Here is a 54,837-nt window from a genome sequence, read left to right on the forward strand (position 1 = left end):
GCTGCACCACGGCCGGCGGCGCGGCGGACTGGCCCCCGGCCAGGCCCGGAACGCCGGGCTGGGAAGAACCCGGATCGACGTCGGCCGTGCCGGCGTCCACACGCGCAGCCTCGTCCGGCCGGCCTTCGTTCGCGGCCTCGGGGCCGGAGACGCGTTCCTGGTCGGGTGGGGGAGGCGGTGCTTTTTTCTTGAAGAAACTGAACATGGAGACCTGTCTGCTGAAACTGCCTCCCGGCCATGTCGCGCGGCCGGGTCGTCCGTCCGGCAGGCGCGCCGCCGTCGGCATATAGAATCTGGGATTCTACCGGTCCCTCGCCATGCCCTCATCACGCTCCCCTTCCCCGCGCGCTCCCCGCACCGCTCCGCACAAGGTCCGCATCATCGGCGGGCGGTTCAAGCGCACGCCCATCCCGGTCCTGGATCTGCCCGGCCTTCGGCCCACGCCCGACCGGGTCCGCGAGACCGCGTTCAATTGGCTGCACCACCTGTGGCAGGGCGAATTCGCCGGCAAGACCGTGCTGGACGCCTTCGCCGGCACGGGTGCCCTGGGCTTCGAGGCGGCCTCGCGGGGAGTGGCGCAGGCCGTCCTCATCGAGGCCGACCGCCGGGCCGCAGCGGGACTGGAAGCGCTCCGCACGCGCCTGGGAGCGGACAACGTGCGCATCATCGCGGGCGACGCCCACGCGACGCTGGCACGCGGGTTGCTGCCTCGGTTCGACCTCGTCATGCTGGACCCGCCCTTCGGGCAAGGCTGGCTCGAACGGGTTCTGCCGCTCGCATTGCAAGCGCTTACTGACGAGGGAATCCTTTATATCGAAGCAGAATCGCCCGTCGCTGCGCCAGCCGGGACGGAATTGCTGCGGCAGGACAAGGCCGGCGCGGTGCATTTCCACCTGTTCCGCTGGGCCGCCGCGGCCACGTAGCACCCGGAAACGTCTGATACGAGCAATTGCCAATTTGCTGCGCCGCGCAAATAAGGAAATAATCACATCATCCGAGACCGGATTCCGACGGCCACCACGCGCCGGACCAGAAACATCGCAGCGCCCGCGAGAAGCGGAACCCATCCATGCCCTCGGGGCCCCGGCAGCGGGGCGGGCGGGACAAGGGGCTGACGCTCATTACTAGAACACGGAGCCTACGCATGATCATTGCCGTATATCCTGGCACCTTCGACCCGATGACCCGCGGCCACGAGGATCTGGTCCGCCGCGCGGCCGGGCTGTTCGACAAGGTGGTGGTCGGCGTGGCGGTGAGCCGCAACAAGGCCCCGTTCTTCACCGTCAACGAACGCGTCGAGATCGCCCGCGAGATCCTGGGCCACTATCCGAACGTGCAGGTATCGAGCTTTTCCGGACTGCTCAAGGACTTCGTGCGCGAGCAGAATGCCCGCGTCATCGTCCGGGGTTTACGCGCCGTGTCGGATTTCGAGTACGAGTTCCAGATGGCGGGAATGAACCGATACCTGCTTCCCGATGTCGAAACCATGTTCCTCACGCCGTCCGACCAGTACCAGTTCATTTCCGGCACGATCGTGCGCGAAATCGCCCAGCTGGGCGGCGACGTGAGCAAATTCGTATTCCCGTCCGTCGAGCGCTGGCTGCATGCCAAGGTCGCGCAAATGGGCGGGCGCGGCGGCGCCTGAAGCGCCGCCCTGGCAGCAAGGAAGTTTTTCGATGGCTCTACTGATTACCGACGAATGCATCAACTGCGACGTCTGTGAGCCCGAGTGCCCCAACAACGCCATCTACCTCGGCGCGGAGATCTATGAGATCGATCCCGCCCGCTGCACCGAGTGCGTCGGCCACCACGACGAGCCGCAGTGCAAGGTCGTGTGCCCGGTCGAGTGCATAGAGCTGCACCCCGCGTGGCGGGAAGACCAGGGCCAGTTGATGGCCAAGTACCGGAGATTGACCGGCCAGGCGGTGGAAGCCGACCCCCAGGCCTGACCGGTCCGGCCGCGGCGCGCAGGCGCCGCGGCCCCCCAGGGCAACCCACCGAGCCCGCTCAGGTCCCCACGGCGCTGCCGTCCCGGCTTCCGTCGGAAGCCCCGGCGTAGCCATCGCCCACGCGGATAATGCATTGCGCCCCGCCGAAGTCGATGTTGCCTGGAGGCATCCGGACCACGCGATGCCCCCGCGCCATCAGTCCTTCTCCGATCTGCGACGCGGCGGCGGCCTCCAGGCGGATCCCGCCTTCCTGATCGATGCGCCATCGGGGCATGTCCAGCGCGGCTTGCGGATTCGAGTCCAGGTCCGCCAACGCCGAGATGATCTGCACTTGTCCCTGGGGCTGCATATCGGCCCCCACTACGCCCAGGGCGCCCCACGGCCGCCCCTCCCGCATGAGCAGCGCGGGCACGGTGGTATGAAAGGGTTTCTTGCCACCCGCCACCGAATTGGGATGATCGGCCTCGAGCGTGAATCCGGAGCCGCGGTTGTGGAGGCTGACCCCCGTTCCGGGAACGACGACTCCCGAGCCGAATCCGTGGTAATTGGACTGGATGAACGAGACCACCATGCCATCCCGATCGGCAGCGGCCAGATATACCGTTGCGTGGCGGGGCAAGGGGCATGGAGCATGAGCGGCGGCCCGGGCGGGATCGATGTGGCCGGCGCGCGACCGCAGGTATTCCGGATCGAGCAGCGCCGACGGCAGGTCCCGCATCCATGCCGCGTCGGCAACGTGAGCATAGACATCGGAGAACGCCATCTTCATGGCCTCGATCTGCACGTGCGCACGCAGCACCGCGTCCTGCCCCGGACCGAGGTCGAAGTGCTGCATGATTCCCAGCGCGGACAGCACCGCCAGGCCCTGGGCAGGCGGCGGCATCTGGTAGACATCGAGCCCGCGATATCGGCCGGCAAGCGGCGACAGCCATTCGGACCGGTGTCCCGCAAGATCGTCCGCCGACACCGCCGCGCCGTGCCGCACTGCATCGGCCAGCACGGCGGCTGCAATTTCTCCCTCGTAGAAGTCGCGGCCGCGCGTGGCGGCGATACGTTCTAGCGAGCGGCCCAACGCCGGAAAGCGGAAACGCTCCCCCGCCTTCGGTGCGCGGCCTCCCGGCATGAATGCAGCGGCGAACCCAGGCTGCTCCTTCAGCCGGTCGGCGTGGATTTTCCACTGCCTCGCAATGACGGGACTGACCAGGAACCCATCGTGGGCATAGCGGATCGCAGGCACGAGCAAGGCATCGAACGGGAGCCTGCCATAGCGGGCGCTCAGGTCGGCCCATGCGGCCACCGCCCCCGGCACGATGACGGACTCCCAGCCGAGGTCGGGCATGCGCGCATGCTGGCTGAAACGCTGCGCGGACCACGCGGCCGGCGATTTGCCGCAGCCGTTGAGGCCAACCACGTCCGCGCCATCCCACAAGAGCACCTGCGCGTCTCCACCCAATCCGTTCATCACCGGCTCGACCACGGTCAATGCGGCCGCCGCCGCGATTGCCGCATCCACCGCGTTGCCGCCCTGTTCGAGCATGGCGATACCCGCCCTGGCGGCCAGCGGCTGAGACGCCGCCACGACGTTGTCGGCCAGCACGGGAGACCGCCGGGCGTGCGCAGGTCGCGTATGCCCCAGGCGTTGACCCAGACCACGCCCACGCGCAGGCGCGTCGACACCCGCAAGGCTTGCGCATGATCGCGCGACCAGACCGCGGCGGCCAGCCCGTAGTCGCTGTCGTTGGCGAGACCGATGGCCTCTTCTTCATCGTCGAACGGCGCGATGTGGCAGCAGGGTCCGAACACTTCGTGACGCACCACGCTGGAAGACTCCGCAAGACCGGTCCAGATGGTCGGCTGCATCCACGCCCCATCTGCAAGCCGCCCTTCCATTCGCGGCGCCTGGCCGCCGGCGTGCACCGTGGCACCTTCTTCGCGGGCCGCGGCGCAGGCCTGCAACACCTTGTCCCGATGGCGCCTGCTGATCAGCGGCCCCAAGGTCGTGCCCGGGTCGAGCGGATCGCCCATGCGCAGCGCCGAGGCGCGCTGCGCCAGCCCTGCTACGAAACGCTCGAACAACGGCCGGTGGACATAGATGCGCTCGGTGCCGAAACACACCTGGCCCGCGTTCATGAACGCCGAGCGGAGCGATCCCTCGAGCGCGGCATCGAGATCCGCGGACCCGAACACGAGCGCGGCATTCTTGCCGCCCAGCTCGAGCGACACCGGCCGCACGCCGCGTGCCGCGGCGGCCATGATGGCCTCGCCGGTGCGCGTCTCCCCGGTGAAGGTCATGGCATTCACGCCGGGATGGGCGGCCAGGAAGGCGCCTGCCGAGTCCCTGCCAAAGCCATAGACCACGTTGAACACGCCCCGGGGAAACTCGATCTCCTCCATGACCCGGGCCAGCAGGGCCACGGACGATGGCGTCTCTTCCGAGGGCTTGACTACGACGGCATTGCCGCAGGCCAGCGCCGGCGCGATCTTCCAGACCGCCAGGACCAGCGGGAAATTCCAGGGGCAGATGACGGCCACCACGCCATGCGGCATGCGCGTGGTCATGTTGATCGCCTGCCTGCCATCCGGCATGGCCGTGGTGACCACATCGTCGCGGTGGGTCCGGATCAGTTCGGCGAAGACTTCGAAGGTTGCAATGACGCGCGGGATCTCGATATTGCGCACCATGGAAAGCGGCTTGCCGGTATCGCGGACCTCGGCATCCACGAACGCATCGAAGCGCCGCCGGATGGCGTCCGCGATGCGTTGCAGCCATCCGGCCCGCTGCTCGGCGGAAGCGGCGGCCCACGGCCCGCGGGCCGCACGGGTGGCCGCCTGCACGGCCTCGTCCACCAGCGAGGCGTCCGACTCCTCGACTTCGGCGATCCGCGCCCCGGTGGCGGGATCGTTCTTTTCGAAACGGCGCAGTTGCGACCGGGATGCGTGTCCGCCGTCCAGGAACGCGGAAATGACAGGAATGGCCATGGGTGTCTCCATCGAAAAGGGTCAGCGGATCGCGGCGGCCTGCGCCACCGAGCTGATCATCGAGCTGTCGCGCAGGTAAGCCCTGGCTCGTTCGGGATCCCGGACCACCGAGCGCAGTTCGTCGATGTTCCGCCTGCGCACGCCTGGATCGCGTTCCTGCATCAGCTTCTTGTTCCGTATGCTCTGGCGCTGCACGTTCTCGACCGCTACGTGGCGACGCTGGCGATCGTAGAGATCGAGCAGGCCATCGTCGGCCCCGGCGCATACCGCGCCCAGCTTGTCCGCCAGGTTTATGGCGTCATGCACGCCGCCGTTCAGGCCGAATCCCCCTATGGGATTGTTGATGTGGGCGGCATCCCCCGCCAGCAGCACCCTGCCCTTGCGGAAGGTGGAAGCCACCCGCTGGTGCACCCGGTAGGTGCTCTGGTAGATCAGACGGAACGAACGATCGCATCCCAGGACCTCGCGCAACATGGCCTGCGCATAACCTTCCTCCATGACTTCCTCTTCCGGCAGATCCGGATCGGAGGGCATGGCGATGCGCCACAGATTGCCGACGCGCGGATCCGCCAGGCGCAGGATGACCGCCCACTTGTCGGGATCGGCGACATAGGACGTCTCGGCAAAACCTTCGCTCACCAGGTCCTCGTCCACGTTGGTGACCAGGAACCGCTCGGGCCAGGTGAAGCCCTCATAGGCGATGTCGCTGGCCTTCCTGACGATGCTGCGGGAGCCGTCGCAGCCCACGACCCAGGAGGCGGCGATCTCCGCCGCCGCTCCCGTGGCGTCGCGATACCGTACGCGGACGCGCGCGTCTTCCTGCGCGAGCCCTTCCACGCTCGCTCCGAACAGCACCGTGGCGCGCGGTTCGCGCCGGAGCTTGGCCAGCGCATCGGCCGCCAGGTGATGTTGCGGCAAGTGGAAGCGATAGGGATACCGGGTCTCGTCGGCCAGCATGCCCAGGTCGAATTCGGCCACGACGCCGTCCTCCTTGTCGCGGATCTGCCAGACGGGGATGCGCAGCCCCAAGGGAAGCAGGTCGCCGGTAATCCCGTGGGGCTCGAGCATTTCCAGCGTCGGGGGATGGAAGGCCGCGCCCCGCTGCTCCCGGGGCAGTTTCCCAAGCGCCTCGAGAACGACCACGTCCGTTCCGGAGCGGGCCAGGGCCAAGGCGCACACCAGGCCCACCGGGCCGGCTCCTACGATCACTACCTGAGTCTCTGATGTCATGATGGATGCATTGCTGACCGGAAACATCGCCGCGCCCGCAACCGGGGCCGGCGTCCTGTCGCCACCATACGGAGGGGCGCAAGGCGCGTCGAGAAGGCGCCGCTTATGCCGGGCATTCACGATATGCATGAATCCGCGGGACTGGCGCCGGGACCGGCCACATAGGCATCGCGCATGGTCCGCATTAGCGTTCATGGATGGCCGGACATGCGCCGCGCGACTAAGGTGGCGACCGACACTCCAATGCCGGAAACCTCATGGACCTGAATCGAAACGCCGCTCCTCCGTCAGCCGCCGAGCGGCTGATCCGCCTGTGCGCACAGCTGGGGATCGACTGCATCTTCGCCAACCTGGGCAGCGACCATCCCGCCTTCATCGAAGCCCTTGCCCGCCTTAGGGCATCGGGCGAACCCGCGCCGCGCGTGATTGTCTGCCCCCACGAAATGACCGCCCTGAGCGCCGCCCACGGCTACGCCATGGTGACCCGCCGGCCCCAGCTCGTACTGGTGCACGTGGACGTCGGCACGCAGAATCTCGGCGGCAGCGTGCACAACGCCTGCCGCGGCCGCGTGCCCGCGATCGTGGTGGCGGGCCTGTCGCCGGTAAGCGAGGCGCCCGACCGGGTCGGCGCCCGTACCGAGTACATCCATTACATCCAGGACACCACGCGCCAGCACGAGCTGGTGGCGCCGTTCATGAAGTGGAGCTACGAACTGCGCGACGCGGCCACCGTACAGGCAGCGCTGCTACGCGCGCGGCAGATCGCGGCATCGGAACCGCAGGGGCCGGTGTACCTGACCGGCGCCCGGGAAGTATGGGACGAAGCCGATCCCACGCCGGCGGCGGATCCGGCGCTGCGCCCCCCGTCCAAGGCGCGGGCCTTGCGCCGGACGCGGTGCGCGGGCTGCACGCGCTCCTGGCCGGCGCGCGCCGGGCCTTGCTCATCACGACCTACGCAGGACGCAATCCGGCCACGGTCGAACGGCTGGTTGCCGTATGCGAGCGATACGGCGTGGGGGTCGTCGAGGTCGGCCCGCAGTACGTCAACTTCCCCGGCGATCATCCCTGCCACCTCGGATATCGCCGCGACCGCCTGATCGACGAAGCCGACGCCATCGTCCTCGTCGACGTGGACGTACCGTGGCTGCCCAGGAATACCCGCCCCGATCCCGCCGCGCGCGTCTTCCACCTCGACACCGATCCGGTCAAGTCCACGCTCGGCGCCTGGCACTTCGGTGCGCACGACAGCTACATGGCGGACAGCGGCGTCGCGCTCGCCCAGCTGCTCGAGGCCGAGCTGCCCGTCGATCGCGCACTGAAAGCGGAGCGCGAGGCGTGGCTGCGGGCCAGCGCGCCGGCCGGGCCCGCGGCTACCACGGACGACGGCCCGCTGACCGCGCGGGACGTCACGCTCGCCGTCAAGGAACTGCTGACCGAACGCAGCGTCGTCCTTTGCGAGGAGCCGTCCAACGCGCTGGCCATCACCTCCACGCTGCGCATGAACCGGCCCGGCAGCTTCTTCTCCAGCGGCGGCAGCGGCCTGGGCTGGAGCATCAACGCGGCAATCGGCGCCAAGCTGGCAAGGCCCGATGCCGAAGTGATCGCGCTGGTGGGCGACGGCTGCTACGTCTTCGGCGTGCCCGCCAGCGCCTACTGGGTGGCGGCGACCTACGAGGCGCCCATGCTCACGGTCATCTATAACAACAGCGGCTGGCATTCCCCCAAGGCCTCCACCCACCTCGTCCACCCGTCGGGCGCCGCGCATGCCGCCGACGCCTACTGGGTAGCCGCGAGCGCCGGTTCTCGCCTGGCGGATCTCGGAGCTGCCGCGGGCGGCGCCATGGCCATCCGGGTGGAGGATCGCCAAGCTCTGCGAGAGGCGCTGGCCCAGGCGCTGGCCTGCGTACGCGCCGGCCGGCCGGCGGTGGTCGAAGCGATGCTGGCCCCCACCACCCGGCAGTCGCCGGGAGATCGCGGGCAGCAGGCCGCCTGACCGGCGGCACGCGGGGTGAGGGTTCAGAAATCCAGCAGCACCTCGGCCCGGTCGCCCACGCTGATCATCGCGCCCTGCGGCGCACTGACGATGGCGTTCATGCCGAACGTGACGCCGCCCTCGGGCTGGCTGCGAAACGTCGTCAGCGTCGTCATGGGCTCGGCGGCGCGCGCGCCGGTGAGCTGATCGGTATTGGGGATCTCGCAGCGCACGCATGGCTTGACGAGCGCCATGCGGATCTCGCCCACCGTGACCAGCACGGTGTAGTCCTCGTCGAAGGCGCCGAATTCGCTGAGCACCACGTTTGGCCGGAAGCGGTCCATGCCCACCGCGGGCTGCCCCTTGGCCGCCAGCTTGTCGTTCAGCTCCGCGAGCGAGGCCTCGTTCGTCACCAGGATGGGGTAGCCGTCGGCAAAGGCGAAGATGTGCTGCCGGGGGAAATCCGCGGCCACCGGATGCCGCGCCAGCCAGTTCTCGATACGTGCCACGCTGGCCACGCGCTGCGATTGCGGATGCACCTTGACCAGCCGGCACGGGGTGCCGAGCAGCGCGCCAAACCATTGCGCCGCCAGGTCCCCCTCGTCCACGGCATCCACTTCGTCGCGCCAGACCTTCACCCGGCGCCGCACGCTGTCGTCGTCCTCCACCACATCGATGGGAATGTCCAACCGCGGCTGTCCCGGCGCGGTGACCACGAGGTAGCCGTCGCGCAGGTCGGTCCGTATGCGCGCCATGGCCGGATGGCTGCGCTGCGTCAGGAATACCCCCTGCTCGTCGACCACCATCCAGCGCCGGTCATTGTGCAGTCCCGCCATGCCGATCGCCGACCGCTGCAACGCAATGCCGCCGCAGGATTTGATGGGATAGATGTAGAGTCCTGATATAGCAATGGACACGAATAAAGCCCCCCCCTACGCGCTGACGCGCGCCCCCCAGGGGGCGATGCGAGCGGACTGGCGGAGCCAGATCCGCCGCATCCTGGGTCTAGTGCCGTTATCTTGGTGTGGGGCACCTGCGCTTCGCTGGTTGCCAGCAGTAGCAACGGTGTCGCAAACCGAGAAAGCCGTACTAGATCCAGGGCGCCGCGGATCCGGCTTTGCCGGTCCGCCAGCGCCGCCCCTTGAGGGGCGCGGCGTAAGCCGCGAGGGGTGGGCTTTCCTCGCGCGCGTAAGCGCGTAGGGAGGGGCTTTCCCTTTCATTTGAATATTCCCTTCAGCCGGTCGCGCAGCCTGTCCACCGACTCCGATTTCTCCAGGCCCTCCTGGATCTTCTCCTTGAGGGTGTTCTTGAGAACGTCGGCGGCGACTTTGCTCCATTGGATGGTGTAGGTGGGAGAGTCGAACGGCCCCGTCACATGCAGGGGCACGGTCACGTTGCGCAGTTCCGCCAGTTCCTTGCCGCCCTGGCCGGTGCTGGTATTGACCACGGTCACCAGGGCAACGAGGTCCAAGCGTTGTCCGGGTATGTCGATCCGCGCCGGCTCGCCTTCGGCGATGCGCAGCAGCGGCGCCTTGACGTTCAAGGTGCGCAGGGTGCCGATGCCGCCGGCAAAGACCAGGTGCGCCTGCAATTCCGAAAAATCGGTCTGCAGCGTTTCCTGGTGCTGCAGGGCGTCGTCCTTGCGCTGCGACAGCAGCGAACGGAATTCGCGCAGCGACTGGGCGACGTTCACGCCTTTGATCGCGCCGTCGCGCAGGGCGATGTTCGCCGTGCCGTTCAGGCCGCGCTTCATCGTCTCCACCGTCTTGCCGGTAGCGGTCAGGTTGAGCGCCACCGTGCCCCGCCCCATGAGCGTATCCTTGTCCGCCAGGTCTGACAGCAGCGGCTGCACGGATATGTTGGTCAACGTCGGCGCGACGCCGATGCGGTGGGTAGAGGCGTCGGCGAACAGGCTGCCCGACAGGGTACCGCCGTACAGAGAAGCCCTGAGCCCGCTCACGTCGGCGCGCCCCTTGGCGACGCGCACCGAGGCCGACACATTGCTGGCCTTCAGGCCGCGGGCGACCAGGCTGCCGATCTTGATGCTGCCGCTCGCCGTGATGCCCTCCAGCATCGAAAGGTCCACCGGCCGGTCCGCCGGGGCCGGCCTGGCGCCCCCCGTCCCGCCCCCGCCTCCGCTCCCGCCGCCACCCGGCCGCGCCGGCGCCAGCTTGTCGAGATCCAGCACGTCGGCGGCCACGGCAAAGGTGATGCGCGGCTCGTCGAATTGCGCGATGTCGGCGGTGGCGCTGAACTCGCCGCCTTCGATGGTGGCGTCGATCCGCCCCGCGACGTGCTCCTTGTCGAGATTGGCGCGCAGGCTGCCCTTGAACGGAATCTGCATCTGTCCCGAAGGCAGGGAGGGATCGCTGATGTCGGCCTGTCCCGCTACCTGCGGCAAGGACAGCGTCTTGCGCCGCAAGTTGGCTTCCAGCGGCGAAGCGCTGGCCAGCTTGACCAGCCGGTCGCCCTGCCTGAACTCGCCGTCCAAGGCGAAGCGCGCGACCTCGAGCTTGTCGGCATTGCCCGATATGCCCGACAGCGCCAGCTTGGCGTCCAGGTCGCGCGCACCGCTCATGCGCAATCTTCCGGTCAATGCCTCGCCTTTGGCTTCCTGCGGCGAGACGTGCAGCGCCGGCGCGGCCAGCGACACATCGAACGGATCCGCACCCAGCTTGCCCTGCGCCGACAACGCCAGCTTCTCGGCCTGGAGCCTGCCTTCGGCCAGGCCGGCGTTCAGCCGCGGCGCATCCAGGCGCAGGTCCACGCCGGTCAGCGGACGGCTGCCCGCGACGTCGCCCTGGAACACGACCGATACGGCGGAAGCGTCGATGGCCTGGCGCTGCCCATCGTAGGCGACATCGCCGCGCGCGGTCAGCGCCGTTGCGCGTATGGACGGCAGCACGCCGGTGGCCTTCAGGTCGAAACCCTTGACGGAAAAAAGGCGCCGGGCCGGGTCGAAGGTCAGGCGCCCCTGGCTCTGCACGGTTGCGTCCACGCGCGGGGTCTGCCCCAGCACGCGCGCCGAGACCTCGAAGTCGAACGGCGTGCGCGGCGCCACCCGGCCGGTGGTGGCGGCGAGCCGCTCGACCCGCATCGACGTGCCGCGGACATAATCGCGCAGCGCAAGTTCACCGCCGCTGAACTCGATGCCGGCCACGTCGAACAGCAGCGGCTTGCCTTCGGCCTGGAGCTCTCCCCCGCCCGGCTGGCCCGGCCGCTTGGGCGTCTCGCCCAGCAAGTCGTCGAAGTTGAACTTGCCGTTCTGGTAGCGCACCACGTTGGCCTTGAGTCCCACGACCTTGACGCGGTCGACCACGATACGGCCGGACAGGAGCGGCAGGACCGCTACCGACACGCGCGCGGTATCGACGGCCGCGAAAATCTGGGTGGAACGGGGCTCGGACAGCGACAAGCGCTCGATCTCGACGCCCAGACCGGGAAAAACGCTCAGTTTCAGATCGCCGTCGATACGCAAGGTGCGGTCGTACCGCTTCTTGACCGCATCGGCAACCGGACCCTTGTAATGATTGGGATCGACCAGCAACACCAGAGCCGTCACCCCGATGGCCGCGACGGCGAGCAGGATCGCCGCACCGATTGCGATGCGCTTGAACCACCGCATGTAACACGTCTCCGTAAATCCCGGGAAGCCGATCTGCCGCCGCCGGCTTTACCCGACTTTACCCCAAGGCATTATCATAGTGGGTCCCCCCTACGCGCTTACGCGCGCCCCCCAGGGGGCGATGCGGGTGGACCGGCGGAGCCGGATCCACCGCATCCTGGGTCTCGTACGGTTATCTTGGATTGTTGTACCTGTGCTTCGCTGGCTGCCAGCGGTAGCAACGGTGCACAAACCAAGAAACTCGTACTAGACCCAGGGCGCCGCGGATCCGGCTTTGCCGGTCCGCCAGCGCCGCCCCCTTGAGGGGGAGCGGCCGAAGGCCGCAAGGGGGTGGGCTTCCCTCATATGGAGCACTAGCATGGCAGCGGAGACGTCCCACATCGAACGCATTGCCTCGCGTACCGCGCAGATAGGCGGGGGCATCAGCGTCGACCGGGTCCTGCCGGTGCGCCAGCACCGGCGCATCGGCGCATGGTGCTTCCTCGACCACGCCGGGCCGGCCCGCTTCGCGCCAGGCGGCGGCATGCTGGTAGAGGCCCATCCCCACATCGGCCTGCAGACCTTTACCTGGCTGATCGAGGGCGAGGCCCTGCACCGCGACAGCCTGGGCAACGAACAGGTGCTGCGGCCGGGCCAGGTGAACCTGATGACGGCCGGCATCGGCATCAGCCACACCGAGGAGTCGCTGCCGGACCAGCAGGTTCTGCATGCCGCGCAGCTCTGGATCGCGCTGCCGCCGGGCAAGCAGGAAATGCCCCCGGCGTTCGACCACTATCCCGACCTGCCGCGCTGGTCGGAAGCCGGCATCGACTTCACGCTGCTGGCCGGCTCCTGTGCCGGCCGCACCGCCCCCACCCGCGTCTACTCGCGGCTGGTGGGACTGGATCTGCGCTGCCAGGACGCCGCCGCGCTGCGCATGGCGCTGGAACCGGGCTTCGAGCATGGCCTGCTGGTGCTCGAAGGCGCCGTACTGGTGGACGGCGAGCGCTTCGGCGTGAACGAGCTGGCGTACTTCTCGACCGGACGGGTGGAAGTCGGCCTGGCGCTGGAGGCGGGCACCCGCCTCTTGTTGATCGGGGGAGAGCCGCCCACCGACGAAATCACCATCTGGTGGAACTTCGTCGGCAGCAAAGAGGCAATCGCCCAGGCGCAGCGAGACTGGGAAGCCCGCAGCGAGCGCTTCGGGTCGGTCAAGGGCTACGAAAACCGCCGCCTGGTCGCGCCGCCGGTCCCCTGGTAGCTTTTCGCGGTGCGAAAAGCTGGGAAATCCGGCTTGATCGCCGCGTCCGCGGTGTTTAGCGTGTACGGCGCGCGGCGCTTTGCCAGCTCGCGCAGCCACTCGACAAGAACACCCGGAGACTTCCCATGCGCCTTCCCGCCGGCAGGTTCGCGGCCTGCCTCGCCGCCGCGACCCTGCTTTGCCAGCCCGCCTTCGCGGCCGACTATCCCGCTCGGCCCGTCACCCTGGTCGTCGGCTACACGCCAGGCGGCGCGATCGATCAATCGGCGCGCCTGATCGCCAGCGAACTGGCCAAGCGCTGGAAACAGTCCGTCATCGTGGACAACAAGCCCGGCGCCAACGCCACGATCGCCGCCGCCGCGGTGGCCGACGCCAAGCCGGATGGCTATACGCTGCTGGTGGCCGCGAGCAGCCACAACCTCAACAAGTTCGTGAACAAGAACCTGCGCTACGACGTCGAGAAGTCGTTCACGCCCGTAGCCCTGACCGTCGAAGTACCCAACGTGCTCGTGGTCAGCGCCGCATCGCCCTACCGGGACCTGGGCCAGTTGCTGGCCGCGCTGCGCGAAAAGAAAAAGCCATTCAGCTATGGCTCGCAAGGCGTGGGCGGCGTGCCGCACCTGGCGGGAGAACTGTTCAAGATCCGGACCGGCACGGAGATCCTGCATGTGCCCTACAAGGGCGCGGCGCAGGGCATGACCGATCTCATCGGCGGGGTGGTGGACATGTCCTTTCCCACCCCCGGCTCGGCCATGGCCTATATCTCGCAGGGCAAGCTCCGGGCGCTGGCGGTGGCGTCCGGCGAGCGGCTGGCGCAGCTCAAGGACGTTCCCACCTTCGCCGAAGCCGGCGTGCCGGACTACGTCATCAGCACCTGGCACGGCCTGCTGGCCCCGGCCGGCACGCCGCCTGAGGTGGTGGCCAGGATCAACGCCGACGTCGCCGACATCCTGCGCGACCCCGCCGTGCAGCACGCGATGGAGGCGCAAGGCAATCTCGCCGCCAAGCCTCTGACGGCGGCCGAGTTCGGCAGCAAGCTGTCCCGGGAACTGAAGGTATACGGGGATCTCGCGGCCAGGATAGACCTGCGCGGCAGTTGAGCCGCCGGCGCTAAGGACGGTCCGCCAGCTGCAAGTAGATCCGGGTCTTCAATTCCGAGGGCGGCGTAGTCTTCGGATCGTTCAGATACTCTTCGAACACCGGGAAGTCGGCCGGCTGCTCGCCGCTGGCCGGCAGCCAGCCGCCGAACAGCCAGGCGTAAGCCGAGTCGAGTTCGCTATACGGCCCGGTGTGCTCGAGCACGGCGCACCGCCCCGCCGGCAACTGCAGCCGCCGCAGCGGCTCGGCAAGCTCCACGCCGGACGGCGCTTCGATGCCCGCTTCGGACCGCAGGTCTTTCGCCGCGACCTGCTCTGGATCGTCGTAGTACACGCCGAAGCAGCGCGGCGTCCCCCGCATCAGCCCGCGGCCGGCCGCCAGCATGAACAGCCGGTCGAAGGTGCCGCCGATCTGGAGATAATCGCCGGCGTGCGGCAGGACGGCCAGGGACAGGCCGGGGAACGATTCGATCTGCACGGGATACATGGTGAGCTCCTTGTCTCGATGGATGGCTTCGGGAGAACGGTCCTCGCGATATCGCCCGGGCGGCATGCCGAACGCCGCGCCGAATGCCCGGCTGAACGCGGCGGTCGACTCGTAGCCGGCCCGCCTGGCCACCTGGTCCAGCGGACGGCTGCCCGTCCGCAGTTCGGCCGACGCCCGCAGCAGCCGCACCCGCTGCACCGTCGCCGCCACCGTCTCGCCCATCATCGCGCGGTACACGCGATGAAAGTGGTACGGCGACAGGCAGGCCAGTTCGGCCAGGCGATACAGATCGGCGTCTTCGTCCGGATGCGCGGCGAGCCACGCCAGGACCGGTTCCAGGCGCCGCTCGTAATGGCTGCGGGTTTGCGATTTCATGGGACCTCCTGGAGCGCACTGTAGGGCGGGCCGTATTGCAGTTTTTGCGGTTTTGGCGGTACGGCCGCCGCCGGACGGCCAGGACGGCGGGGCTAGAATATAGCTGTCCCGCCCGCGAGGAACCACCGTGTCCGATTTCGACAAGATCAAGCACGCCGTCCGGCGATTCACCGACGAGCGCAATTGGGACCAGTTCCATTCCCCCAAGAATCTCGCCATGGCGCTGAGCGGCGAAGCCGGCGAACTGGTCTCCATCTTCCAATGGATGACGGAAGAGGAATCGAAGGAACTCAATCCCATCAAGCTGGCCGAGGCCGCCGACGAGATCGCCGACGTGCAGCTCTACCTGGTCGCGCTCGCCGACAAGCTGGACATCGACATCGGCCAGGCCGTGGAGCGCAAGATGCTGAAGAATGCGATCAAGTATCCGCGGGAAGCCTTCTACGGCAGTTCGCGCAAGTACGACGAAAGCGACGAGACTTGAGAACCCCCATGCATGCGCCCGACGACCTGTCCCGACCCCGTCTCGCGACGCTGCTGCGAACCATGCCCAAGGCAGAACTGCATGTGCACATCGAAGGAACGCTGGAGCCAGAGCTGATCTTCGCGCTCGCGCGCCGCAACGGCGTGACGCTGCCCCATCCGGACGTCGAGAGCCTGCGCAGGGCCTATGCCTTCCAGGACCTGCAGAGCTTTCTCGACATCTACTACGCCGGGGCCGGCGTCCTGCTGCGCGAGGAAGACTTCTACGACATGGCGATGGCATACTTGCGCCGCGCAGCCGCCGACAACGTGGTGCATGCGGAGATCTTCTTCGATCCGCAGACCCACACCATGCGCGGCGTCGAATTCGGCACCGTGATCCAGGGCCTGGCGCGCGCCCGGCACGACGCCCGGCAGGCGCTGGGCATCAGCAGCGAATTGATCATGTGCTTCCTGCGCCACCTGCCGGAAGAATCTGCGTTCGAGACCTTGGCGGCTGCCCTTCCTTATCGCGAGCACATCCTGGGCGTGGGACTGGACAGCGGCGAAGTCGGCAATCCTCCGGAGAAATTCGCCAATGTCTTCCGGCGCTGCCGCGAACTCGGCTGGCACGCCGTGGCGCACGCCGGCGAAGAAGGCCCGCCGCAATACATCTGGAATGCGCTGTACGAACTCAAGGCGGAACGCATCGACCACGGCGTTCGCTGCCTGGACGATCCGCGCCTGGTGGCGTACCTGGCCGAGCACCGGATTCCGCTGACCGTATGCCCGCTGTCCAACGTCATGCTCAAGGTCTATCCCAGCATGGCGCAGCACACGGTGGCCGAACTCCTCGAGGCCGGCTTGTGCGTAACGGTGAACTCCGACGACCCGGCCTATTTCGGCGGATACGTCAACGAGAACCTGGTGGCCTGCTTCGAAGCGCTGCCCGGGCTGGGTGTGCGCGAAGCGCGGCAACTGGCGCTGAACAGCTTCGAGGCCAGTTTCGCGCCTGAAGGGGACAAGGAAGCGTGGCGCCGCCGCCTGGATGGCGTGTTCGGCGCCACGGAGAACGCCGGCTAGGACGCCGCGCCAGGAACCTTATCCGGCGGGCGGTCCTGACGCCGCCCGCTCCCCTGCTCCTACAACCCTTCCGAGAACCCGGTCCGGGGCGCGTTGACCACGGGCTGGTCGATCGTGGTTTCCTCCCCGCGCCGGCGCCAGTACGGTTCGGTCTGGTAATGGCTGTGCAGCGAGGTGGCCCAGCCGGCATCGGCGAAGCTGGGCCAGTGGTCCTTGTCGAACCCTTCGGCCTGCTTCACCACGTCCGCGGGCACGCTCAGGATGAAGGCCTTGCGGTCGGTATCCAGCGTCAGCGCGCTCCACGGGATGGCCAGCAGCTTCTCGCCCATGCCCAGAAAGCCGCCGCTGGACAGCACCGCGTAGGCAATCCGTCCGCTGCTGACGTCCAGCATGATGTCCTTGATTGAACCGACGTCCACGTCATCGGCGCTATAGACGTTGTTGCCGTCCAGCGTGGCGGCGGCCATGATGTGCGGGCCCGGCCCCTCGGCCGTCGCGCTGCCCTTGCCGACGATGCCGGCGCCGCTTTGCTGCGGCGGTGCGGTGTATGCCATGGTGATTTCTCCTCTCGCGGCGCCTGCCGCTCCCATGCCGGCGCCAGCGTAATGAAACCTTGTGCGGAAGCGCGGCGGGATCAGCAAGGAACGTGCCGTGGCGCTCCGTCGCGCGTGCGGGCCGGGAACCCAGCCGATAACGAATCGCTATCGAGATAAGAAAAAGCTGGCTTCCCGCGGGGCGGTGGCGCACCGATACTGCCGCCGCAACGGAACAGCCAAGCAATCGCATGAAAACCATCAAGACTCAGGTCGGCATCGTCGGCGCCGGCCCCTCCGGCCTGTTGCTGGCGCAAATGCTGCACCTGGCCGGCATCGAATCGGTCATCCTCGAAAGCCGGTCGCGCGCGTACATCGAAAACCGGCAACGCGCCGGGGTGCTCGAACATGGCGTGGTGCAGACACTGCGCGATTGCGGCGTGGGCCACCGCCTGGCCCGCGAAGGCATGGTGCACGAGGGCATCGACATACGCTTCGGCGAAAAGCGCCATCGCCTGGACGTCAAGGCGCTGTCCGGCGGGCAATGCGTCACCGTCTACCCCCAGCACGAGATCGTCAAGGACCTGGTGGAGGCGCGGTTGCGCACGGGGCATCCCATCCTGTTCGGGGCAAAGGCGACCTCGCTGCTTGCCCTGGACCAGCCCAGGCCGCGCGTGCGCTACGAGCACGAAGGCGAGGCTTGCGAGCTGGAATGCGATTTCGTGGCAGGCTGCGACGGCTTCCACGGGATCAGCCGCGCCGCCGTTCCCGCCGGCCAGCTGGAGATCTATGGGCGGGATTATCCGTTCGCCTGGCTCGGCATCCTGGCCGAGGCGCCGCCCGCCTCGCACGAAGTGATCTATGCCCATCACGAGCGCGGCTTCGCACTGCAAAGCATGCGGTCGCCGTCGGTCAGCCGCTTGTATCTGCAATGCGCGATCGACGAGGACGTGGACCAATGGTCCGACGACCGCATCTGGTCCGAGCTGCACGCGCGCTTCGCCACCGACGATGGCTTTCTGCTCAACGAGGGCCGCATCGTGCAGAAATCGTTGACACCCATGCGCAGTTTCGTGACTGCCCCGATGCGGCACGGCCGCTTGATGCTGGCCGGCGACGCCGCGCATATCGTCCCGCCCACCGGCGCCAAGGGCCTGAACAGCGCGGTGGGAGACGTGCGCATCATGGCGGCGGGACTGGACGCCTATTACCGCCGGGGCCAGAGCGACCTGCTCGACCGGTACTCCGACATCGCCCTGCACCGGGTCTGGAAAACCCAGCGCTTCGCCGCCTCGCTGTGCACGCTGCTGCATCGCTTCCACGACGAGCCGCGCTTCCAACTCCAGATGCAGCTGGCCGAACTCCGACAAATCGTCGAAGACGCGCGCGCCGCGGAACTGTTCGCCCGCAACTATACGGGGCTGCCGTTCGACGTCTGAACCCCACCTCATGCCAGGAGACACGATGACAGACCCATCACCGAACCCCCGCGACTGGGGCATAGCCGGCACCTATGTGTTCGACGGAGACCGCAGCCGCGCCGGCTACGCCGTCAACAAGCTGTGCATGTCGCTGACCCGCCCCGAGAACCGCGAACGATTCCGCCAGGACGAAGAGGCCTACATGGCCGGCTTCGCGCTGTCCGAGGCGCAGAAGCAGGCCATCCGCGATCGAGACTGGCTGGAGCTGGTCAGGCTGGGAGGCAACATCTATTACATGATCAAGATCGGCGCCACCGTGGGAGCCGGGCTGTATGCCATGGGCGCGCAGATGCGCGGCCAGAGCCTGGAAGCGTTTCTCGCCACGCGCCAGAACAAGGGAGCCGTCTGATGGCACGCATCGTCGCAGGCATCGGTAGTTCGCACGTCCCCTCGATAGGACGCGCCTTCGACCTGGGCAAACAGCAGGACCCGGCATGGAAGCCGCTCTTCGATGGCTACCTTCCGGTCAAGGACTGGCTCGAGAACGAGATACGGGCCGACGCGGTGGTCTTCGTATACAACGACCACGGCTCGGACTTCGGCCTCGACCGCTGTCCCACTTTCGCGCTGGGTACCGCCGACACCTACCCGCTCGCCGACGAGGGCTTCGGCCAGCGTCCGCTGCCGGCGGTCAAGGGCGACCCGGCGCTCTCGTGGCACCTGGCCAACGCGCTGATCGCCGACGAGTTCGACCTGACGGTGTGCCAGGAAATGGCGGTGGACCACGGCCTGCTCGTTCCGCTGCCGCTGCTCTGGTCCTATCAGCCCGACTGGAGCATCAAGGTGGTCCCCTTGGTCGTCAACGTGATCCAGCATCCGCTGCCGACCGCGCGCCGATGCCTGCGGCTGGGGCATGCCCTGCGGCGCGCCATCGAAAGCTATCCGGCCGACATGCGCGTGGCGGTCGTGGGCACGGGCGGCATGTCGCATCAATTGCACGGGGAACGCTTCGGCCACCTGAACGAGGCCTTCGACCAGCGCTGGCTCGATTTCATCGAATCCGACCCCGAGACCCTGGCCGCCATGACCCACCAGGAGATCATGGACGCGGCGGGCGCCGAGGCGGTGGAACTCATCATGTGGCTAATCATGCGGGGCGCCATGGCGCCCAAGGTACGAAGGCTGCACAGGAACTACTACGCGCCGATGACCAGCGGCATGGGACTGATCACTTTCGTGGACGCGGCGGATCCCGCGTAAAGACGGGCAGCGCCGGCGGCGTGTATCCGCGCCGCCGTCCATTCCTTAGACAACGAGGAGGAGACCTCATGAATCGACGCACATTGCCGGCATGGCTGCTGGCCGGCGCTCTCACGACCGCAGCGGCGCCGTGCGCAGCCGCGCAGACGACCTATCCGGCGGGCCCCATCCGCATGCTGTCCGGCTCTCCGCCAGGGGCACCCTCGGACATCATCGCCCGCTCCTTGGCCGAGCAACTCGCCGGCGCCTTCGACCAGACCGTCACGGTTGAAAACCGCCCCGGAGCCGGCCTCAACCTCGCTCCCGCCGAAATGCTCAGGTCCCGGCCCGACGGCCACGTGCTGCTGGTGGGCGCCGATACGGTCGTCACGGTGAATCCGCTGGTCTACAAGAAGCTGAGCTTCGACGCCCGCCGGGACATGGTGCCGGTGTCCATGGTGGCTACCTTCAACCAGGTGCTGGTCTGCCATCCCGGCCTGAAAGTCGCGCATGCTCGCCAGTTGGTGGAATTGGCCGGGCAGAAGCGGCTGACCTATGCCTCGGGAGGCAACGGCACGCCCGGCCACCTTGCCGGAGCCATGTTCCTGCGCGCCACCGGCGCGGACATCCAGCACGTGGCCTATCGGGGCCCCAGCCCAGCGCTGACCGACGTCCTCGGCGGCCAGGTGGATTGCGGCTGGCTGGCCGGCCCGACGGTACTGCCTCACGTGAAGACCGGCAAGCTGACGGCCCTGGCGGTATCCACGGCCGTCCGCTCGCCGAGCCTGCCTGACGTGCCGACCCTGGCCCAGGCCACGGGCGTCGCCGACCTGGACGCGACGTTCAAGCAGTACGTATGGGTGCACAAGGACACGCCGCCTGCCGCCGTGGCAGCCCTGGAGCGGACCATCGCCCAAGCCATGAAGCACCCCGCGGTCAAGGCCCGGCTGACGGAGCTGGACATGGTGACGGCCGGCACGTCGTCGGCCGAGGCTCGCGCGATGCTCAAGACCGACACCGCGCGCTGGGAACCCATCGTGCAGAGCCTCGGCCTGCAGCTCGACTGACGAGTCCCCTCATGCAGGCAGCGGCCCCGCCGTCTGCCTGCCCATGCCGGCGATGATGCGGCTGCACGACTCGCACATGGCCGCGAGTTCGGCGGCAGCCGGCGTCAGCGATACGTCGGCGCGGCGCACCAGGCATATCTCGAAGCTGTGCGCCTGCTCCTCCAGCTCCACCGGGACCACGCGGTTGCCCAGCAAGCCCTGGTCCAGCATGACGCGCGGCACCAGCGCCAGCAGGTCGGTCGAGTTGACCAGGGCCATGACCTGTGCGAAGGACTCGCATCGCACGGCGGCCCGGGGCGTGGGCAAACCGTTGTCCTCGAAAAAACGCACGATGGTGCCGCCGGGCCTGCCCGGGGGACCCATGACCACCCACTCGCAGGTGGCCAGTTCGCGCAACGAGCGCGCGCCGGCCATGGGATGTCCCTTGCGCGCCACCACGTTCAGGCGTGTCTGCAGCAGCGGGGTGCTGACCAGCCCGCCACCGGCACCTTCGTCCGGCACGGAAGTCACGGCAAAATCTATCTGTCCCAATTGCAGCGAAGGCAGGATCTGCTCGAAGAACCCGCCGGTCAGCCGCAATTCCACCTTCGGGAAACGGGCGCGGAAATCGGCCACCACGCGCGGCAACAGGAGCGCCGTCATGGAAGGCCCGATCGCCACGTCCACGGGACCGGCGGCGTGCCCGTGCAATTGCAGCACTTCGTCCTCGGCGCGCCGTGCTTCGCGGTCGATCATGATGGCCCGCGCATACAACCTCCGCCCGGCTTCGGTCAGATGCACCCCTCGTCCGGACCGGACCAGCAGGGCTCCGCCGAGCGAGGATTCCAGCGCCTTCAGGCTGCTGGTCAGTCCCGCCTGCGACACGCCCAGGATGCGGGCGGCCTGCCTGAAGCTGCCCTGTTCGGCCACTGCCAGGAAATCGCGCAGTTGTTGTAGCGTCATTGCCGTCTCCGACGGATGCGGCGGCCGCATCGCGTTTTGTCGAAGACGCAATGATCGCACCAACCGGACGTCAGGCGGAGTACGAATTCCCCTGCCGCATCAGCTCCGGCGTGCCGATCAGTTCGTTCAGCGCCTCGAAGTCCAGCATGCGCTCGCGCCAGGGCGCCGTGGTGCCGTGGGCTTGCAGGCTGGCGTAGTAGGCCCGCAGCGTATGGGCGACGGCACGCGCGGTGCCGCCCGGAAAGATGGCGATGGAGAAACCGTGCCGCTGCAGTTCGGCCGCGCTCTGCACCGGCGTCTTGCCGCCCTCCACCATGTTGGCCAGCAATGGCGCGCGCCCGGCAAAACGGCCGCACGCGGCCGCCATCTGCTCGGGCGTCCTCAAGGCCTCGATGAACAGCGCATCGGCGCCTGCCTCCAGATAGCGCTCGGCGCGCTCCAGCGCGGCGTCCAGCCCCTCGACGGCGAGCGCGTCGGTGCGAGCCAGGATCAGGGTCTCGCTCGAGACGCGCGCATCGAGCGCGGCCTTCAGCTTGCCCACCATTTCGCCGGCAGGCACCACGGACTTGCCGTCCAGGTGGCCACAGCGCTTGGGAAAAGTCTGGTCCTCGAGTTGTATCACCGCGGCGCCCGCGCGCTCGAACCCGCGTACCGTGCGCATCACGTTCAAGGCGTTGCCGAAGCCGGTATCCGCGTCGACGATGACAGGCAGCGCAACCCGCTCGGCGATGCGCGCCAATGTATCGGCCACCTCGGTGTAGGTGGTCAGGCCGACGTCCGAGCGTCCCAGCCGGGTATAGGCGATGGAGGCGCCCGACAGGTACAAGGCCTCGAAGCCCGCCTGCTCGGCGATCAGCGCGCTGAAAGCGTCATAGACGCCCGGCGCGAGTACGATATCGGGACGCGCGAGGCGCGCGCGCATGTCATGGGGCATGGGAATTTCTCCTTCAGGCCTGGCCGGGTGCGGCAAGGGCGCGTTCGAAACCCTTGCAATCCGTCACGTCGGCGATCCCCGCCATGTCGGCGAGCGCGGTCGCGTGCACTTCTTCGCGGAAGGCGGCGCAGCCGTCGGCCAGCACGATGACGTGGTACTCCCGCATATGGGCGTCGCGCACCGTGCTCGCCACCCCGCCATTGGTCACGATGCCGCATACCGCCACCGTATCGATGCCCGCATGGCGCAGCACCCAGTCGAGCTGGGTCTGGAAAAAGGCCGAATAGGCGACTTTGCAGACCGACACGTCGACCAGTCCGTCCAGTTCCGGCACGTTGGCCTGCCCACGGCTGCCCGGCGCGAAATCCCCTTTGCGCAGGAACGGACGCAGGGCGGCCAGGTGGGAGGCGATCATGGGCTCGCCCCGGCCATCCGGCCACAGCGTGAACTGGCTGGCTGCCACCAGGCCGCCTGCCGCCTTGAGGGCGCGCGCGGCTGCCGCCACCCGCGGAGGCAGCGCAGCCGCCGCCATGCTCACCGCGCCACCCCGGGCATAGGCGCCATCGGGTGCCAGGAAATCGTTCTGCAGGTCGACGATCAAGAGCGCGGTGCGCGCCGGATCGAGGGAAGAAGCATCGGGCATCATGTTGATCAGGACATGCGGCGCGCCGGGCGGACCTCAGCCATGCGCGGGTTGGCGGGCCAGCCGCTTGCGCAACTGGTTCAGGAGCCCGCCGCTGCGGGCCATGTCGACGAGGAAATCGGGAACCGGTTCGCACGCCAGCACCCGGCCATCCTGCGCGACGACCTCGGGCGCGCCGCGGAACCGGATGCCGATCCGCTCGGCCTCGGCCAGGGACTCGGCATCCCGGCAGGTAAGCAGCATCAGGCCCACGTTGAAGGCGTTGCGGAAGAACAGCCCGCCATAGGACGGCGCGATCACCGCCGCCACGCCCAGGCGCACCAGCGCCGCGGCGGCCTGTTCGCGCGAAGACCCGATGCCGAAGCCCGGCCCGGCGACCACGACGTCGCCAGGCCGCACGTCGCCGGCAAACTCGGGCCGCACCGACTCCAGGCAATGCTTGGCGATGACATCGATGCCATGCTGCATGACATATCCCGGGGCAAGCAGGTCGGTATCGATGTCCGGCCCCAGCTTCCAGACGCGATGCGAAGCGTCCTCCACGAGGAAAGGAGCGCCGCCTTCGGTCGTCCTCATGCCAGCACCTCGCGCGGATCGCTGATGGCGCCGCGCAGGGCGGACGCCGCCACCGTGTACGGGGAGCCGAGATAGACGCTGGCGGTGGGCGAGCCCATGCGGCCCTTGAAGTTGCGCGCCGTGGTGGAAATGACCGTCACGTCGTCTCCCATGGGATTGCCGTAGCCGGCGCAAGCGCCGCACGAGGTCGGGTGGAGCTCGCCGCCGGCGTCGAGCAGCGCCTGCAATACGCCTTCGCGCCGTGCCGTCTCCTGATCTTGCAGGCTGGCCGGCGCAACGATCAGACGCACGCCTGGCGCGACCCGCCGGCCTCGCAGGACGGCGGCGGCGGCACGCAGGTCTTCGAGCTTGGCGCCGGTGCAGGCGCCGACATAGGCGACCTGGACCGGAACGCGATCGTAGTCGCCGACGGGCCGGGAATTGGCGGGGCTGTGCGGCGCGGCCACCATGGGCGGCAGGCCGCAGGCATCGAACTCGAAGCGCGTGCACACCGCATCGGCATCGGTCTCCCACCCTTCGATATCCGGCACTTGCGCGCCCGTGCGCGCGAGCCATTCCACCGTGGTGGCGTCGGGAGCGATCAGGCCGGCCTGCGCGCCGAGCTCGGCGCTCATGTTCGACAGCGTCATGCGCTCCTGCATGCTCAAGGCCTGGACCGCGGGCCCGCAGAACTCGACCGCCTGGTAGGCGCCGCCGTTCATGCCGAAGCGGGCCAGCATGTGCAGCATCATGTCCTTGGCCGTCACGCCCGCGGGCAAGGATCCGGACCAGTGCATGCGCAAGGTGTCGGGCACCCGCAGCCAGATCTCGCCGGTCACGACGACCCCCAGCATTTCGGTGGCGCCGATGCCGAACATGTAGGCGCCGAACGCGCCGCCGGTGGGCGAATGCGAATCGCCGCCCACGCAGAACATGCCGGGCAGGATATGCCCGCCTTGCGGCAGCACGACATGGCAGATGCCCTGGCTGTCGTAGACGTGAGGCAGCGCCTGCTCCCGCGCCCATTCGCGCGCGATGCGCACGATCTTCCTGGAGCTCTCGTCCCGCTCGGGCACGTAGTGATCCATGACCAGCACGACCCGGGACTTGTCCCAGATCTGCGCCCCCAGCTCTTCCAGCATCGGCTGCAGCCGCCTCGGCCCGGAAGAATCATGGAACATCGCGAGATCCACCTTGCAGGTGACGATCTCGCCCACGTCCACCCTTGCGCGTCCCGCGGCCCGCGCAATCAGCTTCTGCGCCAGCGTCTGGCCTTTACCCGGCGACGTATTCAACCTCTCACCCGACGTCCTCGAAGAGCCCGAGGGCTCGTTCTCATCTATTGTCCTAACAATAGTACATTTGATTCGGGCGTTTGTGTGGGGTTTTCTCGCCGCCGTCCGCACACAGGCGCAGCAATTCGTTTCGGCCCGCGTCCTGGCGCAGCGGACGGACGCACCGCCGCCCGCGCCGGGCAACGGGGCAGACGGCGTGGTCAGCGCATATAGGCGTTGAAATCCTTGCTGACCCAGACCTTGGCATCGATGTCGCCTACCCGCGACAGCTCCATCTCGTATTCGTAGCGGTCCGGGCAATACAGCCCCTGCAGCCACAGGACGGGCCGGTCGTTCACGTCGTAGACCAGGCGGTTCACCGACAGCAGCGCCGATCCCAGCGGCATGCCGAGCAGCCCCGCCACGGTGGCGTCGGCCTGGCGCGCCGAGATGCTCTGGCGCGCGCGCCCGATCTCGACGCCGGACTCTTCGATCAGCACCAGCATGGCCTTGCGCCCCAACTGGCGCCGGCCGAGGTTGCCGGCGAATTCGCGCGGCACCCATGTGGTAATGCAGGAGACCGGCCCGGCCTTGGTGCTGCGCACGCGCACCGCGCGCAGCACCTGGCTCCGCGGCGGGATCTGCAGCATGTCCGCGACGGGCTCGGTCGCCGCGACGTAGTCGTGCTCGACGACCTTGACGGTCGTATCCAGGCTGGCCGTGATGAGGTTGTCCAGCAGGCCCGTCATCTTGGTGGCCGGCGGCACGCTGCGGCTGGCCGCGCCCGCGGGCGGCAGCCGGCGCGTGCCGCGTCCCGCCGAACGTTCGATCAGGCCTTCCAGCGCCAGGTTCTCGAGCGCCTTGCGCACGGTAGCCCGCGAAACCGCGAACTCCTCCATCAGCTCCAGCTCGCCGGGCACGCGCTCGTCGTACACGCCATCGCGCAGCCGCTCTTTCAACACCAGGTACACGCTGTGGTACTTCGGCAAGGGCAAGGTTTGCTGCATAGGCCTATTTCTGTCTTATTGTCTGTCCAATAGAACAATTTATCTTGACTCGACGACAGGACCTGATCGAATATCCATATGCCGTCGTACACATTCTTCAGGTCCATGTCATGCGCCATCATATTACAGGGGAACCCTGCGCCCGCCCCCGCGCGTTGAACGTCCTGCGCCGTGCGTTGCTGGCCGCGGGCCTTGCGGCCGCCTCGGTCGCGGCCCAGGCGGAAACCTATCCCGACCGCCCCATCAAGCTCATCGTGCCGTTCAGCCCGGGCGGCACCACCGACGTCATCGGCCGCCTGGTGGCCAATGCGCTCGAACAGGAAATCGGACAGTCCGTCATCGTCGACAACAAGGGCGGCGCCGGCTCCATCCTCGGCACCGACCTCGGGGCGAAGGCGCAGCCCAACGGCTACACGCTGGTCATCACCAACGGCGCGGCCATCACCACGGGGCCGCTGCTGGGCCAGAAGATTCCGTACGATCCCTACCGGGACTTCGCCCATATCATGCTGCTGGGCACCTTTCCCAACGGGCTGATCGTGCGCACCGGCCATCCGGCCAAGGACTTCAAGGAATTCGTCGAGCTGGCCCGCAAGGCGGGCGGCAAGTACAACTACGGCTCGGCCGGCGTCGGCTCGGCGGGTTTCCTGACCGGTGAGATGCTCAAGCAGAAAGGACGCCTGGACATGACCCACGTCCCGTACAAGGGAACGGGTCCCGCCATGAACGACCTGCTGGGCGGCCAGCTCGACGCGATCTTCAACAATATGTCGGTGGCCGCCACCCAGGCGCGGGCCGGGAACGTCCGCATCCTGGCCGTCAGCGGCCCCCGGCGCGTGCCGGCTTTCCCCGACGTCCCGACCATGGACGAGACCATACCGGGAATGGTGGGCGAAGCCTGGTTCGGCGTCTCGGCGCCAGCGGGCACGCCCGCCCCGGTGGTGGACAAGCTGCAGGCCTCGCTCGGCAAGGTCATGGCAAGCGCCGACTTCCGCGCCAAGCTGGCCGAGCAGGGCCTCACGCCCATCGGCGCGCCGCAGGCGGAGTTCGTGAAGTTCCTGCAGGATGAAGAGCGCAAGTGGGCGCCCGTCATCAAGGCCGCCAACATCAAACTGGACTGATTCCGGCAATGCCCGTCGAATACGCGCCCAAGGGACTCATCGGCCTGCTCACGCCGCAGGCCAACACCACGGTCGAACCCGAGTACTTCATCCTGCTGCCTGCGGGCTACGCCCACATCAACGGCAGGCTGATGAGCGACAAGTCCACCATCGAGGCCCGCCTGGTCGACTATGTCGACCGGCTGGATCACGCCTGCGACCAGTTCGCCAACGCCCCCGTCAGGGCGGTGGCCGTCGGCTGCACCGGCGCTTCCTATCTGGTGGGCCGCGAGCGCGAGGAAGAGGTATTGGCGCGCATCGAGCGGGAACGGGGCGTGCCCGCCTTCACGGCCGCCACCGCGGTCGTTGCGGCATTGAACCAGCTGGGTGCACGACGCGTCGCGCTGGCCTCGCCCTATCCCGCCGGCCTGACCGCCGCAAGCAAGGGCTATTGGGAATCGCAGGGTTTCACGGTGTCGCGCATCGCCTCGGCCGCGATGGACGAGACCCAGTTCCACCCCATCTATTCGATGAAAGCCGGCACGGCGGGCGCGCTGCTGGACGAGCTCGCCTCGGACGACACCGACGCCATCCTGATGCTGGGCACCGGCATGCCCACGCTGGAACCGCTGCTTGCCGCCAACGCGCAGTCGCGCGTGCCGGTGCTCTCGTGCATGCTGTGCCTGGCGTGGATGGGAGTCTCGGCCGTCGACGGCAAGCCCGCTCCGCTGCAGCCCTGGCTGAACGGCGCCCATTGGCGCGAGCGGCTGGCCAGGCAACAGGCCTAGGCCTGTTCACGCGGCAACCCTCGCACAGCGATCGGGCCGCGCGCCGCCGGCCGGCTACTCGATGGCGGCGGCCTCGCGCAGGCTCAGTATCATCGACGTCTCGAGCAGGTAGTCGCGCGCAAGTTGCGGATCGCCGGCCTTGCGCAGCAATTCATCCAGCGTGGAGCGCCGCTGCGCCGCGCCTCGTTCCTGCATGCGCGCACGATTGCGGCCGGATTGCTGCAGCACGTGCTTGATGGCGATAGGCCGCCGCTGCCGCTCGTACTGGCCCAGGAGCGCATCGCTTTCGCCGGCATAGATCCGCCGCAGCTTGTCCGTCAGGTTGAAGGCGTCGTGGATGCCGCCGTTCATGCCCATGCCGCCGCTCGGGCTGTTGATGTGCGCGGCATCGCCCGCCAGCACGATGCGGCCGTTCACATAGTTGTTCACGACCCGCTGGTGGATGCGGTAGGGGCGCACCTCCATCACCTCGTAGGCCTGGTCGCGCGGCAGGATGTGCTGGAGTTTCTTCTGGATGGAGGCCGGCTCGAGCGCATCCTCCACCGTCTCGCCTTCCCAGGGATAGAGGCTCACCCGCCACAGTCCCGGCAGCCGCAGCAGGCTGAACGTGCCCGTCGAGGCCCAGCAGTAATTGATGTAGGACAGCGTGGGAATGTGCTCGTGGAACGGGAACCGCGTGGTGGCCAGCACGGTGGTCTCGGGAAAGGTCAACCCTTCGAAGCTCAGATCCAGCGCGGCGCGCACGGTGCTGCGCGCGCCGTCGGCCGCGATCAGGTAACGGCCGGACAGTTCCCGCCGCTCCCCGCCTGCCGATTCCACGGTAACCCGGACCGACCGCTCGTCCTGGGCGACCGTCACGCAGCGATGGCCCATCAGCACTTGCAGGCCGGGCAGCCGCGACCGGATGTGCGCCAACAGCAGCTCGGACAACTTCCACTGCTCCGTCTGCAAGCGATAGGGATGAGGCGTGTCGTCCTTCAGGACGGCAAGGTCGAACTCGGCATACTCGCCGGTCTCATGCATGCGGACCTGCCAGGTGGGCGCCACCAGGCCGGCCTTGATCAAGTCCGGCGTGATGCCGTACTCGTCCAGCATCTCCAGCGTGGGAGGATGGAAAGTGGACGCCTTCAGCGCCCGGGAAACGGTCTGCTCGGCTTCCACCACCACGGCGGGAATGCCGTAGTGTCCCAGCCGCATCGCCGCTGCAAGCCCCACCGGACCGCCACCTACGATAATGACCTGCTCAGGGGTCCCGTTGTTCACGCGCTACCTCGTTCCATTTGTCGTTTTCCTGCCGGGGCCCGCCTCAGGCCGGCGCGGTCTCCGAGGCATTTCACAATTATTCTATTGACCTGTCAATAGGACATTTCGCCCTTCCGAGGCGAAGCGCGCCCCCTCGGCGGTTCTCCGCGGCCGCCCCGTTCGGCAACTGGCGTCACAATCGTGCCGGGTCAATCGTCAAAGAAGTGGAAACCACTTTTTTGGAGATCGCCATGAGCAATACTTCCCCGGTCAACGCCGCCGCCCTGGTTCCCCCGGTTTATAAAGCCTTCGGCGCCGCGCAGGCCGAAATCCTCGAACAAGGCCTGGAGCCCGCGCTGCATCACCTCGTTTTCCTGCGCGCCTCGCAAATCAATCAATGCGCATTTTGCGTGAAAATGCATACCCGCGAGGCGCGCGAGGACGGCGAGACCGACGAACGGCTGGACCGCCTGGTCGTCTGGGAGCACGTGGACGACTTCACAGAAAAGGAAAAGGCCGCGCTGGCATGGACCGAAGCCTTGACCGTGCTGGATCGCAAGACCGACTACGGCCGGCTTCGCGCGCGCCTGCGCGAACACTTCTCCGACAAGGAAATCGGCGTCCTGACCATGACCATCGCGATGATCAACGTCTGGAACCGGCTGCAAGTATCGCAACATTAGGGAATGCGCAAAGCGCAGAGGGGCGGGTGCCAACCATGGATACGGATTTCTTCGAGACTCGACGGCGATTCCTGTTCGGGCTGGCTTATCGCATGCTGGGCACCCGCGCGGATGCCGAGGACGCAGTGCAGGAAACCTTCATCAAATGGTGCCATGCGGACCCTGCCTCGATCGAGAACCCGGGAGCGTGGTTGACCAGTACCTGCACCAATCTCTGCGTGGACATGCTCCGCTCGGCCCACAGGACGCGGGTGGACTACGTGGGTTCGTGGCTCCCCGAACCCATACACACCGTGCTGGACGACACGCCGGAATCCCGGCTGGAACTGGCGTCCTCGCTGACGACAGCCTTCCTGCTGATGCTGGAGCGCCTCACTCCCAAGGAACGTGCCGCCTATCTGCTGTACGAGATCTTCGACATGCCCTATGCGGACATCGCGGCGACGCTGGGCATGCAGGAAAGCGCCTGCCGCAAGCTGGTGTCCCGGGCGCGCGAGGCGGTCGAGGCCGGCAAGGTGCGACACGTTGCGCCCGCCGAACGCCAACGGCAGTTGCTGGACGCGTTCCGGGACGCCATCAACGGCCGGGGCACCGGGTCCCTGGCGGCCATGCTGTCCGACGACATCCGCTTCTCATCCGACGGCGGCGGCAAGGCCATCACCATACGCCAGGACCTGATGGGCAAGGCTTCCGTGCTCCGGTTCGTCGAGCGGGGGCTGGTACGTTTCTGGCGCGACCTCGAATGGATCGAGGCGGACATCAACGGCGCCAAGGGCGTGCTCCTGCGCGAGGACGGCCGGATCGTCTCGGCGATGACCTTCGCCTACGCCGAGGACGGCTCGGTGTCGAACATCTACCTGATGCGCAATCCGGACAAGCTCGCGCGCCTGTAGCGTAGGGATGCCGGGCGCCTGGACCATGGATCGCCGCTCACGAACCGTCCATGCGGCAAGAGGTAACAAGTTTTGCGGGATGCGCGCCGGATTCCTAAGATGACCGTTTCGGTTTTCACAGGCACCGACATGCACACGATCCTCCCGCGTTTCTCGCCGCTACGCCGCGCCGGGCTGGCAGCCCTGCTGGCCGTGGCCATGGCCGGCTGCGCCAGCCTGTCCGGACGCGACCCCCTCAACGTGCAGGTAGCCGGCGTCGAGCCGCTGGAAGGCCAGGGGCTGGAGATGCGGCTGGCGGTCAAGCTGCGGGTGCAGAACCCCAACGACTCCGCCGTGGACTACGACGGCGCGTCGCTTGAACTGGAGTTGAACGGCAACCGCTTCGCCACCGGCGTGAGCGGCGAGCGCGGCAGCATCCCCCGTTTTGGCGAAACCGTGCTGACCGTGCCGGTATCGGTATCGGCGCTGAGCGCCATCCGGCAAGCGCTGGGGCTGGCCGACACGGCGCGGCTGGACAATATTCCCTATGTAGTCCGGGGCAAGCTGTCGGGCGGCGTGTTCGGCACCACGCGGTTCGCGGACAAGGGGACGCTCAGCCTGCCGGGATATTGAAGGGACTGGCCGCCTACAGCCCTTTCTCCACCATCTCCAGCAAGCGCTGGCCCACCACATCCATCTGCGCCGTTGAAAAATTCCGCAGGGGTCCGTCGATCACCAGCATGGCCAGGCCATGCACCGACGACCATGCCAGGTACTCGGCGGCGAAGCGCCGCTCGGGGGTGAGCAGGCCGGCGGCGGCCATGCGGTCGAGCGCGGCGCTCAGCAATTGGAAGGGATTGAGTCCGCGCTTGCCGGCCTTGGCCGCGTCGGGCACGTCCAGCGGACTGTCGGACGGCGCAAAGGCGGTGCGGAACAGGCCGGGCTCGGTACGGGCAAACTGCAGGTACCCCGCGCCTACCGCGCGCAGGCTGGCGCGCGCATAATCAGCCTGGGAAATGCCGCCGTCGATCTTGTCCAGCTCCGCTTCCATGGCCGTGGCCAGGGCCGACAACGCCGCGGCCCGCACGGCCATCAGCAAGTCTTCGCGGCTGGCGAAGTGCCGGTAGGCGGCATTCGGCACGACGCCGGCGCGGCGCGTCGCTTCGCGCAGCACCACCGCGGCCGGGCCGCCCTGCCTGGCCAGTTCGATACCGGCTTCCAGGAGGGCCCGGCGCAGATCGCCGTGGCGATAAGTGCTCCGGGGCGTGGACATGGTGGCGAGGCGTGTCATGTGGGCTCCATGTGGACACTGTACATTATCTCTGATAAGTTATGTGTACAGCGTCCACAAAAACCCGCGCACCTTTCCGCAGTCCACCAAGGAGTCGACCATGCAAGTCCAGCCCTACCTGTTCTTCGAAGGCCGCGCGGAAGAGGCCGCCGAGTTCTACGGCAAGGCGCTCGGCGCCAAGGTTGTCATGATGATGCGCTTCAAGGACAGCCCCGAGCCGTCCAATGAAGAGTGCGCCCCGCCCGCGGGCTCGGAAGACAAGATCATGCACATGTCGCTGCAGATCGGCGACACCATGGTCATGGGCTCGGACGGCATGTGCAAGGGGCCGGCCGAGTTCAAGGGCATCGCCCTGTCGATCAACGCGGCCGACGACGCCGACGCGGAGCGCAAATTCGCCGCGCTGAGCGACGGCGGCAAGGTACTCGCGCCCATGGTCCCCACCTTTTTCTCGTCCCGCTTCGGCATGGTGGCCGACCGCTTCGGCGTCACCTGGATGGTCCTGGTCGCGCCCTGACCTCAGCTTCCCTGTCCGGGCAGCGCATACGCGATGACGTAGTCGCCCGCCTTCGTGCCGAGCGAACCGTGGCCGCCCGCCACCACGAGCACGTACTGCCGCCCGTCCGCGCCGGCGTAGGTCATGGGCGTGGCCTGGCCGCCCGCCGGCAGCCGGCTCTTCCACAATTGCCTGCCGTTGCGGACGTCATAGGCGCGCACATAGTAGTCCAGTGTGCCCGACAGGAAAGCCACGCCACCGGCCGTCATGACAGGCCCGCCAAGGTTGGGCACGCCCATCCGGAAGGGCAGAGGCAGGGGCGAACTGTCGCGCACCGTGCCGTTCTTGTGTTTCCAGACGACCTGGCCGGTGCGCAGGTCGGCGCCGGCCACGTAGCCCCAGGGAGGCGCCTGGCACGGCAGTCCGAGCAGCGAGGTAAAGGCGCTCAACTTGACCGCGAAAGGGGCGCCGAAGTTTTCGTTGAGCGAAGGCAGGCTGTCGTTGGGGCGCTCCCCGCCCTGCACGTAGAGCGTCGTGTCGTCCTTGCGCGGCACCAGTTGCGAGACGAACGCCAGATAGGTGGGCGTGGTGAACGCGACCTGGCGCTGCGGGTCGACGGCGATGCCGCCCCAGTTGAATACGCCGAAGTTGCCGGGGTAGATCAGCGATCCCTGGGTGGAGGGCGGCGTGTACCGGCCTTCGTAGCGCAGCCGGTGGAACATGATGCGGCAGGCCAGCTGGTCGAACATGGTGGCGCCCCACATGTCGGCCCCGGTCAGCGGCGGCGGATCGTAAGACAGCGCCGAGACTGGCTGGGTGGCCGCGGTGCGGTCGCCGCGCGCCGCGCCCTGCGGAGCCGGCTTCTCCGACACGGGCAGCACCGGGCGGCCCGTGCGGCGATCCAGCACGTAGACCTCGCCCTGCTTGGTGGGCTGCACCAGGACAGGGACGGTCGCACCGCCCATGGTCAGGTCGACCAAGCTGGGCTGCGCGGGGACGTCGTAGTCCCAGAGGTCGTGGTGGACGGTCTGGAACGACCATCGCACCTTGCCCGTGGCCAGATCGAGCGCCACCACCGAGGACGAATATCGTTCCGCGCCTTCGCTGCGATTCCCGCCCCATTGGTCCGGCGGCTGGTTGCCCAGCGGAACGTAGATCATGCCGAGCGACTCGTCCACGCTCGATATCGACCAGCTGTTGGGCGAATTGGCCGTATAGGTCCGGCCCTCCGCGATGGGAGCGGTGTCCTCGGGGTTGCCCGAGTCCCAGTTCCATACCAGGCGGCCGGTGCGGATGTCGAAGGCGCGGATGACGCCCGAGGCTTCGTTCACCGACACGTTGTCGAGCACCGTGCCCCCGACGATGATCAGGCCCCGGGCCACGACGACCGGCGAGGTCGAGTAATAGGACCCTGGCTTGACGTTGGGCATGTTGCGCCAGAGATTGATCTGGCCGGTGCCGCCGCCGAAATCGGCGCACACGCCGCCGTCTTCGGGATTGAGCGCGATGATGCGCCCGTCCGCCGTAGGCATGAACAGTTTGGTCGGGCACTCCGGCGAGGTCTTGCCGTCCTTGGCCGCCACCGGCTGGCCCGGGCCGGCAAAAGGCGCGGACGATGGGCCGGCGCCCAGGGGGCCGTCGCCTCCGGCGGCCGGAGCGGCGCCGCCACCTTCCATGCCCGTGGCAACGCCGGCGCTCGCGGCGGAACCGGCAGCCAGGCCGTCGCCCGGGTAATAGGACAGCCCCCTGCACGTGAGGTGCTGCAGGGCCAGCCTGTCCTGCACGTGCGGGTCGTAGCGCCACAACTCCTTGCCCGAAGTCGCATCCAGCGCGATGACGGATTGGTGCGGCGTGCACAGGAACAGCCGGTTGCCGATCTTGAGCGGCGTCACCTGGAAGGTGGTCTCTTCCGGGTCGCCTTCACGTCCGCGCACGTCGCCGGTCCGGTAGACCCAAGCCTGCTCCAGGCGATCGACGTTTTCCGGCGTGATCTGCGTCAGTGCCGAATAGCGCTGCCCATATCCGGTGCCGCCATAGGCGGTCCATTCTTCCTTGGCCACGGCGCCGCCGGATACGGGTGCCGGCGCCTCATCGGCGAAGGCGCCTTCTATCTTGTGGAGATCGACGAACCAAGACGCCACGCCCGCCGCCAGGAACAACCCCAGCGCGGCGGCCAGCGCAACACGCCCTTGACGCACCGGCGCCGAAGGCGACAGCAGCGCGCCGGCATCCGGGTTCGGCGGATCGAGGCGGCGCCGTATCCAGGGCGTCAGCAGGAACAGGCCCAGGACGAAGAGCACGTCCCCGCGCGCGGCCAGCGGCCACCAGTCGAGCCCGGCTTCCCACAAGGCCCAGGCCAGCGTTCCCAGGACCAGCGCGGCGTAGATCCATAGCGACGAGACGCGGCCTCGCGCCAGTTGCACGCCGCATGCGAGCATGGCGAGCCCGGCGATGAGGTAGTACCAGGAACCGCGAAGCGCGATCAGCCATGCGCCGCCCGCCGCCAGGGCAATGCCCAGCACGGCGATGACGATGCCGGTGGCGATCAAGAGTCCGTGTCGGGCGGGACGATGCATGGGGATCTCCTTGGCGCTGGCTGGGCGGAAAGTTGCGCTCAACAAGTTCCGTGCCTGCTCTCCCGCAGATCCGCGCCCCGCGCCGGTGCTAACATTCATGCACCGGCCAGCGAGAGGAAACGCCCGGACTGGAGCGATGCCTCCCCCTTTCTTGCATGCCTGGCCGGCGCATCGTGCCTACCTGGAAAACCCTTCTGCTTCGCCTCTTCGCGCTGGCCCAACGCTATCCGGGCACCATCGCGGCCTTCGGTTTCGTGTCCGGCGTAGTCAGCTTCTTTACCGTCGAGCGCCACGAGGCTTTCGCCCGCGGCATCGCGGTGATCATGCTGATCAGCTGGGCCTGGCTGATGGTCGAGCAAACCCTGCGCCAGCGCATCGCGCAGCGCTTCGGCTGGACCATCCCGACGCCGGTGCTGCGCTATGCCACGCAGATGATCCACCAGGAAGGACTGTTCTTCGTCCTGCCTTTCCTCTATACCGCGACCACCTGGAACAGCGGCCAGGCGCTGTTCACCGGCCTGCTCGGCGCGGCGGCGCTGGTCGCTCTGGTCGATCCGCTCTATTTCAAATGGCTGGCGGCCCGCCGCTGGGTCTTCCTCACCTATCACACCTTCACCCTGTTCGCCGTATTGTTGACGGCGCTGCCGCTGATCCTGCGCGTGCCCACGGGCAACAGCTACAAGCTGGCGCTGGGCGTGGCGGTCGTGCTGTCCTTTCCCACGCTTTCGAACCTGATCTCGGTCGAGGCGCGCTGGCGCAAGTGGGCCGTGGTCGGCTTGATGCTGGCGCTGGGCGCGGTGGGATGGCTCGCTCGCCTGTGGGTGCCGCCCGCCACGCTCTGGCTGACGGAGGTCGCCATCGCCACCGAGCTGGACAGCCGCAACATGGAGGCGGGGAAAAGCCTGCGTACGGTACGGCCCGCGCAGATGCGCGCCAACGGCATCTATGCCTACACGGCGATCAACGCGCCGCTCGGGCTCAAGGAACACATCTATCACGTATGGATGCACGACGGCCGCGAAGTGGACCGCATCGCGCTCGACATCCAGGGCGGCCGCAAGGAAGGCTACCGCGCATGGACCCACAAGCAGAACTTCCCGCCCGACCCACGCGGTCGCTGGCAGGTCAAGGTGGTGACGGACGCCGGGCAGATGATAGGCACGCTGCGCTTCCGGGTGGAGGGCGGCGATGAGCCGCCGGCGACCACTCCCTAGCCCGGCTATTTGCGCAGCAGCTTGCGCGCAAGCTCGACGACGAGCACGATCACGGCCCCGGCCACCACGCCGAACGCGATATTGAGCAGCAGCGGCAAGACCGCTGCCGCAATGCCCCCCACGGCCGGCAGGTCGGCCGCCAAGTGCGCCAGGTGCTCGATACCCTCGTGCACGGGCCCGAGCCCATGGGTCAGGATGGAACCGCCCACGGCGAACATCGCCACCGTGCCGATGACGGACAGGCTTCGCATCAGGAATGGCGCGGCGCCGACGATGCCGCGGCCCACCATCCGCGCCAGCCTCGAGCGGCTGGCGCCCAGATAGGTACCGGCATCGTCCAGCTTCACGATGCCCGCGACGAGGCCATAGACGCCGACCGTCATCAACAGGGCGATGCCCGCCAGCACCGCCACCTGCATGCCGAAGCGGGCGTCGGCCACCGTGCCCAGCGTGATCGCGACGATTTCGGCGGACAGGATGAAATCGGTCCGCACGGCACCCTTGATCTTGTCGCGCTCGAAGGCCACCATGTCCACGTTCGGGTCCTCCAGCGCCTTGCGCCGTTCGCCATGGTGAGTCTCCTTGTCGTGCCCCGGCAGGAACTTCGCCGCCAGCTTCTCGGCCCCTTCGAAACACAGGAATGCGCCGCCCACCATCAGCAGCGGCGTGATGGCCCAGGGCGCAAATGCGCTGATGATCAGCGCCGCCGGCACGAGAATCGCCTTGTTGCGCAGCGATCCCTTGGCCACGGCCCATACCACCGGCAATTCGCGGTTGACGGACACGCCGGTCACCTGCTGCGCATTCAGGGCCAGGTCGTCGCCGAGCACGCCCGCCGTCTTCTTGGCGGCAACCTTGGTCATCAACGAGACGTCGTCCAGCACGGAGGCGATGTCGTCGAGCAACGCGAAGAAGCTGCTTCCAGCCATGAGAACTCCTTGTCGTTGAAGCCATGGTAGGGGCGCGGCATCGGGGCGTCTGTAACGCCTCGCGACAACGCCGTCCTCAGAAACTGTGATTCACGCCCAGTCCGGCATTGGTCCGGCTGCCCTCGTTGGCCGGACGGCCATGCCCCAGTCCGACGTAGACCTGTGTGCGCTTGGACAGCGCATACGATACGCCGGCGCTGACGTAATTCGTCGCGCCGCTGCGGCCGTAGCCCTGGAAATCGCGGCCGATGCCGAGCTTGAGCGTCGCGGCGCCGATGCGGTGGGTCGCTGCCAGCATGGCGCTGGTGCGGCGCCCGCGGGGCTCGCCCAGGAAAGCCTGGCTGGCGGCGGTCAGGCTGGTCAGGTTGGCCGACGCCATGATCCGGGTGTTTCCCGCGCCGTATGCAAGGCCGACGAAATAGGTCTTGTCGTTCACGCTGTTGCGCTCGGCGGAGAGGAGGAAAGTCGTACCGCCACGATCGTAGTTGAGGCCGGCCGCCAGGCCTCGCCTGTTTTCGATCGTGCCGTTGGCATCGGGCACCTTGCTGCCCTCGCCGTTGGCCGAGAGGTGAACCGACCAGCCGGCGACGGCCGGGGAATCGTAGAACACCCCGTTGTTGGCACGGTTGTAGTCCCCGACCGGCCCATTGCGATAGGGATCGGTCCGATACGATGGGTGGTAGATCTGCCAGGCAATGGATGCGACGCGGTCGAAGTTGTGCCAGGGGTCGAATTGCCAATCGAGGGCCCACATCGGTGTCATCGCGCGCCCCAGCCGCAACTGGCCGAAGGGGCCCTTCACGCCTACCGTGGACTCGCCGTAGAACAAGGGTTCGCCGCCGCTGGCTTCGAGGCGGCCGGTGTCGATCTCGAAACGCGACTGGAGATGGAAGACCGCGGCGTAGCCGTTGCCCAGGTCCTCCGAACCCTTGATCCCCCAGTAGCTGCGCTGGATGTTGCCGATGGAGGCCGCCCCGCGCGCCAGCTTGTAGATGCCGGCGTCGATAACGCCATAGAGCGACAGGGACGTCTGGGCGCATGCCGCGGTTGCCGGTCCGAGCCATGCCCCCAATACGGCCACCCAGGTGCGATGCGATTTCTTCATGTTCTGGCATGCCTGGAAACGAAAAACCCGACGCAAGTTTGGCGCGATTGCCGCATCTTGGCAAAACGGCAGTCCGGCTCCGGTTGCCTACGCACGATCCCCAACGACAAAACCATCCCAACGGCGCGCCGGCCGGATTCGTTCCCGGGCCTAATGAAGCCTCGCCCGCGAGCCGCTCCGGCCGGGGTGCCTCCGCCATCCGGTGGGGGGTGCTTTTCAGGATCGCCACGATGCGCCGCCACCTGGGGACACTGATCCTCGCCACCCTCCTGCTCGCCGCCTGCGGCGGCGAAGATCAAGCCTCGCCCGAGGCCCGGTCCGTCGAAGATCTCGAACGCCAGGGCCAGCTCCCCGTCCTGGACCGCTCCGACGATCTCGGCGGGCCCGATGCCGACGGCAACGGCGTGCGCGACGACATCGACGCCTGGATCGCGCGGCACGGCGGGGATCCGGCCCGGCAAGCGGCGCTCGCGCAGCTTGCCCGGTCATTCCGTGCCGCCGTGCTGGCTGGCGGCGATCCCGCGGCGGCGCAGGAAGCGGCGCACCGCAACACGCGGGCGGTCGCCTGCGTCATGGCGCGCAGCGGCTCCGGCACGGAAGGCACGCGCGCGGTTGCCGAGATGCGCAAGATGTCGGCCAATACCAAGGCCCGGGTCGTCGCTTATCTCGCGTACTCGGCGGCGCTCGACGGCACGGTGATGTCTCTGCCCGCGGGAAACGGATGCGATGACTAGCGTGCCGTCCCGTTGGGCGCGGGCGGCGCTGCTGGCCGCGGCGAGCGCGCTGGCGCCGGGCGCGTCGGCCTCCGGACTTTGCCCTGCCCATACTCACACGCTTGCCTTCTTCAACGGGGTCTGGAATACCCCCGATGCGGCCGCGAGCGGCGCGCAGGCCTTGCTCGCCGCCCTGGACGAGGCGCTGCGGACGCGGCCCGGCCACGCCGGACTCTCGATTGGCGCCGAGGTGTTCTACAACGCCAGCGGGCTGCAGCGCGGCGCCCGCGACGGCATCGAGGACCTGGTCGAGGTCTTCGAGCAGCGCGCCGCCGAGCTGGACGAAACGCTGCGGCGCCGATGGGAGCTCTTCTGGGAAATCATCGACGGCCGCCAGGTGTGGTGGCGCAAGATAGCCGCGGTATTGCCGCGCGCCTATGAAGTGGCGTCCGCCCTGACCGAGGCCCGCAACGCGCGGCTGATCGCGCGCACCGCCTCGCTCGCTGCCCATCCGCCCACGGAAGCCGACTACGCCGCCCACCTGCTGCGCTTGCGGGCCTTGCTGGCGCTGGGCCGCAGCGTCCTGCTGGTGGGACACTCGCAAGGCAATTTCTTCCTCAACACGGCCTATCGCGCGGCGCCCGCGCCCTCGGCCACCGCGGCGGTGCACATTGCTCCCGCCTCGTCGCGCACCAGCGGACCGCACCTCCTGTCGGGCAACGACATGGTCATCGCCGCGCTGCGCGGCGCGGTGCCGGGCGAGCCGCCACCACCCAATCTCTGGATCCCGCCGTCCACGGAGGACGTAACCGGGCACATGCTGGCCGAGACCTATCTCGATGCGGATCGCAACGGCCGCACCGCCACCGGCGCCCTGATGGCCGACGGACTCCTTGGGCTGCGCTCGCCCGAGCCGCGCGCCAGCCCAGGGTACTTCACGGCCACCCTGGCCTGGGACGGCGAAGGCGACATCGACCTGCACGTCGTGGAACCCGGCGGAGCCCACGTCCACTACGGTGCGCGTATCGGCGCCAGCGGCAGCCTCGACCTGGACAACACCACGGGCTACGGCCCGGAACACTATCATGCGAGCTGCGATCCTGCCCGCCTGCAGGCCGGCATCTACAGCGTGGGCATCAACAACTACGCGGCGCCGGCAGGCAGGAAGGCAACGATACAGATCGCCACGGCGGACAAGGGCGTGATACGTACCGTGCAGGTGGACGCGGGCCCGCCGCGCGGCGAAGCAGGCGACGCCTCGCCATTGGCCGTCCTGCGCGTGGCGGTTGCCAGGGTGGCCGGGGCATGGACGGCGACCGTCCATTGAGGCGCGGCGCCACGGATCACTCGGCGCGGATGCCGCGCTCCTTGATCAGCCGGCCGAACCGGGCGTAGTCCTTCTCGAACCCCTCCGCGGCCGACCGTGGATCGTCGCCCACCGGCACGAAACCCATGGCGCGAAGCTGCTTCTCGACCTCGGGATCGCGCAGGACGCGCGCAAACTCGGCACGGACCCTGCCCACGATTGCCGGCGGCGTGCCCTTGGCGGCGAACAGCAGCTGGAAGCCCTCGACTTCGGTCCCGGGATAACGGCTCGCCATGGGCGTGGCCGAGGGAAACAGGAAGAACGGCTCGGCCGCCGTCACGCCCAGCACGCGCACGACACCGGTCTCGACCTGGGGCTGCACATTGGTTGGCGTATCGATGCTGCAATCGAGCTGGCCGGACACCAGGCTGGGGACGGCCTGCGAGAAACTGCGGTAAGGCGCGTGAACGATCTCGACCGACGCCGCCTGTTTGATCAGCTCCAGCGCCAGGTGGGGCGGCGAACCGACGCCATAGCTCGAACAGGTCAGCTTGCCGGGATGCGCGGCCGCATAGGCCACGAAGGCCTCGAACGACTCCACCGGCAAGGACTTCCTGACCACGAGCGCATAAGGCGTGCGCGCGATCCGCGTCACCGGCACGAGGTCGGCCTCGACGTCGAAGGGCAGTCTGGACAGCCATGGGCTGATCGCCAGCGCCGAGGTCTGCATCAGCAAGGTATGGCCGTCGGGTGGAGCCGCCACCACGGCCTGGGTGCCGATGTTGCCGGTCGCTCCGGTGCGGTTGTCGACGACAACCGGCTGGCCCAGCTTCGCCTGGATGCGTTCGGCCAGCAGGCGCGCGACCCGGTCGATGGACCCCCCGGCCACGAAAGGCACGACCAGCCGTACGGGCCGCTCGGGATAATCGCCCGCGGCCAGGCTGGGCGGCGTGAGGAGAATGGCCGCCATCAGGCCGTGCCACATCGCTCGGATCATGTGCCGTCTCCCTTGTTGTCATGCGTCGTGATGCGCGCGATCACGCTACTGTAGGAGGCGGCGGGCCACCCCGCCATAGGCGTGGAACAATGCGGCCATTGCCCATACGTGATGACGCCGCCGCGGCGCGTGCATTCTTGTTACCAGCCCGGCGGCGGCCGCATTGAGCGGGGGCCGCCGTTCGGTTAAGGTGCGACCATGGCGAATCTCCTTCCCTCCAGCCCGCCCCGGCCTGCCGGCACGGAGCCCTTTTTCGTCGTCCTGAACGCCGGATCCGGACGCGACGGCGCGGCCGACAAGCAGGCCGCCATCGACCGGGCATGGGGACGAGCCGGGCGCCGCTACGAGATACGCGCCGTGCACGACCCGGCCGAACTCGCCACGGCGGCCCGGTGGGCGGTCGAGCAGGCCCGCGAGCACGGCGGCATCGTGGTCGCCGCGGGCGGCGACGGTACGCTCAACGCGGTCACGCAGGTCGTGCTCGGCACGGGACTGCCCTTTGCCATCCTGCCCCAGGGCACGTTCAACTACTTCGGCCGTACCTACGGCATTCCCGCCGATACCGAACGCGCCGCCGCCGCGCTGCTGGACGCCCGCATCCAGCCGGTGCAGGTCGGCATGCTCAACGGGCGGGCCTTCCTGGTCAACGCCAGCCTGGGCCTCTATCCGCAGTTGCTGGAGGACCGCGAGGCCTACAAGCAGCGCTACGGCCGGAGCCGCACCGTGGCGCTGGTCTCGGGCCTGATCACCCTGCTGCGCCGGCCGCGCCAGCTGCATCTGGAACTGGTGCGCGACGGACAGACCCATCACCTGCGCACCCCCACCCTGGTCGTGGGCAACAATGCCCTGCAGCTGGAACAACTGGGCATCGAGGATGCGGGCATCCTCGAGCAAGGCGGGCTGGTCGCCATGAGCCCCAAGCCCGTCGGCACGCTGGCGCTCTACTGGATGATCCTGCTGGGCGCCCTCAGCCGCCTGGGCGAAGCCGACAACGTGGTCAGCTTCGGCTTCCAGCGGCTCGTCGTCCAGCCGCCGCGCGGCCACAGGAACCGCTACAAGGTCGCGATGGATGGCGAAGTCTCCCGCATGCAAGCGCCGCTGGCCTTCAGCGTCAGCGAGCACAGGCTGCCGCTGCTGGTGCCGCGCCACATCGATCCGGCCGACCGGGCATGACCGCAATCCTGCATATCAGCGACACGCACTTCGGTACCGAGCGGCAAGCGGTCGTGGACGCGCTGGTCGACCTTGCGCAGGCCTGCCGGCCCGAGGTGGTGCTGCTGGGCGGCGACATCACGCAACGTGCGCGCCGAGCGCAATTCGCCCGTGCCCGCCGTTTCGTCGACAGACTGGGCGCGCCGGTACTCGCCGTTCCCGGCAACCACGACATTCCCCTGTTCAATGTGATCGCGCGGCTGTTCGATCCTTATGGCCACTACCGGCGGGCCTTCGGCAAGGACCGGGAACCGGTCCACGAGTCCGGCTCGGTGCTGGCCATAGGCGTGGATTCCACGCGCTTCTACCGGCACAAGCAGGGCACGGTGTCCAGGCACCAGGTGGAACGCGTGGCAAACCTGCTGGCGCAGGCGCGGCCCGAGCAGCTCAGGATCGTCCTGATGCATCATCCGCTCGTGGCCATGGAGGAAAGGGACGAGGAGAACCTCGCCCGGGGACGCGACTACGCCATCCGCGCATGGTCCCGGGCGGGGGCGGACCTGGTACTGGGCGGGCATATCCACCTGCCCTATGTCGCCGCCCTGTCCCATGGCGGGGAAGCGCGCAACGCCTGGGCCGTGCAGGCAGGTACCGCCGTATCCACCCGCCAGCGCAGCGGTTTGCCGAATTCGGTGAACCTGCTTCATTGGCGGCCCGAGGCGGATCGGCATCCTTCCTGCGTGATGGAACGGTGGGATTTCCTTTCCCGGCATGGCCGCTTCGAGCGTACGTCGGAAGAACGACTGGCGCTCGCGCGGCATTGATGGTTTGATCACGCGATGACGGCATTGGAATTGATCGCGGGCAGATATGCGGGCGTGGCTTTCCTCGCATGGCTCGCTTGCGCCTGCGCCCTCGGCTTGTGGGTGGGCTATCTGCTCGATGCCAGGCGCGCGGCGGCAGGCCGCCGCGCGCGCGCCATGACGGCGCTGGCCGCGCTGGGCATCGCCGTATTCGGCATCATCGCGGCCAACGTGGTAACCGAGTCGCGCCTCGTAGCCTTCGACAACGTGCTGGCCGAGACCCTGGCCGAACGCGCTTCGTCCGCGTGGCTGCGCGCCCTGGCCATACTCACCGTGGCGGGCGACCGCGACTTCCTGCTGGGCCTCGGGGCCGTCGTGCTGGCCGCCCTGCTGTGGCGCCGGCGCTGGATCGATGCGGAGCTATGGCTGGCCGGCACGCTGGGAGCGGCCGGGCTCAACGTATTGCTCAAGAGCACGTTCCAGCGGGTCCGTCCCGAACACCTGCATGGTTTCGCACAGGAACTGGGATGGAGTTTTCCCAGCGGCCACGCCACCGGCGCAATGGCCGTCTACGGCATGCTGGCCTATTTGCTGGCGGGCATGGCGCCGGTCGCATGGCGCAAGGCCATCGCGGTGCTCGCCGCAGCCCTGATCGCGAGCGTCGGCTACAGCCGCGTGATGCTGCAAGTGCATTTCCTGAGCGACGTGATCGCCGCTTTCGCGGTGACCGGAGCGTGGATCATGGCGTGCGTCGGCGTGCGCGAAAAGGCGTTCCCGCAGCGCCGGGACCCAGGCTAGGCGCCCTTCACCTCAACAGGCCCTCGATTTCCCCCGCCTGCCGGACATCCCCGAAGTTCTGCACGAAGGTTTCCAGCGAAGCCCGGTGCTCCTCGTCGGACAAGGCCGCCAGGCAGTCCTCCACCATGATGGGGAAGAAGTCCAGCATCATCGCGTCGCGGCCGGTGGATTCGCAGCAGATGTTGGTCTTGGTCCCGGCGATCAGCAGATGAGTGATGCCCGCGCTGCGCAGCACGCGCTCCAGCCCCGATGAGCCGTGGGCAAGGGCGCTGTAGCGGTTCTTGCCGAGGTGCACGTCGCCCTCGGCCGCCTCCATCTCTTGCCACAGTGCCTCCGAGGCCGGGCGCGGGGCGTTGGCCGCGATGGTGCGGGCACGGACGTCGGCCGCGACGAAATAGTCGTAGAACGCGGACCAGTCGGATCCCCGCCCGACCTGCTGGTTCGCGTGCGTGACCCACACCACCAGGCCGCCTTGGCGCCGCACGGTGCGGGCCAGGGCGTTGATGTTGCCGACGATGGAGCGGGACTCGGGCACCTCCGCGGGGCTGCCCGGGGCGACGAAGGTGGGTTGCATGTCGATGACGACAAGAGCGGTATGCTTTGCCTCGAGCCGGTCATGCAAGTGATAGCGGCCGCGCCGGGCTATGACGCGGTCGACGATGTGCTGGCGTATCGGTAGTTCGTGCATGCCTCTTCCTCGGATGCTCGCGGCTGCGCGGGCTAGCGCCGCCCGCCGAGCAGGGTGCCGCCAATCTTGATCAGGTCCTCCAGGCCCACCTGCCCGTCGCCGTTCTGGTCGAGCAGGGATCCCAGCAACCCACCGCCCAGCCCTCCCTGCTCGCGCGCGGCATCGCGCTCCTGGCCCAGGGTATTGCGCAGGCTGTCGGCGTTCATCCCGCCGGCCTGCACGCGCTGCGCCAGGAAGGCCATCACGATGGGCGCGAGCATCTTCAGCAGATTGGCGGCATTGCCGCCGCCGATGCCGGTGGCTTCGCCCAGGCCGGTCTCGGCACGCTGCTGGTTGGCGCCGAAGATGTGGCCGAGGATGGCGTCGGAATCGGTTTGCGCGCCCGGGTTGCCGCCGCCCAGCAGCGATCCCAGCATGCCCTCCAGGCCATTGCCTCCGGCGTGATCCCGCTGCAGGGCGCCGAACAGCGCTTGCGCTCCCTGCGGCTGGGCCGCATTGTTGCCCATCGCCCCCAGCAGCAAGGGCAGCGCGGCGCCGACGGCTTGCCGGGTCTGGGCCGCGTCGGTGCCCAGTTGCTGGGCGAGCTGCTGCAAAGGCTCGCCTTGCAACCGGGACATCAGTTCGTCTGACAGGGAAGTGGAGGCATTCATGGCAGTTCTCGCTGAAGTGGCCGGCGCCCTGCCGGCATAGCGGCAATCGTAAGGGTGCCGCGCATGAGCCGCTGCGGCGTTAACAGACTGATACGATTCCCTGCCAAGACGGCGTTCCTGCCCGCTGTCCCGGGGGAAACTGCCGGCGAAATGAAACAAATCGGCATGGGCCGGCCGGACGGGCCGCCGCGTCCCGGTCAATCTTCGCTAGCGCCCCGGCAGCGCCTGGTAGGCATCCCGCACGGCTTGCGTGCCATGCGCCCGCTCCAGCCGGCGCACCGTGAAGTGGCCCCGGCCCATGTCCTGGAAATGATCGATGAACAGGGCGTTGATCGCGCCGCCGCCAATGGCGCCGATTACAGGCACGGCCTGGGCCAGCGCCTTTTCGGACACGGCGATGGAAAAACGCGAGGCGATCTCGGAAATCAGCTTCACCAGCACCGGCGCGCCTCCCTTGACCGTCCCGTGCTGCGCGAGGTACTGGCTGGCCGAGGCGATGGCTTGCGCCAGCGCGGCGCGCGAGGCGAAATAGCCGGCATCGGTCGCGTCGTCAGCCCGGGAAGAACCGCCCAGCGCCAGCACGTGCAGGCACTCGAGCCGCGCCTCGGGGCGCTTCAGGTCTTCGCCCTGGCTGCGGGCAATGTCGGCAATGGAGCGCAGCATGATCGTGGTCGAGATCGGCAACTCCACCGCCAGGCCCGCCATGCCGAACGCGCCGCCCGCGGCGCCCGAGGCGCCGGCGGCCAGCTTGTGCCACCAGTCGGACGCCGCCGCCGGCTTGGCCGGATCCATGGTCAGCACCGCCACGTCCAGCGCCTTGCTGATGGAGCGGCGGGTGACCTCGTCGATCATGGACGAAACCCTGTCGGGTAATGCGGCAAGCGTGCGCTCGATCGGCTTGCCCGCGAGTCCGGCGATGCGGGCGGCGATGCCGGGATGCTCGAGAAGGTGCTTGGCGCGGGCCAGGTCTTGCAGGTCGGAATCGGATAGCGGCATGGGTGGTCCCCGGAATGCGGAGGGCCGGCGGCACGGCGCGGCAGCCGCCCGCCGGAACGAACTTGGGCCCATGTTAAACAAAAACGGATGCGCGTCCGCAGCGGGGATCCCGGCCCTTCCCGCGGGCAGGCACTACAATCATTGATCGATCAATAATTCCGCGCCCTCGCCCCATGTCCACGCTTCCCCAGCATTCCGAAGGCCAGGTCCTGCCCTTCCGGCAGTCGCTGATGGCCGTCCTCGGCATGTGCTTCGTGATGATGATGGTGGCCATCGACCAGACCGTGGTGGGCACGGCGCTGCCCACCATCGTGGCCGAGCTGCAGGGGTTCGATCTCTACGCATGGGTGGCGACGGCCTATCTGCTGCCTTCGGTCATCACCGTGCCCATCTTCGGCCGGCTGGGCGACTACTACGGCCGCAAGCCGTTCGTGATCGCCGCCATCCTCGTCTTCACGCTGGCCTCGGTGTTGTGCGGCGCGGCCACGAGCATGCTGTGGCTGGTCGTGGCGCGGGCGCTGCAAGGCATAGGCGGCGGCATGCTGGTGGGCTGCGCATTCGCCTGCATTCCCGACCTGTTCCCCGAGCCTCGCGTCCGGCTTCGCTGGCAGATCATCGTGAGCTCCGCCTTCGGCATCGCCAACGCCATCGGCCCTTCGCTGGGCGGCGTCATGACCGAACAGTACGGCTGGCGTTCGGTGTTCTACGTCAACCTGCCGGTCGGGCTGCTGGGAATCCTGTTCGTCGCGCGCTTTCTGCCGCGCATCCGCCACCACACTGCCGGCAAGATACAGCTCGACTGGCCGGGCGCGCTGCTGATCGCGTTGGCGCTGGGCTGCCTGCAGATGGTGGTGGAACTGCTGCCCAAGGGCACCGCCTCGACCACGGTCCTGCTCCTCGGCGCCGGCAGCGTGGCCGCCTTCGCCGGGCTGTACTTCTGGGAGCAACGCTGTCCCCAGCCGCTGCTGCCCATCGACATGTTCCGCAACCCGGCGCTGGCGGTGCTGTTCGTGCTGGCGACACTGGTGGGCTTCATCATCTTCGCGCTGATGTTCTACGCGCCGCTGCTGCTCCAGGGCGGCTTCGGCCTGTCGCCCCAGGAGGCGGGCCTGCTCATCACGCCCATGGCAGCCTGCATTACCGTGGGCAGCATCCTGAACGGCCGCATCATCAGCCACATCGACAAGCCCAACCGCATGCTGTATGCGGGCTTTGCCACGCTGGCGGTGGCCTGCCTGGGCGTCGTCACCACCCACCACGACACGCCGCACCTCTTGTTCGCGTTCTACATGTTCCTGGCTGGCATAGGCATAGGCTTCACCATGCCCAACCTGACCATCTTCGCCCAGCACACCGCCGACCGCACCCACCTGGGCATCGCCACCGCCACGCTGCAATCCACGCGCATGGTGGGCGGCATGCTGGGCACGGCCATCGTCGGCACCATCGTCTCGCACAGCTATCTGTGGCGCGTGACCGAGGTGCTGCAATCGGAGAATGCGATGCAATGGCTGCCGCAACTCCATAATCCCCAGGTCCTGGTGGATCCCCAGGCGCAGCGCACGCTCGCCGAACAGTTCGCCCAGCATGGCGGCCATGCGACCGAACTGCTCGAGCACGTCCGCGAGGCCCTGGTCTCGGGCATCCACAACGGCCAGATCCTCGCGGTGCTCGTCGCCTTGGCCGGGCTGTGGCTGGTGCGCCGCGTGCCGGCCATCCAGATCGTCCGGCCCGAACGGGGCAAGCGGGCAAGCTCCGAGGACACCCCGTGAACCGCGAACAGCGGGGCCTGCAGGTCATCCAGCGCCTGGGGCAGACCTACCGCGCCATGCAGGCCGGCTTCAGCGGCCGCGTCGGGCATGCCCTGCCGCGCTGGCGCATCCTGCTGACGCTGTCCGAGAACGGCACCTGCTCGCAGAAGCTCCTGGCCGAGCGCTGCCGGCTCGATCCGGCTTCGCTGACGCGCCTGCTCCACGCCCTGGAACAACTCGGTTGGATCGCGCGGCAAGTAGATGCCCAGGACAACCGCCTGACCAACGTCAGCCTCACGCGTGCGGGGCAAGAGGTGGTGGACGAGGCCATGCCGCGGCGGGCGGCGTTCTTCGACGAGGCCTTGCGGGGCTTGTCGGAAAAGGAACTGGATGCGCTGCTGCACGCGCTGGAAATCCTCGAGACGAACTTCAAGCGCGCAGCCGTGGAGCGTGCCGGCGAGTAGGCCCGGCGAGCACCGGATACGGCCGGAGTAGGCTGTGCCTAGTTCCGGTCGATACGTTCCCCGTACAGTTCCAGCCTGACATCGCGCAGCCGGTAGCCGAGCGCCCGCGCGGCCGCCTCGTGCATGCGCAAGAGGCCGGCCTCGGGCAGCTCGATGATCTCGCCCGTATGGACGTCGATCAGGTGCGCGTGCCGTTCCCGCTGCGCCAGTTCCCATACCGCGCGGCCCTGCGTGAACACGTGGCGGCGGACCATGCCGCGATCCAGGAATTCCTTGAGGATCCGGTAGACCGACGACAGGCTGAGCGCCGGATCCGCCTTGCGGGCGCGCATCAGCAGGTCTTCCGCCGTGGGGTGGTCGGACGCTTCCTTCAACGCATCGAGCACGGCCTGGCGGCCCTTGGTGACGCGCATGCCGGCCAGGGAAGGCAGCGCCGGCGGTGCAACGGTACCTGCAATGGGCATGTCAGCCTCCGCTGATCTCCTTGGCGGCCTTTTCGAGCACGTCCAGCACACGCTGGGTTTCGGCATCGGACCAGCCGCGTGAATGGAAGGCGACCGCCGCGCGCAGCGTATGCATCGCCTGGTGCACGGACGGCGGCATGGCGCGTCCTGAGAGCGACTGCGCGGTGACGTTCATCCGGTTCAGCACGGCATCCACCGTGGCCCGGTTCTGCCCCAGGAACTCGCGGCCTTCCTCGGTGACCTCGAACGATCGCTTGGCGCCTTCGGTGCTGGCGGCGCGGATGTGGCCTTGCTCTTCCAGCAGCGTCAACGTGGGATAGACCGACCCCGGACTGGGGGCGTAGACGCCGCCGAAGCGCTGCTCCAGTTCCTTGATGAGCTCGTAGCCCGAACTGGGCTGCTCGGCAATCAGGGCCAGCAACACCAGGCGCAAGTCCCCGGGACCGAAGATGCGGCGGCTGCCGCGGCCAAAACCCCAGCCGCCGTCGCCAAAGCCGCCCCGGCCGTGCCCTTCCCCGAAGGGACCGTGGCCACGGTGGCCGCCCCGGCCTGCCATCCAAGCGGGCCATGCGGCCCAGATTCTGTGAGGGTGGAACATGAGACACTCCTTAGATACAGTTCAACGATATATCGTTTTAGTGTATCGCGCAAGTATCGATGCCATCCTCATCGCCACAGGGCTCGCTCTATGGGCGCGTGGAAACGGGCCTCGACGCGCCGCGCGCCAGTGCCAGGCGGACGAATTCCCGCGCCGCGGCCGTCTGGTAGGCGCCCCGGCGCTGCATGAGAACGGCCGTACGCTTCAGCCGCGAGGGAGCGAGCGCGATGGCTACGAGCCCCTCGCGCTCGCTGGCGATCTTCGCGGGCAACAGCGTGGAAAGCGCCGTGCGGCGGACGATCTCGATCACGGCGCCCAGCGAATTCGCCTCCATCAGGACGCGCGGACGAAGATTGTTCTGCCGGCAATAGCGATCGATCTGCTCGCGCGTCGCGAACTCGGCGGTCAGCAGGACGAGCGACTCGTCGTTCAGGGCCCGCAGGCCGATCGTCTTGCGGCCGGCGAGCCGGTGTCCGCGGCCGACGACCAGGGCGAGGGTCTCCACCAGCAGCCCGCGCGACGAAATGTCGGCCGAGTGCACTTCCTCGAACCCGATGCCGATGTCGTATTCGTCGTCCGCCAGCGCGGCTTCGATGCGTTCCTGGGGCATTTCGCGAATCGTCAATGCGACATTGGGATAGCGCTCATGGAAGCCCTCCACGAGGGGGCCGATCAGATAGGCTGCGAACGTGGGCGTGATGGCAATGCGCAAGGACCCTCGGCTGAGGTCGCCCACGTCGTGGATGGCGCGCCGGCCTTCTTCCAGGTCCTGGAGGGCCTTGCGGGCATGGCTGAAGTAGACCTGGCCGGCATCCGTGAGCCGCGTCGCGCGGCCGGACCTGTCGAACAACTGCGCCCCCAGCATGTCTTCCAGCTGCCGTATCTGCTGCGACAGCGCCGGCTGCGACACATGCAGGGCCGCCGCCGCGCGTGTGAAGCTGCGATGTTCGGCCACGGCCAGCAAATAGTGGATAGGGCGAAGCAGCATGGACGATCCCATAAGCCGTAATTATCGAAAAGATAATAAATCCGTCTTTTATCTTATTGATCGCCCGACGTAAGCTTGAAGCAGGCCGCCCCGGCCTCATTGGAGACACGAACATGAACATGCCCGAGCATTTCCTGCGCATGGCGGTCGATCTCGCCCGCAAGAACGCAGAGTGCGGCGGCCGGCCCTTCGGCGCGGTCATCGTCAGGAACGGTTCGGTCATCGGCACCGGCGTCAACCAGATCCTCTCGTGCGCCGATCCCACCGCCCATGCGGAACTCTCCGCGATCCGCGCGGCCTGTCGCTCGCTGGGTTCGCCATGCCTGCACGGCTGCGTGGTGTACGCCAGCGGGCAGCCCTGCCCGATGTGCCTGGCCGCCATCCACATGACCGGCATACGCGAGGTCGTGTACGCCTACTCGAACGACGATGCCGAACCTTATGGATTGTCGTCGGCGCCCGTCTACCGCGAGATGGCCCTGCCCCTGTCCGAGCAGTCCATCCGCATCGTCCATCATCCGATCTCGCCCGCCCCGCCGCTGTACGAGTGGTGGCAGGCAGCCGTCACCGAACGGGCTTGAACCCCGGGGCGGCAGTGCGCCGATCGGGAACGCATCGCTGCCTGTCCTCGTCAGGAGCGAAAGAGCGGCGTGGCCAGCCACGCCGAAATGTACAACCCCAGGCCGAACACCGCGTGCGTCACGAGGCTGCGCAGGCGCGCCGCATTGGGCCGCGGCGTCTTGGACGCCGCGATGCCAGCGCCCAGCCCCGGCTGCAGGATGAAGAACGGCGCGACGACGGTCGCAACGCCCAGGGCCAGGGCCGGCGCCCTCTCGGCCGCAGGCCTCGTGGTGGCGGCGGCGGGCCTGGCATGGCTGGCCGCGATACCGCTGGGGCAGCAATCGATGGCCATCATCTGGCCGATGCTGCTGATCGGCATCGGCACGGGCTTGCCGTGGGGCCTGATGGACGACCTCTCGGTCAGCGTCGTGCCCAAGGAGCGTGCCGGCATGGCGACCGGCATCTTTTCCACCATGCGGCTCGCTGGCGAAGCCGTGGCCCTGGCCGCCGCGGCGGCGCTGCTGCTCGCGCTGATGCAGTCCGGGCTGGCGCAGGCCCTGCACGATCCTCGCGCCATGGCGTCCATTCCCGCCATCGCCAACGACATGGCGGCCGGCGCGCTGGAACAAGCGTCCACACAACTGGGCGAAGGAGGCAAGACGCTGCTGGTGAGCATCTATGCCGGCGCCTTCCGCGTCATGCTGCTCGTGCTGGCCGCGCTGACCGTGGCGGGCGCGCTGGCGGCCTGGCTGCTGCTCAGGCCGGCGCGGTCCGCCGAGGCCCGCGGTTCGGCTGCGGGGCGGGCTTGCACCTGAACGCCCATGGAATGCCTATGCGGCGCCATAAGATACAAAAACGTATCTTGACGACCTTCCGTTGGCCCAATAAGATACACAAACGTATCTTAACTCCATCGGAGCTTTCATGGCCCTTCCTGCGCCACTCACCGCCCGCAGGCGTTCGCATATCCCTTCCCGATACTGCCTCGTCTTGATGGCGCTTTCCCTCGGGCACGAAGCCGCCGCCCAGGAAAAGGACCACGTCGAAATCGGGCTTGGCGCCGCGGCGCTTCCGCGATTCGAGGGCTCCGACGAGTACCGCGCAAGGCTGGCTCCGCTGGTCGACGTGCGCAAAGGCCGCTTCTTCGCCCGCACCAGCGACGGTATCGGCCTCAATCTCCTGGAAACGCCTCGCTTCACGATCGGAGCCAGCGTCGCATGGATGCCGGGGTACCGGGGGCGCGATGTCCCCGACGGCATAGGCAAGCTCTCGGCGGCATTGGGCGGCCGCGTTTTCGTATCGACGCGTGTCGGCGGCGCCGTGGCCACGCTTTCGGCCACGCAAGCGCTGACGGAAAGCGAGCGCGGCCTCCTGGTCAATGCCCGTGTGGCGTATCCTTACCAAGTGACCGAACGGTTGAAGGTCACGCCACTCATCTCGACCAACTGGGCGAACGGGAAATACATGGACAGCTACTTCGGCGTGGATGCCGCGCGCGCCGCCGGCTCGGGATTCCCGGTCTACCAGCCATCGGCCGGATTCAAGGACATCTCGCTGCGCGTCGCGGTGCGCTATCAACTGAACAAGCACTGGAGCGTCGCCGGCGCCGTCGGCGTGAGCCGGCTGCTGGGCAAGGCCGCCGACAGCCCATTCGTCAAGCGCGAGACGCAGCCCAGCGCGCTCGTGGGATTGACGTACACCTTTTGACTGCCCTTCCAGGAACCGGGGACGACCGGCGGCAAGATCCGCCGCCAGGCGCCTACGCCTGGTACGTCGTCTTCGCTCTCATGTTGTGCCAGGTCCTCGCTTCCATAGACGCGCGCCTGGCCTTCATCCTCGTGGAATCCATCAAGCAGGATCTGGATCTGAGCGATACCCAGATCGGCTTGATCACCGGGCCCGCATTCTCGTTGACCTATGCGCTGTTCGCGATCCCGATCGCCAAACTATCCGACAGGCGCAATCGCATCGTCGTCGTCAGTTGCGCGATCGTAGTCTGGAGCGCCTTCACCGCCGCTGCCGCACTGGCCCGCGGCTTTGCCAGCTTCGGCCTGACGCGGATCGGCGTGGCGATCGGCGAATCGGCGCTCACGCCGGCCGCCCACTCGGTCATCGCAAGCTGCCTCCCGGATCGGTTCCGGCCCAAGGGCATCGCGCTGTATTCCCTGGGGATAGGGATCGGCGCGCTGTTCGCGTTCGCCGGCGGCGGCTATATCGGCGATCGCTATGGCTGGCGTGCCGCGTTCCTTGCCATCGGCGGCGGGGGCCTGCTGTTGGCCGTCCTGGTCATGGCGACCGTCCGCGAACCGCTGCGCGAAGCGCTCCCCAGGCGGCCGCCGAACACACAGGGCAGCGTCCGCAGCCTGTTCGGGAATCCGGTCGCTCGCCATCTCATCATGGGGGGCGCCCTGCTCGGTTTCAGTTCGGGCGCGCTCAACGGATGGGGGCCGACCTATGTCATGCGCAACTTCGATCTGTCCGCCACCCAGGCGGGGACGGCATACGGCGCCCTTGCCGGGCTGCTGGCGATGGCCGGGATTCTTTCCGGGGGCGTCATTTCCAGCTGGCTTTCAGCGCGCCATCCGCGCTATGCGCTGCAGATGCTCGCGGGCGTATTCTTCCTTGCCACGGCCACCCAGGTGGGTTCGCTCCTTGCCGACGACTATCCTGCGTTCCTCGCGCTCTTTGCCGTCACGGTATTGCTGAGCGCCTTCTATATCGGCCCCACCTACGCGGCGATCCAGTCCATCGTCGCCTCGAACGAGCGCAGCTTTGCCTCCGCCGTGACCCTGTTCTGCATCAATGGCGTCGGCATTGCCAGCGGCACATTCATCGTCGGCCTGCTCAGCGACGCGCTCGAGGAACGGGCCGGAACCGATTCCCTGCAATGGTCCCTGATCGCGGTTTCCGTCGTGAAGGCGTGGTCGGCCTTGCACTACTGGCTGGCCAGCCGAGGGTTCGGACGTATCGGCGATGCCGCCTATGCGCCGGTCCGGCGCCTGGCCGGGTAGCCGCAGGGCGCGCGGGATTCCACCCCGGTTTACGCCGGCCGCACCAGCGGTAGGAAGATCGCGTCCACCCACGCTTTTCGCAAATCTCGCGGCGGCGCGGAAAGATTCATGACGACGTGATGGCGGAACAGGTCGCCCAGCAAGGTGGCAACCGGCGCAATGAGCTTGCGGGCATCGATCTCGCCGCGCTCGACCCCGCGCTCGAGCACCGTGGCCAATACGCTTTTCTCGCCATCGAGCAGAGCGCGATGCAGCTCCCGCGGCGAAGACCCGGCCTCCACGCCCGCGCTCAGCAGGAAGGGATGGATCACCATGACCAAGGCCGTCGCGCGCTCGCTCGCGCGATCGAGGTAGTCCAGCAATTCCGCGCGCAGGTCGCCACGTTCGGCGATGTCGAGCGGATGTTTTGCCATCTGGTGGCGGATGGCCGACATCGTGAGCGCGGCCTTGCCGTCCCAGCGGCGGGCGAGTACCGACCGGCTGGTGC

The 54,837-nt window shown here is 67.9% G+C and carries 57 protein-coding genes and 2 pseudogenes (1 of these 59 only partly in view); 31 read left to right on the forward strand and 28 right to left on the reverse strand.

Going from position 1 to position 54,837, the window contains the following annotated elements; genetic code table 11:
- Positions 1-205 (reverse strand): annotated as a pseudogene (locus CDO44_RS00125) (hypothetical protein); the annotation flags it as partial.
- A gap of 112 nt (positions 206-317) precedes the next feature.
- Between CDO44_RS00125 and rsmD the strand changes: the two are divergent.
- From rsmD to CDO44_RS00140, 3 genes are all read left to right on the forward strand, one after another.
- Positions 318-923, forward strand: a complete 606-nt coding sequence (gene rsmD, locus CDO44_RS00130) for a 16S rRNA (guanine(966)-N(2))-methyltransferase RsmD (RefSeq protein ID WP_087778117.1) — start codon at positions 318-320, stop codon at positions 921-923.
- 221 nt (positions 924-1,144) lie between these two features.
- Positions 1,145-1,645, forward strand: coding sequence for a pantetheine-phosphate adenylyltransferase (gene coaD, locus CDO44_RS00135; protein ID WP_087778118.1), 501 nt, complete (start codon positions 1,145-1,147; stop codon positions 1,643-1,645).
- Between the two features lie 31 nt (positions 1,646-1,676).
- Complete coding sequence (locus CDO44_RS00140; protein ID WP_087778119.1) at positions 1,677-1,949, forward strand: YfhL family 4Fe-4S dicluster ferredoxin; 273 nt, start codon at positions 1,677-1,679, stop codon at positions 1,947-1,949.
- A gap of 58 nt (positions 1,950-2,007) precedes the next feature.
- Here CDO44_RS00140 and CDO44_RS00145 read toward each other — a convergent pair whose 3' ends face one another.
- The 3 genes from CDO44_RS00145 to CDO44_RS00155 are packed head-to-tail and all read right to left on the reverse strand — an operon-like array spanning position 2,008 to position 6,158.
- Positions 2,008-3,546 carry a gamma-glutamyltransferase family protein gene (locus CDO44_RS00145; RefSeq protein ID WP_233145976.1) on the reverse strand — a complete coding sequence of 513 codons (1,539 nt, stop codon included), beginning with the start codon at positions 3,544-3,546 and terminating at the stop codon, positions 2,008-2,010.
- Complete coding sequence (locus CDO44_RS00150; RefSeq protein WP_198951250.1) at positions 3,429-4,928, reverse strand: aldehyde dehydrogenase family protein; 1,500 nt, start codon at positions 4,926-4,928, stop codon at positions 3,429-3,431. Before CDO44_RS00150 ends, CDO44_RS00145 begins: the two co-directional genes overlap by 118 nt.
- A gap of 21 nt (positions 4,929-4,949) precedes the next feature.
- Positions 4,950-6,158 (reverse strand): NAD(P)/FAD-dependent oxidoreductase, encoded by a 1,209-nt coding sequence (locus tag CDO44_RS00155; RefSeq protein ID WP_087778398.1) that lies wholly within the window; start codon positions 6,156-6,158, stop codon positions 4,950-4,952.
- A gap of 257 nt (positions 6,159-6,415) precedes the next feature.
- Here CDO44_RS00155 and CDO44_RS27920 point away from each other — a divergent pair, with 257 nt between their 5' ends.
- The gene (locus CDO44_RS27920; RefSeq protein ID WP_087778120.1) at positions 6,416-7,255 is read left to right on the forward strand and encodes a thiamine pyrophosphate-binding protein; all 840 of its coding nucleotides are present in this window, start codon (positions 6,416-6,418) and stop codon (positions 7,253-7,255) included.
- Positions 7,256-7,410: 155 nt separating this feature from the next.
- The gene (locus CDO44_RS27925) at positions 7,411-8,151 is read left to right on the forward strand and encodes a thiamine pyrophosphate-dependent enzyme (protein WP_369824484.1); all 741 of its coding nucleotides are present in this window, start codon (positions 7,411-7,413) and stop codon (positions 8,149-8,151) included.
- A 23-nt stretch (positions 8,152-8,174) separates the two neighbouring features.
- Here the strand turns inward: CDO44_RS27925 and CDO44_RS00170 are convergent, their stop codons facing one another.
- Together CDO44_RS00170 and CDO44_RS00175 are read right to left on the reverse strand one after the other, a co-directional pair.
- Entirely contained in the window at positions 8,175-9,047 is an 873-nt protein-coding gene (locus CDO44_RS00170; protein ID WP_087778122.1) for an MOSC domain-containing protein, read from the reverse strand.
- A gap of 299 nt (positions 9,048-9,346) precedes the next feature.
- Positions 9,347-11,755, reverse strand: coding sequence for an AsmA family protein (locus tag CDO44_RS00175; protein ID WP_087778123.1), 2,409 nt, complete (start codon positions 11,753-11,755; stop codon positions 9,347-9,349).
- Between the two features lie 358 nt (positions 11,756-12,113).
- Between CDO44_RS00175 and CDO44_RS00180 the strand changes: the two genes are divergently transcribed.
- Positions 12,114-12,995 (forward strand): pirin family protein, encoded by an 882-nt coding sequence (locus CDO44_RS00180; protein WP_087778124.1) that lies wholly within the window; start codon positions 12,114-12,116, stop codon positions 12,993-12,995.
- Between the two features lie 125 nt (positions 12,996-13,120).
- The gene (locus CDO44_RS00185) at positions 13,121-14,095 is read left to right on the forward strand and encodes a tripartite tricarboxylate transporter substrate binding protein (protein ID WP_087778125.1); all 975 of its coding nucleotides are present in this window, start codon (positions 13,121-13,123) and stop codon (positions 14,093-14,095) included.
- 10 nt (positions 14,096-14,105) lie between these two features.
- On the opposite strand, the gene CDO44_RS00190 is transcribed toward CDO44_RS00185, so the two are convergent.
- Positions 14,106-14,954: a GyrI-like domain-containing protein gene (locus tag CDO44_RS00190; RefSeq protein WP_087778126.1), complete on the reverse strand. Its 849-nt coding sequence runs from the start codon at positions 14,952-14,954 to the stop codon at positions 14,106-14,108.
- A 127-nt stretch (positions 14,955-15,081) separates the two neighbouring features.
- On the opposite strand from CDO44_RS00190, the gene CDO44_RS00195 reads away from it, so the two are divergent.
- Positions 15,082-15,438: a nucleotide pyrophosphohydrolase gene (locus CDO44_RS00195; RefSeq protein WP_233145977.1), complete on the forward strand. Its 357-nt coding sequence runs from the start codon at positions 15,082-15,084 to the stop codon at positions 15,436-15,438.
- A gap of 8 nt (positions 15,439-15,446) precedes the next feature.
- Positions 15,447-16,499, forward strand: coding sequence for an adenosine deaminase (locus tag CDO44_RS00200; RefSeq protein ID WP_087778127.1), 1,053 nt, complete (start codon positions 15,447-15,449; stop codon positions 16,497-16,499).
- A gap of 59 nt (positions 16,500-16,558) precedes the next feature.
- Here CDO44_RS00200 and CDO44_RS00205 read toward each other — a convergent pair whose 3' ends face one another.
- Positions 16,559-17,053, reverse strand: coding sequence for a PRC-barrel domain-containing protein (locus tag CDO44_RS00205; protein ID WP_087778128.1), 495 nt, complete (start codon positions 17,051-17,053; stop codon positions 16,559-16,561).
- A 230-nt stretch (positions 17,054-17,283) separates the two neighbouring features.
- Between CDO44_RS00205 and CDO44_RS00210 the strand changes: the two genes are divergently transcribed.
- The 4 genes from CDO44_RS00210 to CDO44_RS00225 all read left to right on the forward strand — a co-directional run bounded on the left by CDO44_RS00210 (position 17,284) and on the right by CDO44_RS00225 (position 20,759).
- Positions 17,284-18,471, forward strand: coding sequence for a 4-hydroxybenzoate 3-monooxygenase (locus CDO44_RS00210; RefSeq protein ID WP_198951251.1), 1,188 nt, complete (start codon positions 17,284-17,286; stop codon positions 18,469-18,471).
- 25 nt (positions 18,472-18,496) lie between these two features.
- Positions 18,497-18,862: a protocatechuate 3,4-dioxygenase gene (locus tag CDO44_RS00215; RefSeq protein WP_087778129.1), complete on the forward strand. Its 366-nt coding sequence runs from the start codon at positions 18,497-18,499 to the stop codon at positions 18,860-18,862.
- Positions 18,862-19,713, forward strand: a complete 852-nt coding sequence (locus CDO44_RS00220) for a class III extradiol dioxygenase family protein (protein WP_087778130.1) — start codon at positions 18,862-18,864, stop codon at positions 19,711-19,713. Before CDO44_RS00215 ends, CDO44_RS00220 begins: the two co-directional genes overlap by 1 nt.
- A 68-nt stretch (positions 19,714-19,781) precedes the next feature.
- Positions 19,782-20,759, forward strand: coding sequence for a tripartite tricarboxylate transporter substrate binding protein (locus tag CDO44_RS00225; RefSeq protein ID WP_087778131.1), 978 nt, complete (start codon positions 19,782-19,784; stop codon positions 20,757-20,759).
- Between the two features lie 9 nt (positions 20,760-20,768).
- Here the strand turns inward: CDO44_RS00225 and CDO44_RS00230 are convergent, their stop codons facing one another.
- The 6 genes from CDO44_RS00230 to CDO44_RS00255 form a co-directional block, all read right to left on the reverse strand.
- Positions 20,769-21,701, reverse strand: a complete 933-nt coding sequence (locus CDO44_RS00230; protein WP_087778132.1) for a LysR substrate-binding domain-containing protein — start codon at positions 21,699-21,701, stop codon at positions 20,769-20,771.
- A 70-nt stretch (positions 21,702-21,771) separates the two neighbouring features.
- Positions 21,772-22,635 (reverse strand): oxaloacetate decarboxylase, encoded by an 864-nt coding sequence (locus CDO44_RS00235; RefSeq protein ID WP_087778133.1) that lies wholly within the window; start codon positions 22,633-22,635, stop codon positions 21,772-21,774.
- A gap of 13 nt (positions 22,636-22,648) precedes the next feature.
- Positions 22,649-23,278, reverse strand: coding sequence for a cysteine hydrolase family protein (locus CDO44_RS00240; protein WP_087778401.1), 630 nt, complete (start codon positions 23,276-23,278; stop codon positions 22,649-22,651).
- Between the two features lie 36 nt (positions 23,279-23,314).
- Complete coding sequence (locus CDO44_RS00245; protein WP_087778134.1) at positions 23,315-23,854, reverse strand: 3-isopropylmalate dehydratase; 540 nt, start codon at positions 23,852-23,854, stop codon at positions 23,315-23,317.
- Positions 23,851-25,128, reverse strand: coding sequence for a 3-isopropylmalate dehydratase large subunit (locus tag CDO44_RS00250; RefSeq protein WP_087778135.1), 1,278 nt, complete (start codon positions 25,126-25,128; stop codon positions 23,851-23,853). The genes CDO44_RS00245 and CDO44_RS00250 overlap by 4 nt, the downstream gene beginning before the upstream one ends.
- A gap of 200 nt (positions 25,129-25,328) precedes the next feature.
- The gene (locus CDO44_RS00255) at positions 25,329-26,114 is read right to left on the reverse strand and encodes a GntR family transcriptional regulator (protein ID WP_198951252.1); all 786 of its coding nucleotides are present in this window, start codon (positions 26,112-26,114) and stop codon (positions 25,329-25,331) included.
- A gap of 44 nt (positions 26,115-26,158) precedes the next feature.
- Between CDO44_RS00255 and CDO44_RS00260 the strand changes: the two genes are divergently transcribed.
- Entirely contained in the window at positions 26,159-27,235 is a 1,077-nt protein-coding gene (locus CDO44_RS00260) for a tripartite tricarboxylate transporter substrate binding protein (RefSeq protein ID WP_233145978.1), read from the forward strand.
- 8 nt (positions 27,236-27,243) lie between these two features.
- Positions 27,244-28,002 carry an aspartate/glutamate racemase family protein gene (locus CDO44_RS00265; RefSeq protein WP_087778137.1) on the forward strand — a complete coding sequence of 253 codons (759 nt, stop codon included), beginning with the start codon at positions 27,244-27,246 and terminating at the stop codon, positions 28,000-28,002.
- A 54-nt stretch (positions 28,003-28,056) separates the two neighbouring features.
- Here the strand turns inward: CDO44_RS00265 and CDO44_RS00270 are convergent, their stop codons facing one another.
- Positions 28,057-29,265, reverse strand: a complete 1,209-nt coding sequence (locus CDO44_RS00270) for an NAD(P)/FAD-dependent oxidoreductase (protein ID WP_198951253.1) — start codon at positions 29,263-29,265, stop codon at positions 28,057-28,059.
- Between the two features lie 230 nt (positions 29,266-29,495).
- On the opposite strand from CDO44_RS00270, the gene CDO44_RS00275 reads away from it, so the two are divergent.
- The 3 genes from CDO44_RS00275 to CDO44_RS00285 all read left to right on the forward strand — a co-directional run bounded on the left by CDO44_RS00275 (position 29,496) and on the right by CDO44_RS00285 (position 31,432).
- Positions 29,496-29,927, forward strand: coding sequence for a carboxymuconolactone decarboxylase family protein (locus CDO44_RS00275; RefSeq protein WP_087778139.1), 432 nt, complete (start codon positions 29,496-29,498; stop codon positions 29,925-29,927).
- A gap of 35 nt (positions 29,928-29,962) precedes the next feature.
- Positions 29,963-30,820 carry an RNA polymerase sigma factor SigJ gene (sigJ, locus tag CDO44_RS00280; RefSeq protein WP_087778140.1) on the forward strand — a complete coding sequence of 286 codons (858 nt, stop codon included), beginning with the start codon at positions 29,963-29,965 and terminating at the stop codon, positions 30,818-30,820.
- 129 nt (positions 30,821-30,949) lie between these two features.
- A complete protein-coding gene (locus CDO44_RS00285; RefSeq protein WP_087778403.1) occupies positions 30,950-31,432 on the forward strand; it encodes an LEA type 2 family protein in 483 nt (160 codons plus the stop codon).
- A 13-nt stretch (positions 31,433-31,445) separates the two neighbouring features.
- Here CDO44_RS00285 and CDO44_RS00290 read toward each other — a convergent pair whose 3' ends face one another.
- Entirely contained in the window at positions 31,446-32,090 is a 645-nt protein-coding gene (locus tag CDO44_RS00290; RefSeq protein WP_087778141.1) for a TetR/AcrR family transcriptional regulator, read from the reverse strand.
- 100 nt (positions 32,091-32,190) lie between these two features.
- Here CDO44_RS00290 and CDO44_RS00295 point away from each other — a divergent pair, with 100 nt between their 5' ends.
- A complete protein-coding gene (locus CDO44_RS00295) occupies positions 32,191-32,607 on the forward strand; it encodes a VOC family protein (RefSeq protein WP_087778404.1) in 417 nt (138 codons plus the stop codon).
- A 2-nt stretch (positions 32,608-32,609) separates the two neighbouring features.
- On the opposite strand, the gene CDO44_RS00300 is transcribed toward CDO44_RS00295, so the two are convergent.
- On the reverse strand, positions 32,610-35,162 hold the full coding sequence (locus tag CDO44_RS00300) for a glucose/quinate/shikimate family membrane-bound PQQ-dependent dehydrogenase (protein ID WP_087778142.1): 2,553 nt from the start codon (positions 35,160-35,162) through the stop codon (positions 32,610-32,612).
- Positions 35,163-35,335: 173 nt separating this feature from the next.
- Between CDO44_RS00300 and CDO44_RS00305 the strand changes: the two genes are divergently transcribed.
- Positions 35,336-36,376, forward strand: a complete 1,041-nt coding sequence (locus CDO44_RS00305; protein ID WP_198951255.1) for a DUF5924 family protein — start codon at positions 35,336-35,338, stop codon at positions 36,374-36,376.
- 5 nt (positions 36,377-36,381) lie between these two features.
- Here the strand turns inward: CDO44_RS00305 and CDO44_RS00310 are convergent, their stop codons facing one another.
- Together CDO44_RS00310 and CDO44_RS00315 are read right to left on the reverse strand one after the other, a co-directional pair.
- On the reverse strand, positions 36,382-37,305 hold the full coding sequence (locus CDO44_RS00310) for a DUF808 domain-containing protein (RefSeq protein ID WP_087778144.1): 924 nt from the start codon (positions 37,303-37,305) through the stop codon (positions 36,382-36,384).
- Between the two features lie 76 nt (positions 37,306-37,381).
- Entirely contained in the window at positions 37,382-38,410 is a 1,029-nt protein-coding gene (locus CDO44_RS00315) for a porin (protein WP_087778145.1), read from the reverse strand.
- 230 nt (positions 38,411-38,640) lie between these two features.
- On the opposite strand from CDO44_RS00315, the gene CDO44_RS00320 reads away from it, so the two are divergent.
- Both CDO44_RS00320 and CDO44_RS00325 read left to right on the forward strand, forming a co-directional pair.
- On the forward strand, positions 38,641-39,144 hold the full coding sequence (locus tag CDO44_RS00320; protein ID WP_087778146.1) for a hypothetical protein: 504 nt from the start codon (positions 38,641-38,643) through the stop codon (positions 39,142-39,144).
- Positions 39,137-40,450, forward strand: a complete 1,314-nt coding sequence (locus tag CDO44_RS00325; RefSeq protein WP_144389440.1) for a YfaP family protein — start codon at positions 39,137-39,139, stop codon at positions 40,448-40,450. The genes CDO44_RS00320 and CDO44_RS00325 overlap by 8 nt, the downstream gene beginning before the upstream one ends.
- Positions 40,451-40,466: 16 nt before the next feature.
- Here CDO44_RS00325 and CDO44_RS00330 read toward each other — a convergent pair whose 3' ends face one another.
- Positions 40,467-41,426 carry a tripartite tricarboxylate transporter substrate binding protein gene (locus tag CDO44_RS00330; RefSeq protein ID WP_087778148.1) on the reverse strand — a complete coding sequence of 320 codons (960 nt, stop codon included), beginning with the start codon at positions 41,424-41,426 and terminating at the stop codon, positions 40,467-40,469.
- A 198-nt stretch (positions 41,427-41,624) separates the two neighbouring features.
- Between CDO44_RS00330 and CDO44_RS00335 the strand changes: the two genes are divergently transcribed.
- From CDO44_RS00335 to CDO44_RS00345, 3 genes are read left to right on the forward strand one after another with little or no spacing between them, the layout of a single operon-like run.
- Complete coding sequence (locus tag CDO44_RS00335; protein ID WP_087778149.1) at positions 41,625-42,599, forward strand: diacylglycerol kinase family protein; 975 nt, start codon at positions 41,625-41,627, stop codon at positions 42,597-42,599.
- On the forward strand, positions 42,596-43,402 hold the full coding sequence (locus CDO44_RS00340; RefSeq protein WP_087778150.1) for a metallophosphoesterase: 807 nt from the start codon (positions 42,596-42,598) through the stop codon (positions 43,400-43,402). Before CDO44_RS00335 ends, CDO44_RS00340 begins: the two co-directional genes overlap by 4 nt.
- Positions 43,403-43,417: 15 nt before the next feature.
- Positions 43,418-44,179: a phosphatase PAP2 family protein gene (locus CDO44_RS00345; protein ID WP_087778151.1), complete on the forward strand. Its 762-nt coding sequence runs from the start codon at positions 43,418-43,420 to the stop codon at positions 44,177-44,179.
- Between the two features lie 7 nt (positions 44,180-44,186).
- Here the strand turns inward: CDO44_RS00345 and CDO44_RS00350 are convergent, their stop codons facing one another.
- The 3 genes from CDO44_RS00350 to CDO44_RS00360 all read right to left on the reverse strand — a co-directional run bounded on the left by CDO44_RS00350 (position 44,187) and on the right by CDO44_RS00360 (position 46,513).
- Complete coding sequence (locus CDO44_RS00350) at positions 44,187-44,867, reverse strand: isochorismatase family protein (RefSeq protein WP_087778152.1); 681 nt, start codon at positions 44,865-44,867, stop codon at positions 44,187-44,189.
- Positions 44,868-44,899: 32 nt separating this feature from the next.
- Complete coding sequence (locus tag CDO44_RS00355; RefSeq protein WP_087778153.1) at positions 44,900-45,517, reverse strand: DUF937 domain-containing protein; 618 nt, start codon at positions 45,515-45,517, stop codon at positions 44,900-44,902.
- A gap of 207 nt (positions 45,518-45,724) precedes the next feature.
- Positions 45,725-46,513: an EcsC family protein gene (locus CDO44_RS00360; RefSeq protein ID WP_087778154.1), complete on the reverse strand. Its 789-nt coding sequence runs from the start codon at positions 46,511-46,513 to the stop codon at positions 45,725-45,727.
- A gap of 173 nt (positions 46,514-46,686) precedes the next feature.
- On the opposite strand from CDO44_RS00360, the gene CDO44_RS00365 reads away from it, so the two are divergent.
- A complete protein-coding gene (locus CDO44_RS00365; RefSeq protein WP_087778155.1) occupies positions 46,687-48,285 on the forward strand; it encodes an MDR family MFS transporter in 1,599 nt (532 codons plus the stop codon).
- Positions 48,282-48,728 (forward strand): MarR family winged helix-turn-helix transcriptional regulator, encoded by a 447-nt coding sequence (locus CDO44_RS00370; RefSeq protein ID WP_087778156.1) that lies wholly within the window; start codon positions 48,282-48,284, stop codon positions 48,726-48,728. Before CDO44_RS00365 ends, CDO44_RS00370 begins: the two co-directional genes overlap by 4 nt.
- A gap of 38 nt (positions 48,729-48,766) precedes the next feature.
- Here the strand turns inward: CDO44_RS00370 and CDO44_RS00375 are convergent, their stop codons facing one another.
- The 3 genes from CDO44_RS00375 to cynR all read right to left on the reverse strand — a co-directional run bounded on the left by CDO44_RS00375 (position 48,767) and on the right by cynR (position 50,778).
- Entirely contained in the window at positions 48,767-49,192 is a 426-nt protein-coding gene (locus CDO44_RS00375; protein ID WP_158213172.1) for a Fur family transcriptional regulator, read from the reverse strand.
- A gap of 1 nt (position 49,193) precedes the next feature.
- Entirely contained in the window at positions 49,194-49,790 is a 597-nt protein-coding gene (locus CDO44_RS00380) for a PadR family transcriptional regulator (protein WP_087778158.1), read from the reverse strand.
- An 88-nt stretch (positions 49,791-49,878) separates the two neighbouring features.
- Positions 49,879-50,778, reverse strand: coding sequence for a transcriptional regulator CynR (cynR, locus tag CDO44_RS00385; RefSeq protein WP_087778405.1), 900 nt, complete (start codon positions 50,776-50,778; stop codon positions 49,879-49,881).
- A 113-nt stretch (positions 50,779-50,891) separates the two neighbouring features.
- Between cynR and CDO44_RS00390 the strand changes: the two genes are divergently transcribed.
- Positions 50,892-51,359, forward strand: coding sequence for a nucleoside deaminase (locus tag CDO44_RS00390; protein ID WP_087778159.1), 468 nt, complete (start codon positions 50,892-50,894; stop codon positions 51,357-51,359).
- A gap of 50 nt (positions 51,360-51,409) precedes the next feature.
- Here CDO44_RS00390 and CDO44_RS27930 read toward each other — a convergent pair.
- Positions 51,410-51,604 (reverse strand): annotated as a pseudogene (locus CDO44_RS27930) (DUF2938 family protein); the annotation flags it as partial.
- A 79-nt stretch (positions 51,605-51,683) separates the two neighbouring features.
- On the opposite strand from CDO44_RS27930, the gene CDO44_RS27935 reads away from it, so the two are divergent.
- The 3 genes from CDO44_RS27935 (at position 51,684) to CDO44_RS00410 (ending at position 54,350) form a co-directional block, all read left to right on the forward strand.
- The gene (locus CDO44_RS27935; RefSeq protein ID WP_369824465.1) at positions 51,684-52,154 is read left to right on the forward strand and encodes a hypothetical protein; all 471 of its coding nucleotides are present in this window, start codon (positions 51,684-51,686) and stop codon (positions 52,152-52,154) included.
- 178 nt (positions 52,155-52,332) lie between these two features.
- The gene (locus tag CDO44_RS00405) at positions 52,333-53,046 is read left to right on the forward strand and encodes a MipA/OmpV family protein (RefSeq protein WP_233146001.1); all 714 of its coding nucleotides are present in this window, start codon (positions 52,333-52,335) and stop codon (positions 53,044-53,046) included.
- Positions 53,043-54,350: an MFS transporter gene (locus tag CDO44_RS00410; protein ID WP_144389442.1), complete on the forward strand. Its 1,308-nt coding sequence runs from the start codon at positions 53,043-53,045 to the stop codon at positions 54,348-54,350. Before CDO44_RS00405 ends, CDO44_RS00410 begins: the two co-directional genes overlap by 4 nt.
- 29 nt (positions 54,351-54,379) lie before the next feature.
- Here the strand turns inward: CDO44_RS00410 and CDO44_RS00415 are convergent, their stop codons facing one another.
- Positions 54,380-54,837, reverse strand: partial view of a TetR/AcrR family transcriptional regulator gene (locus tag CDO44_RS00415; RefSeq protein WP_087778163.1) — the 3' portion only. 136 nt of this gene lie beyond the right edge of the window; 458 of the gene's 594 nt are visible here — the last part of the coding sequence; its start codon lies off the right edge, out of view; the stop codon is at positions 54,380-54,382.

The sequence above is a fragment of the Pigmentiphaga sp. NML080357 genome (assembly GCF_002188465.1).
Classification (GTDB): domain Bacteria; phylum Pseudomonadota; class Gammaproteobacteria; order Burkholderiales; family Burkholderiaceae_B; genus Pigmentiphaga.

Coding starts and splice junctions, on each gene's coding strand:
- CDO44_RS00235 (WP_087778133.1), bottom strand. CDS start 22,635: ATGCCCCATGACATGCGCGCGCGCCTCGCGCGTCCCGATATCGTACTC.
- CDO44_RS00230 (WP_087778132.1), bottom strand. CDS start 21,701: ATGACGCTACAACAACTGCGCGATTTCCTGGCAGTGGCCGAACAGGGC.
- CDO44_RS00330 (WP_087778148.1), bottom strand. CDS start 41,426: ATGATCCGAGCGATGTGGCACGGCCTGATGGCGGCCATTCTCCTCACG.
- CDO44_RS00140 (WP_087778119.1), top strand. CDS start 1,677: ATGGCTCTACTGATTACCGACGAATGCATCAACTGCGACGTCTGTGAG.
- CDO44_RS00300 (WP_087778142.1), bottom strand. CDS start 35,162: ATGCATCGTCCCGCCCGACACGGACTCTTGATCGCCACCGGCATCGTC.
- CDO44_RS00245 (WP_087778134.1), bottom strand. CDS start 23,854: ATGAGGACGACCGAAGGCGGCGCTCCTTTCCTCGTGGAGGACGCTTCG.
- CDO44_RS00150 (WP_198951250.1), bottom strand. CDS start 4,928: ATGGCCATTCCTGTCATTTCCGCGTTCCTGGACGGCGGACACGCATCC.
- CDO44_RS00255 (WP_198951252.1), bottom strand. CDS start 26,114: ATGCAGCAAACCTTGCCCTTGCCGAAGTACCACAGCGTGTACCTGGTG.
- CDO44_RS00315 (WP_087778145.1), bottom strand. CDS start 38,410: ATGAAGAAATCGCATCGCACCTGGGTGGCCGTATTGGGGGCATGGCTC.
- CDO44_RS00340 (WP_087778150.1), top strand. CDS start 42,596: ATGACCGCAATCCTGCATATCAGCGACACGCACTTCGGTACCGAGCGG.
- CDO44_RS00190 (WP_087778126.1), bottom strand. CDS start 14,954: ATGAAATCGCAAACCCGCAGCCATTACGAGCGGCGCCTGGAACCGGTC.
- CDO44_RS00200 (WP_087778127.1), top strand. CDS start 15,447: ATGCATGCGCCCGACGACCTGTCCCGACCCCGTCTCGCGACGCTGCTG.
- CDO44_RS00175 (WP_087778123.1), bottom strand. CDS start 11,755: ATGCGGTGGTTCAAGCGCATCGCAATCGGTGCGGCGATCCTGCTCGCC.
- CDO44_RS00215 (WP_087778129.1), top strand. CDS start 18,497: ATGACAGACCCATCACCGAACCCCCGCGACTGGGGCATAGCCGGCACC.
- CDO44_RS00220 (WP_087778130.1), top strand. CDS start 18,862: ATGGCACGCATCGTCGCAGGCATCGGTAGTTCGCACGTCCCCTCGATA.
- CDO44_RS00325 (WP_144389440.1), top strand. CDS start 39,137: ATGACTAGCGTGCCGTCCCGTTGGGCGCGGGCGGCGCTGCTGGCCGCG.
- CDO44_RS00380 (WP_087778158.1), bottom strand. CDS start 49,790: ATGTTCCACCCTCACAGAATCTGGGCCGCATGGCCCGCTTGGATGGCA.
- CDO44_RS27925 (WP_369824484.1), top strand. CDS start 7,411: ATGGCGGACAGCGGCGTCGCGCTCGCCCAGCTGCTCGAGGCCGAGCTG.
- CDO44_RS27920 (WP_087778120.1), top strand. CDS start 6,416: ATGGACCTGAATCGAAACGCCGCTCCTCCGTCAGCCGCCGAGCGGCTG.
- CDO44_RS27935 (WP_369824465.1), top strand. CDS start 51,684: ATGGCCATCATCTGGCCGATGCTGCTGATCGGCATCGGCACGGGCTTG.
- CDO44_RS00295 (WP_087778404.1), top strand. CDS start 32,191: ATGCAAGTCCAGCCCTACCTGTTCTTCGAAGGCCGCGCGGAAGAGGCC.
- CDO44_RS00365 (WP_087778155.1), top strand. CDS start 46,687: ATGTCCACGCTTCCCCAGCATTCCGAAGGCCAGGTCCTGCCCTTCCGG.
- CDO44_RS00285 (WP_087778403.1), top strand. CDS start 30,950: ATGCACACGATCCTCCCGCGTTTCTCGCCGCTACGCCGCGCCGGGCTG.
- CDO44_RS00405 (WP_233146001.1), top strand. CDS start 52,333: ATGGCGCTTTCCCTCGGGCACGAAGCCGCCGCCCAGGAAAAGGACCAC.
- coaD (WP_087778118.1), top strand. CDS start 1,145: ATGATCATTGCCGTATATCCTGGCACCTTCGACCCGATGACCCGCGGC.
- CDO44_RS00225 (WP_087778131.1), top strand. CDS start 19,782: ATGAATCGACGCACATTGCCGGCATGGCTGCTGGCCGGCGCTCTCACG.
- CDO44_RS00185 (WP_087778125.1), top strand. CDS start 13,121: ATGCGCCTTCCCGCCGGCAGGTTCGCGGCCTGCCTCGCCGCCGCGACC.
- CDO44_RS00205 (WP_087778128.1), bottom strand. CDS start 17,053: ATGGCATACACCGCACCGCCGCAGCAAAGCGGCGCCGGCATCGTCGGC.
- CDO44_RS00320 (WP_087778146.1), top strand. CDS start 38,641: ATGCGCCGCCACCTGGGGACACTGATCCTCGCCACCCTCCTGCTCGCC.
- cynR (WP_087778405.1), bottom strand. CDS start 50,778: ATGCTGCTTCGCCCTATCCACTATTTGCTGGCCGTGGCCGAACATCGC.
- rsmD (WP_087778117.1), top strand. CDS start 318: ATGCCCTCATCACGCTCCCCTTCCCCGCGCGCTCCCCGCACCGCTCCG.
- CDO44_RS00390 (WP_087778159.1), top strand. CDS start 50,892: ATGAACATGCCCGAGCATTTCCTGCGCATGGCGGTCGATCTCGCCCGC.
- CDO44_RS00345 (WP_087778151.1), top strand. CDS start 43,418: ATGACGGCATTGGAATTGATCGCGGGCAGATATGCGGGCGTGGCTTTC.
- CDO44_RS00180 (WP_087778124.1), top strand. CDS start 12,114: ATGGCAGCGGAGACGTCCCACATCGAACGCATTGCCTCGCGTACCGCG.
- CDO44_RS00240 (WP_087778401.1), bottom strand. CDS start 23,278: ATGCCCGATGCTTCTTCCCTCGATCCGGCGCGCACCGCGCTCTTGATC.
- CDO44_RS00375 (WP_158213172.1), bottom strand. CDS start 49,192: ATGCCCATTGCAGGTACCGTTGCACCGCCGGCGCTGCCTTCCCTGGCC.
- CDO44_RS00155 (WP_087778398.1), bottom strand. CDS start 6,158: ATGACATCAGAGACTCAGGTAGTGATCGTAGGAGCCGGCCCGGTGGGC.
- CDO44_RS00265 (WP_087778137.1), top strand. CDS start 27,244: ATGCCCGTCGAATACGCGCCCAAGGGACTCATCGGCCTGCTCACGCCG.
- sigJ (WP_087778140.1), top strand. CDS start 29,963: ATGGATACGGATTTCTTCGAGACTCGACGGCGATTCCTGTTCGGGCTG.
- CDO44_RS00310 (WP_087778144.1), bottom strand. CDS start 37,305: ATGGCTGGAAGCAGCTTCTTCGCGTTGCTCGACGACATCGCCTCCGTG.
- CDO44_RS00355 (WP_087778153.1), bottom strand. CDS start 45,517: ATGAATGCCTCCACTTCCCTGTCAGACGAACTGATGTCCCGGTTGCAA.
- CDO44_RS00350 (WP_087778152.1), bottom strand. CDS start 44,867: ATGCACGAACTACCGATACGCCAGCACATCGTCGACCGCGTCATAGCC.
- CDO44_RS00290 (WP_087778141.1), bottom strand. CDS start 32,090: ATGACACGCCTCGCCACCATGTCCACGCCCCGGAGCACTTATCGCCAC.
- CDO44_RS00360 (WP_087778154.1), bottom strand. CDS start 46,513: ATGCCGCTATCCGATTCCGACCTGCAAGACCTGGCCCGCGCCAAGCAC.
- CDO44_RS00210 (WP_198951251.1), top strand. CDS start 17,284: ATGAAAACCATCAAGACTCAGGTCGGCATCGTCGGCGCCGGCCCCTCC.
- CDO44_RS00335 (WP_087778149.1), top strand. CDS start 41,625: ATGGCGAATCTCCTTCCCTCCAGCCCGCCCCGGCCTGCCGGCACGGAG.
- CDO44_RS00275 (WP_087778139.1), top strand. CDS start 29,496: ATGAGCAATACTTCCCCGGTCAACGCCGCCGCCCTGGTTCCCCCGGTT.